40 protein-coding genes, 1 tRNA gene and 2 pseudogenes are annotated in these 45,775 nt (G+C 69.9%); 24 read left to right on the top strand and 19 right to left on the bottom strand.

Annotation, left to right across the window (positions count from 1 at the left end; translation table 11 throughout):
• Window positions 1-170 precede the first annotated feature (170 nt).
• Window positions 171-437, top strand: a complete 267-nt coding sequence (locus ABZS40_RS32570; protein ID WP_354947953.1) for a hypothetical protein — start codon at window positions 171-173, stop codon at window positions 435-437.
• Between the two features lie 19 nt (window positions 438-456).
• On the opposite strand, the gene ABZS40_RS32565 is transcribed toward ABZS40_RS32570, so the two are convergent.
• Window positions 457-2,268: a VanW family protein gene (locus ABZS40_RS32565; protein WP_354947951.1), complete on the bottom strand. Its 1,812-nt coding sequence runs from the start codon at window positions 2,266-2,268 to the stop codon at window positions 457-459.
• A gap of 182 nt (window positions 2,269-2,450) precedes the next feature.
• Here ABZS40_RS32565 and nudC point away from each other — a divergent pair, with 182 nt between their 5' ends.
• Window positions 2,451-3,368, top strand: coding sequence for an NAD(+) diphosphatase (gene nudC / locus ABZS40_RS32560; protein WP_354947949.1), 918 nt, complete (start codon window positions 2,451-2,453; stop codon window positions 3,366-3,368).
• Here nudC and ABZS40_RS32555 read toward each other — a convergent pair.
• Window positions 3,265-4,557, bottom strand: coding sequence for a polysaccharide biosynthesis protein (locus tag ABZS40_RS32555; protein ID WP_354947962.1), 1,293 nt, complete (start codon window positions 4,555-4,557; stop codon window positions 3,265-3,267). The two genes, nudC and ABZS40_RS32555, sit on opposite strands and share 104 nt — an antisense overlap.
• 278 nt (window positions 4,558-4,835) lie before the next feature.
• Window positions 4,836-9,026 (bottom strand): annotated as a pseudogene (locus ABZS40_RS32550) (alpha-(1->3)-arabinofuranosyltransferase); the annotation flags it as partial.
• A 160-nt stretch (window positions 9,027-9,186) separates the two neighbouring features.
• On the opposite strand from ABZS40_RS32550, the gene ABZS40_RS32545 reads away from it, so the two are divergent.
• From ABZS40_RS32545 to ABZS40_RS32535, 3 genes are read left to right on the top strand one after another with little or no spacing between them, the layout of a single operon-like run.
• On the top strand, window positions 9,187-11,073 hold the full coding sequence (locus ABZS40_RS32545; protein ID WP_354947947.1) for a hypothetical protein: 1,887 nt from the start codon (window positions 9,187-9,189) through the stop codon (window positions 11,071-11,073).
• Window positions 11,074-12,819, top strand: coding sequence for a hypothetical protein (locus tag ABZS40_RS32540; protein ID WP_354947946.1), 1,746 nt, complete (start codon window positions 11,074-11,076; stop codon window positions 12,817-12,819).
• 35 nt (window positions 12,820-12,854) lie between these two features.
• Complete coding sequence (locus tag ABZS40_RS32535) at window positions 12,855-13,049, top strand: hypothetical protein (RefSeq protein ID WP_196920206.1); 195 nt, start codon at window positions 12,855-12,857, stop codon at window positions 13,047-13,049.
• Here ABZS40_RS32535 and ABZS40_RS32530 read toward each other — a convergent pair.
• Both ABZS40_RS32530 and ABZS40_RS32525 read right to left on the bottom strand, forming a co-directional pair.
• Entirely contained in the window at window positions 13,034-14,212 is a 1,179-nt protein-coding gene (locus ABZS40_RS32530; RefSeq protein WP_354947960.1) for a glycosyltransferase family 4 protein, read from the bottom strand. The genes ABZS40_RS32535 and ABZS40_RS32530 overlap by 16 nt on opposite strands.
• A 109-nt stretch (window positions 14,213-14,321) precedes the next feature.
• The gene (locus ABZS40_RS32525) at window positions 14,322-15,587 is read right to left on the bottom strand and encodes an acyltransferase (protein WP_354947944.1); all 1,266 of its coding nucleotides are present in this window, start codon (window positions 15,585-15,587) and stop codon (window positions 14,322-14,324) included.
• A gap of 111 nt (window positions 15,588-15,698) precedes the next feature.
• Between ABZS40_RS32525 and ABZS40_RS32520 the strand changes: the two genes are divergently transcribed.
• The 3 genes from ABZS40_RS32520 (at window position 15,699) to ABZS40_RS32510 (ending at window position 19,366) form a co-directional block, all read left to right on the top strand.
• The gene (locus ABZS40_RS32520) at window positions 15,699-16,895 is read left to right on the top strand and encodes a DUF3068 domain-containing protein (RefSeq protein ID WP_354947942.1); all 1,197 of its coding nucleotides are present in this window, start codon (window positions 15,699-15,701) and stop codon (window positions 16,893-16,895) included.
• A 396-nt stretch (window positions 16,896-17,291) separates the two neighbouring features.
• Window positions 17,292-17,915, top strand: a complete 624-nt coding sequence (locus ABZS40_RS32515) for a DUF6230 family protein (protein WP_354947941.1) — start codon at window positions 17,292-17,294, stop codon at window positions 17,913-17,915.
• A gap of 92 nt (window positions 17,916-18,007) precedes the next feature.
• A complete protein-coding gene (locus ABZS40_RS32510) occupies window positions 18,008-19,366 on the top strand; it encodes a DUF6114 domain-containing protein (RefSeq protein ID WP_354947939.1) in 1,359 nt (452 codons plus the stop codon).
• Between the two features lie 108 nt (window positions 19,367-19,474).
• Here ABZS40_RS32510 and ABZS40_RS32505 read toward each other — a convergent pair whose 3' ends face one another.
• Window positions 19,475-21,145, bottom strand: a complete 1,671-nt coding sequence (locus ABZS40_RS32505; RefSeq protein ID WP_354947937.1) for a DUF885 domain-containing protein — start codon at window positions 21,143-21,145, stop codon at window positions 19,475-19,477.
• 130 nt (window positions 21,146-21,275) lie between these two features.
• On the opposite strand from ABZS40_RS32505, the gene ABZS40_RS32500 reads away from it, so the two are divergent.
• Window positions 21,276-22,256 (top strand): DMT family transporter, encoded by a 981-nt coding sequence (locus ABZS40_RS32500; protein ID WP_354947935.1) that lies wholly within the window; start codon window positions 21,276-21,278, stop codon window positions 22,254-22,256.
• A gap of 21 nt (window positions 22,257-22,277) precedes the next feature.
• Here ABZS40_RS32500 and ABZS40_RS32495 read toward each other — a convergent pair whose 3' ends face one another.
• On the bottom strand, window positions 22,278-23,351 hold the full coding sequence (locus tag ABZS40_RS32495; protein ID WP_354947934.1) for a PHP domain-containing protein: 1,074 nt from the start codon (window positions 23,349-23,351) through the stop codon (window positions 22,278-22,280).
• Window position 23,352: 1 nt separating this feature from the next.
• Window positions 23,353-24,114 (bottom strand): peptidoglycan DD-metalloendopeptidase family protein, encoded by a 762-nt coding sequence (locus ABZS40_RS32490; RefSeq protein ID WP_354947932.1) that lies wholly within the window; start codon window positions 24,112-24,114, stop codon window positions 23,353-23,355.
• Between the two features lie 64 nt (window positions 24,115-24,178).
• Here ABZS40_RS32490 and ABZS40_RS32485 point away from each other — a divergent pair, with 64 nt between their 5' ends.
• The 4 genes from ABZS40_RS32485 (at window position 24,179) to ABZS40_RS32470 (ending at window position 26,084) form a co-directional block, all read left to right on the top strand.
• Window positions 24,179-24,568, top strand: coding sequence for a hypothetical protein (locus ABZS40_RS32485; RefSeq protein WP_354947930.1), 390 nt, complete (start codon window positions 24,179-24,181; stop codon window positions 24,566-24,568).
• Between the two features lie 111 nt (window positions 24,569-24,679).
• Complete coding sequence (locus ABZS40_RS32480) at window positions 24,680-24,847, top strand: hypothetical protein (RefSeq protein ID WP_167493094.1); 168 nt, start codon at window positions 24,680-24,682, stop codon at window positions 24,845-24,847.
• A gap of 117 nt (window positions 24,848-24,964) precedes the next feature.
• A complete protein-coding gene (locus ABZS40_RS32475) occupies window positions 24,965-25,492 on the top strand; it encodes a tRNA adenosine deaminase-associated protein (protein WP_238684860.1) in 528 nt (175 codons plus the stop codon).
• Window positions 25,493-25,637: 145 nt separating this feature from the next.
• Window positions 25,638-26,084: a nucleoside deaminase gene (locus tag ABZS40_RS32470; RefSeq protein ID WP_354947958.1), complete on the top strand. Its 447-nt coding sequence runs from the start codon at window positions 25,638-25,640 to the stop codon at window positions 26,082-26,084.
• Between the two features lie 14 nt (window positions 26,085-26,098).
• On the opposite strand, the gene ABZS40_RS32465 is transcribed toward ABZS40_RS32470, so the two are convergent.
• Window positions 26,099-27,259: a HAMP domain-containing sensor histidine kinase gene (locus ABZS40_RS32465; protein ID WP_354947928.1), complete on the bottom strand. Its 1,161-nt coding sequence runs from the start codon at window positions 27,257-27,259 to the stop codon at window positions 26,099-26,101.
• Window positions 27,256-27,912, bottom strand: a complete 657-nt coding sequence (locus tag ABZS40_RS32460; protein WP_354947926.1) for a response regulator transcription factor — start codon at window positions 27,910-27,912, stop codon at window positions 27,256-27,258. Before ABZS40_RS32460 ends, ABZS40_RS32465 begins: the two co-directional genes overlap by 4 nt.
• A 129-nt stretch (window positions 27,913-28,041) precedes the next feature.
• Here ABZS40_RS32460 and ABZS40_RS32455 point away from each other — a divergent pair, with 129 nt between their 5' ends.
• From ABZS40_RS32455 to ABZS40_RS32440, 4 genes are read left to right on the top strand one after another with little or no spacing between them, the layout of a single operon-like run.
• Window positions 28,042-28,566 carry a hypothetical protein gene (locus ABZS40_RS32455; protein ID WP_354947925.1) on the top strand — a complete coding sequence of 175 codons (525 nt, stop codon included), beginning with the start codon at window positions 28,042-28,044 and terminating at the stop codon, window positions 28,564-28,566.
• Window positions 28,563-29,654, top strand: a complete 1,092-nt coding sequence (locus tag ABZS40_RS32450; RefSeq protein WP_354947923.1) for a peptidoglycan-binding domain-containing protein — start codon at window positions 28,563-28,565, stop codon at window positions 29,652-29,654. Before ABZS40_RS32455 ends, ABZS40_RS32450 begins: the two co-directional genes overlap by 4 nt.
• A gap of 8 nt (window positions 29,655-29,662) precedes the next feature.
• Window positions 29,663-30,346, top strand: a complete 684-nt coding sequence (locus ABZS40_RS32445) for an ABC transporter ATP-binding protein (RefSeq protein ID WP_354947956.1) — start codon at window positions 29,663-29,665, stop codon at window positions 30,344-30,346.
• The gene (locus ABZS40_RS32440) at window positions 30,346-31,545 is read left to right on the top strand and encodes an ABC transporter permease (RefSeq protein WP_354947921.1); all 1,200 of its coding nucleotides are present in this window, start codon (window positions 30,346-30,348) and stop codon (window positions 31,543-31,545) included. The genes ABZS40_RS32445 and ABZS40_RS32440 overlap by 1 nt, the downstream gene beginning before the upstream one ends.
• Window positions 31,546-31,648: 103 nt before the next feature.
• On the opposite strand, the gene deoD is transcribed toward ABZS40_RS32440, so the two are convergent.
• Entirely contained in the window at window positions 31,649-32,356 is a 708-nt protein-coding gene (gene deoD, locus ABZS40_RS32435; protein ID WP_074315244.1) for a purine-nucleoside phosphorylase, read from the bottom strand.
• Window positions 32,357-32,431: 75 nt separating this feature from the next.
• On the opposite strand from deoD, the gene ABZS40_RS32430 reads away from it, so the two are divergent.
• Window positions 32,432-32,518, top strand: a tRNA-Ser gene (locus ABZS40_RS32430).
• Window positions 32,519-32,574: 56 nt separating this feature from the next.
• Here ABZS40_RS32430 and ABZS40_RS32425 read toward each other — a convergent pair.
• The 3 genes from ABZS40_RS32425 to ABZS40_RS32415 form a co-directional block, all read right to left on the bottom strand.
• Window positions 32,575-33,324 (bottom strand): SDR family oxidoreductase, encoded by a 750-nt coding sequence (locus ABZS40_RS32425; protein ID WP_354947919.1) that lies wholly within the window; start codon window positions 33,322-33,324, stop codon window positions 32,575-32,577.
• 467 nt (window positions 33,325-33,791) lie between these two features.
• Window positions 33,792-34,322, bottom strand: coding sequence for a hypothetical protein (locus tag ABZS40_RS32420; RefSeq protein ID WP_354947917.1), 531 nt, complete (start codon window positions 34,320-34,322; stop codon window positions 33,792-33,794).
• Window positions 34,323-34,378: 56 nt separating this feature from the next.
• Complete coding sequence (locus tag ABZS40_RS32415; protein ID WP_354947915.1) at window positions 34,379-34,933, bottom strand: hypothetical protein; 555 nt, start codon at window positions 34,931-34,933, stop codon at window positions 34,379-34,381.
• A 357-nt stretch (window positions 34,934-35,290) separates the two neighbouring features.
• Here ABZS40_RS32415 and ABZS40_RS32410 point away from each other — a divergent pair, with 357 nt between their 5' ends.
• The 4 genes from ABZS40_RS32410 (at window position 35,291) to ABZS40_RS32395 (ending at window position 38,461) form a co-directional block, all read left to right on the top strand.
• Window positions 35,291-36,793: a hypothetical protein gene (locus ABZS40_RS32410; protein ID WP_354947913.1), complete on the top strand. Its 1,503-nt coding sequence runs from the start codon at window positions 35,291-35,293 to the stop codon at window positions 36,791-36,793.
• Window positions 36,794-36,943: 150 nt separating this feature from the next.
• A complete protein-coding gene (locus ABZS40_RS32405) occupies window positions 36,944-37,093 on the top strand; it encodes a hypothetical protein (RefSeq protein ID WP_354947911.1) in 150 nt (49 codons plus the stop codon).
• A 10-nt stretch (window positions 37,094-37,103) separates the two neighbouring features.
• Window positions 37,104-37,802 carry a hypothetical protein gene (locus ABZS40_RS32400; protein ID WP_354947909.1) on the top strand — a complete coding sequence of 233 codons (699 nt, stop codon included), beginning with the start codon at window positions 37,104-37,106 and terminating at the stop codon, window positions 37,800-37,802.
• On the top strand, window positions 37,799-38,461 hold the full coding sequence (locus ABZS40_RS32395; RefSeq protein ID WP_354947908.1) for a pentapeptide repeat-containing protein: 663 nt from the start codon (window positions 37,799-37,801) through the stop codon (window positions 38,459-38,461). Before ABZS40_RS32400 ends, ABZS40_RS32395 begins: the two co-directional genes overlap by 4 nt.
• Window positions 38,462-38,485: 24 nt before the next feature.
• Here the strand turns inward: ABZS40_RS32395 and ABZS40_RS32390 are convergent, their stop codons facing one another.
• From ABZS40_RS32390 to ABZS40_RS32380, 3 genes are all read right to left on the bottom strand, one after another.
• On the bottom strand, window positions 38,486-39,127 hold the full coding sequence (locus tag ABZS40_RS32390) for a DUF1349 domain-containing protein (protein WP_354947906.1): 642 nt from the start codon (window positions 39,125-39,127) through the stop codon (window positions 38,486-38,488).
• Window positions 39,128-39,558: 431 nt separating this feature from the next.
• The gene (locus ABZS40_RS32385) at window positions 39,559-40,878 is read right to left on the bottom strand and encodes a hypothetical protein (protein ID WP_354947904.1); all 1,320 of its coding nucleotides are present in this window, start codon (window positions 40,876-40,878) and stop codon (window positions 39,559-39,561) included.
• Window positions 40,879-41,020: 142 nt separating this feature from the next.
• Entirely contained in the window at window positions 41,021-41,620 is a 600-nt protein-coding gene (locus ABZS40_RS32380) for a YbjN domain-containing protein (protein ID WP_354947902.1), read from the bottom strand.
• A gap of 790 nt (window positions 41,621-42,410) precedes the next feature.
• Between ABZS40_RS32380 and ABZS40_RS32375 the strand changes: the two are divergent.
• Window positions 42,411-42,677, top strand: a pseudogene (locus tag ABZS40_RS32375) (WhiB family transcriptional regulator); the annotation flags it as partial.
• The gene (locus tag ABZS40_RS32370) at window positions 42,654-43,169 is read left to right on the top strand and encodes a sigma-70 family RNA polymerase sigma factor (RefSeq protein ID WP_354947954.1); all 516 of its coding nucleotides are present in this window, start codon (window positions 42,654-42,656) and stop codon (window positions 43,167-43,169) included. The pseudogene ABZS40_RS32375 and the gene ABZS40_RS32370, both read left to right, overlap by 24 nt.
• A gap of 31 nt (window positions 43,170-43,200) precedes the next feature.
• Here ABZS40_RS32370 and ABZS40_RS32365 read toward each other — a convergent pair whose 3' ends face one another.
• Together ABZS40_RS32365 and ABZS40_RS32360 are read right to left on the bottom strand one after the other, a co-directional pair.
• Window positions 43,201-44,142 carry an NAD-dependent epimerase/dehydratase family protein gene (locus ABZS40_RS32365; protein WP_354947900.1) on the bottom strand — a complete coding sequence of 314 codons (942 nt, stop codon included), beginning with the start codon at window positions 44,140-44,142 and terminating at the stop codon, window positions 43,201-43,203.
• A 1-nt stretch (window position 44,143) separates the two neighbouring features.
• Window positions 44,144-45,631, bottom strand: coding sequence for a helix-turn-helix transcriptional regulator (locus tag ABZS40_RS32360; RefSeq protein WP_354947898.1), 1,488 nt, complete (start codon window positions 45,629-45,631; stop codon window positions 44,144-44,146).
• Window positions 45,632-45,775 lie beyond the last annotated feature (144 nt).

Genomic DNA, 45,775 nt, shown 5'->3' with positions numbered 1-45,775 from the left:
ATGGTACTGCACTCGTGAGGGTGTGGGAGAGTAGGACGCCGCCGGACAATCTTCCAGATTAGGCCACCCCCACCGGGGGTGGCCTAATCTGCGTTTCTCCATAGACCGAACCAGTGGTCATCGGTCTACGGTCCAGGGCTGGGCCTGGCGCCCGGGGCTAGGCCCAGCCTGTGGATGGGGTCCTGATATTTGTGGTGTTCGCGGGCTGCGTGGCGGCGGTCCTGGGCACCCTCTGGCGGCTCGCGTCCCGGGTCCGTCGTCGTGGCATCGGTGGCGAGGTAATGGGTCCGTTCGAGGAGATGTGGCACCCCGCGGCGCATCGGTTCCGGGCCGAGATCCGGGTGCAGGAGACTCGCACGGTGCCCATGCCACCGCAGGGCGGCAAGCGCAATGGGCACGGCGGCAACGCGGCCGAGCTGACCCCGGACCTGAGCTGACCCGGAGCGGGTGAGGGCCTCAGGACGTCTTCGGGCCGCAGACGTAACGGGGCTCCGCGTCGTAGCGCCAGGTGAACTTCTCCCGCTTCACCACCGCGCCGTCCTTCTTCATGACCCGGAAGGCGTCCTGGGCGAAGCCGTTGATGCCGTTGGTCTCGATGCACGAGGGGCCGGGAGCCAGGTGGATCTGCTTCGGCGTCGTGATGTTGCGGCGTGGCCCGTACTCGGTCTTCACGCTGTCGTAGATCTTCGTGCTCCAGATGGACACGGTGATCGTGCTGGACGTGTACGAGGTGTCGATGAGCACGCCGTATTCGGTGTCGTTGCGGAACTTGAAGTCCAGATTGGGCCAGAAGATGGTCGACTCGATGACCGCCGGGTACCTGTCGAACCAGTACGAGTGCGGCTTGTGCTCGACGTCCTCCAGGCCGGCGTAGTAGGTCGCGTTGAACAGCGTGGTGGTGAACTGCGAGGTGCCGCCGCCTACGCCCGGCACCAGCTTGCCGTCGAGGATGACAGGTGCGTCCCGATAGCCCTGGGCGTAGCCGCGCTCGCCGGTGTGCCCGTTGAGTGAGAACGTCTTGCCGGGCAGCACGACAGTGCCGTCCACCTTCCTCGCGATGGTCGCGATGTTCTGGCTGCGCGACGAGGTCATGCCGCCGGTGAACCGGGTGGTGAAGGTCGACACCCGCTCCTTGATGCCCAGGCCGGCGAGCTTCTCCCCGGTCAGCTGCGGCGGCGTCGGCTTCAACTCGCCGGTCACCTCGCGGCCGTCCGCCTTGGGTAGCACGGCCAGCAGGTCTCGACTGAGGGCCGCCGTGTCCAGCTGCTGCCCGGATCGCCCCTCCTTGGCAGTGGGCCGGCCACCGGAAATCGTCATCGTGGCGTCCTTCGGTGGCACCTCGATGGCGGCCAGCCTTTCGCCGAGCGCCGTCCTCAGCCGCTTGACGTCCAGCGAGGGGGTGAGCTCGCCGGTCTTGTCGGCGCCGAACCGGAGGCTCTTCGCGATAGCGGCGGGCGGGATCGTCACCTGGCCCTTGTTGGTGCGCAGGGTGACCGGGGCGGCGACGGCCGGCTTCGCCAGCTCGCTGACCATCCGGTCCAACTCCTCCGGGGTGGTCGCCGGGTGGGTCTCCATCAGGGGCACGGTGACCGGAGCGCCTGCCAACCAGCCGGCGCGGACCACCTCGGCGGACCGCTCCGGGTTCAGAGCCAGCCCGGGCTTGGGTTGCACGACCTTCGGCGTGGTGCCCTGATAGGTGATCGCCGGCATCGTCATACCCTGGGCCTGGTCGCCGAGCACCTTACGGAGCGCGTCGTCCAACCGGCCCACGTCGACGGTCACCACCGGCTCGACGGTGCGGGAGCCGACCAACCGGCTGACCGGGTGCGCGTCCGCCTCAGCGGCTGCCGCGACGGTCGCCGGCACGTCGACGGTCAGCCCCACGTCGGCCGGGTTGATCTCGGCGGTGCGTCCGTCGACGGTGACCTTCAGCGGCGTGGCGAGCGTTGCCGCCCGCCGGTCCAGCTCCGCCCGCAACTCCCGGTCGGCGTCCGCACGGCTCCGGCCGCCCAGTTCGGTGCCGAGCACGCTGGTGCCACGGGGAACGTCACCGGCGTACGCCCAGGCGCCGGCGCCCGCCACGGCGGCGAGGACGCCACCGGTGATGCCGGCAGCGAGCAGCATCCGGACCCGACGCGGGCCCCCGTCCGGCGCGCCGGGAGCGGCAGTGGTGACCGGCTCAGGTCCATCGTCCGGCCAGGTGACCGCGGTGACCTGCACGGTGGGCCGGTCGTCGGCGGGTGGACTGTTTTCGCCGTACAGCGTCACTGCAACCTCGATCGCCAGGGTGCCGCGGGAGGTCCTCCCTCCCGGAGGCACCTACGGTAACGAATGCCCGGCCGTCCTCGGTGGCTGCGCCCACCAGGCGCTGCTACCGCGTGTCGTTCGGCGTGTCGCACCGGTCCGGGGGCGGTGCCGACGGCGGACCGCCGACGTGGCACGGTGACCGGGTGGACACTGCGGAGCGGGTGTTGGCGTACGGGGGCGGATCGCTGGACCGGGCGGGCCCGTTGCGCGCCGATCCGACGCGGTTGGGCGCGCTGCTCACCGAGTCGACCACAGTGCTGTTGCCGATGTGGCGGGACCGTTGTCTCGTCGACGGGCACGGGCCGGTTCGGCTCAGCGCGGAGCGCGCGGCGCTGGTCCGGTCCGCCGCCGACGAGACCGTCTTCCTGGGGCTCGATGGGGAGACCGCCGTTTTCGCCGCGGACCTCTCCGCGCTCCCCGAGCGGTCCGCCGTCGAGATGGCCGGTGCGGTGCGGTCCGTCGACGTGCGAGCACTTGTCGGGCGGCTCGAACCCGGCGACGCGGCCGTCCACGCGTACGCCAGGGGTCTGCTCCACTGGCACCGGCAGCAGCGATTCTGCGGGACGTGCGGCGCGCCGGCCGTCGCCGACGGCGGCGGGCACCTGCGGACCTGCACCGGGACGGAGTGCGGGCGTCTGCTGTTCCCCCGGATCGAGCCGGCGATCATCGTGTTGGTCGAGGCACCCGGTCGGTCGGGGCACTGTCTGCTGGCCCGGCACGCGGGCGCGGCAGAGGACGCGTACTCGACGTTGGCCGGCTTCGTCGAGATCGGCGAGAGCCTGGAGGACGCGGTCCGTCGGGAGATGGGCGAGGAGGCGGGCGTGACAGTCACCGACGTGACCTACCAGGGGTCACAGGCGTGGCCGTTCCCCGCCGGCCTGATGGTGGGCTTCCGGGCCACCGCCACCTCCGACGAGGTACGCGTGGACGGCGAGGAGCTGCTGGAGGCCCGGTGGTTCACCCGGGCGGAGCTGCGGGACCGGGCGGCCTCGGGTCGTCCGCTGGGTCGGGTGGATTCGATCGACCACCGACTGCTGACGGACTGGCTCGCGGAGGGCTAGTCGGCTCGGTCGCCGGGACCGGCGCGGGCCGACGGGGCGTCACCGCCATCAGCGCGGTGGTGACGATGGCAGTGCCCAGGGCTGCGAGGAGAAGACCGGGGACGCTGTGCGGCCGGAGGGTCGCGGTGACGGCCACCAGGCCGGCCACGCCCACCCACAGCGGTGCCGCCGCCCAGCGTGCGCCGGCCGCGAGGCGGTCGTTGAGCAGCACGAACGTCACCGCGTAGAGCGCACCGACCGCCGCGAAGAGGGGCGCGTAGCGGCCCAGGTGGTCGTAGTCGGGCCCACCGGCGAGGCGGAAGGCGAGCCCTCCGGCGAGCGTCGAGGCGAGGACCAGCACCAGGCCACACCCGCCCGTCACCGCGAGCGCAACCGTCCGGCTGCGTCGGTCACCGCGGGCCAGCCGCGGTAGGGCGAGAACGGCGGCGACCTGCGGCGCCCAGAGCGCCCCCTTGCTCAGGACGGTGCCGACCGAGTACGCCCCGGAATCCGACGGGGACAGCAGTTGGCGGGCCAGTAGCAGATCGGCGTAGGAGACGACGAGCATCGCCAGTGTCGCACCGCAGCCGGCAACGACCTGGGCGGCGGTCAGCCGCGGGGCGGTGGACGATCGTTCGGGCTCACGGGCGAGCCGGGCCAGCACCGCCGGGGTGAGGGCGGCGGTCAACGCGCCGACCGCCAGCGCACCGGTCGGTCCCGCGCCGAGCAGCAACCCGGCGATCACGCCGCCGTAGCGGCCGGCGGCGAGCACTGCCATCCCGATGGCGAGTCGTACGAAGCGCTGGCCGCCCTGCAACTCCCCGAGGGACCGCGAGGAGAGCACTATCGCCGCGGTGGTGACCGCCAGCAGCGCGGGCATCTCGACCGGGAGATCCAAGGCGCTGACCAGCAGTGGTGTCGCCGCGACGAGGGTTCCCGCGCTCACGGCGGCGGTGACGGCTGTGAGCCGCCGGGTGTCGGAGGCGCCGTGCCGGGAGCGGTGCACGGCGACGGCCAGCTGCAGGCCGAGCCCGGGCACACCGACGATGGCCACCAGACCCAGGGCGGTGGCGAGCGCGCTCAGGTCGGCCGGGTCGAGCCGCCGGGCGGCCAGCACCGGCACCAGGTAGGCGAGGCCGTTGACGAGAACCCCGGCCACCGTGACGCTGACCCCGGCAGCGCCGAGGCCGGTACTCCAGCCGCGTGTCAGCTCCGTCTGGGCCGCCGTCTCCCGACGGACGGGTCGTCGCGGGCTCACGTGATCTCGGAGAAGGTCGGAGGCTGCCCGTCGGCTGGCCCGGCCGACGGGCCGGTCCTCGCCGGCTCGGTCGCGTCGTGCTCGGCCGGGTCCGGCTCGCTGGCGTCCTGCTCGGCCGCAACCGGCTCGGCGGCGTCCGGCTTCGGGTCCTCCGCGACCAGCACGGCCGCCGGGACCGCTGAGGTCGCGGCGGTCGGCCTGGCCGAGCGTACGGGCCGTCGTCGGGCGGCGGTGGAGAGCCAGAGGGCACCCACTGCGACGACGATCGTGAGTTGCACCAGCGCGTCGCTGTTCCGCCGCGTCGAGTCGAGGTAGAGCAACCCGGCGAGCAGGACGAGCGCGCCGGGAAGCCAGGTCTCGACGGCCCGGCTGATCTTCCTGGCCCGACGTGGGTCGGCCGGCCAGGGCAGGCGACGTGGGCCGGGTACCGCCAGCATGAATCCCGCAGCGACCAGCAGACCGCCGATGAGGCCGCTCCACAGCACCAGCGCGGCGGCCCCGACGGCCAGCAGCGGCAGCGAGCGGGTGACTCGGCGTCGGCCGCGCGGTACGGCGGTCGCCGAGGTTCCCCCGGCGGGCTGTCGGGCGGGCAGCACCGCGAGCAGGACCACCACCGCGAGCAGGGTGCCGCCGAGGAGAAGCCCCGCCCGGTACGGGGTGTCCGGGGCGAAACGCAACAGCACCTCCCCGGAGGCGCCGGCGGGAATGATCCAGCCCTGCTGCCACCCGTCCACCACCAGTGGTTTCAGCGTCCGCCCGCCGAGGGTGGCCTGCCAGCCGGTGTTGGTGTTCTCCCGCACGGCGAGCACCCGGTCGACCTGGTGACTGGCCACCCGTACCCGTCGCTCGGTGGCTGCCCAGGATTCGATCTCGGTGGCGCTGGCGGCCGGCGGGGTTGTCGTGGCCTGCGTGGGCGTCCGGGGCACCAGGGCGACCCGGGTGGGTGAGGCCAGCTGGCTCGGGGTGGCGACGATGCGGTGCTCCCCACGGCCCAGGTCGAGCTGCCGGGGCGTGGCCCGGCCGCATGGTGTCACCGGCATCTCGCGCATGTCCAGCAGGTCGCGGAGCGTGCCGCGCAGCGTGGTGGTCACCCGTGCCGCGCCGATCTGGAGCGTCGGCCCCGATCCGCAGGCCAGCGCCAGGGGTGTGTCGGGGCGCGGTCCGACGGTGGGCGCTCCGGGCAGCACCGTCACCTCGCCGACCGCGATGGGCAACTTCTCCGGCAACCGCAGCTTGTACGGGTCGGTGCTGGTGGCGGACGGCTTGTCGAGGAACTGGATGGTGATCTCGTCGGTGCGCATCGGCGGGTCCAGGCGGAGCAGCCCGTCGTCGCCGAGAAGGCTGCTGCGGAAGCCGTCGTCGCCGACCACCCGCACACTGCCGAGACGGGTGGCGGCTGTCTTGTCGTCGACCGAGAAGCGGAGCCCGGTGATGGTCTGCGGCTTGAGCCACTTCAGACGCAGGATCGGTGCCTCGTCGTCGATCGCCGGTGACCAGCTGGTGGCGGGGTTCCCGTCGAGCGCCGCCCCGGCGCGGCCGGTCGGGTCGGGCACTGCCGTCGAGGAGGCGCTGATCTGCGCCGCGAGGCGCAGCGGCTGCGCGTCGGTGACCAACTTGTCGAGGGCGTTGTCCAGGTCGGGGCCGGCCGTGGGCCGCGCCCACAGCTCGGCGTCGTACGCGCCGGCCGCCGGCAGGGTCACTGTCCGGTCGATGGTGGACGCGTCCTCGGAACCACGGATGGTGTCGGTGGAGCAGCGCGGGTGCCCGTCGACGGAGAAGCAGGCCGGCGTGGTGGGTGCCGCCGACACGACGACGGTCGCCGGCCGATCGGTGACGGGTGCGGCGGGCAGGACCAGGGTGCGGCTGGTCTGAATGCCCGGAATCTTGATCTCGGCGATGCCGACCGAGCCGTTTCCCAACGGGCGCAGGTCGTACGCGCTGTCGACCGAGACCCGGACCTCGCGGGTGGCGTGCACGCCGGGCAGTTCGAACACCATGTGGTCGCTGAACTGTTCGATGGTGCTGCTCTCGTACCCGGCGCTGACGGTCACAGTGGTGGGCAGGGCATCGGCCTTCAGGTCGAACCACACCTCGACCCGGGTGACAGTCGTCGGGTTGGCGAGGCCCACCTCGATCCACTGCTGGTCGCTGGGTGAGTACGGCGCGGACTGCCAGGAGGTCGTCGGGTTGCCGTCCATCGCCGCGTACGGCTGGTGCTCGGGGCGGGCGCCGCCGGGGGAGTCCACCTGCGAGCGGGCGGTGGAGGTGCGGATCGCGTTGATGCCCTCGAAACGGGCGACGGTGGAGTGCTGGGCGCCCCACTCGGGCAGGTAGTCGTGGGCGGGCGCGTCGACCTCGAAGGTGTCGTCGGCGGTCAGCGTCTGGGAGGTGTTGTCGCGCAGTCCGCCGAACGACACGTCGCGTCTGCGCAGCCCGTCGGTCATCGCCACCGGCCCGGCGACCTCGGCGGTCGGCGCGTCGCCGGCCAGGATGGTGGGCGCCGAGCCGAGCTGCCCCGCCGCGGCGAGGTCGAGCAGTGATTCTGGGCCGCCCACCACTGTTGTCACGTCGGTCCGGTCGTAGGCGACCACCGGCTCGACGGGCCGGTCGACCCGGTAGACCTCCAGCGCCCGGACGGGCACGTCGAGCCCATGGTCGCGGAACTCGTCGGGGGACGAGGGCCCGCCGCGCAGGGGGCCGAAGGACGTGACGCGGGTCAACCCCGGTGAGCGCTCCAGCGCCTGGCGGACCACCGCTGGGCGGGCCGTGTCGGAGCGGCCATGGTCGAGGTCGGCGCGGAACAGGACGTGGCTGATTCCGGATCGGGCCAGCAGGTCCGCCAGGCCGGTCGACCCGGCGCCGGTGGCGAGCGTCGACTCGATCGCGTCCAGCAGCCGGATCGTGGTCGGCGGAGTGAAGGGGATGGCGTTGCGCACCGCCCACCGGCTGTTGAGCAGCGGCTGGGTGATCTCGTCGGTGGTGTTGCCCCAGTCGTACGACGGGAAGCGTGCCCCGGGCACGACGAGCACCCGTCCGCGCCCCGTGTTCGCGTCGAGCCAGTCGGTGGCGTCGTGCCAGTAGCCGGGCACCTCCTTGACGCTGCCCGGAGTGGCGAGACCGCCCGCGAGGGCGGGGGTGGCGACCGCCGTGACGGTGACGATGGCGGCGCCGGCGGTCAGCCAGGCGCGGGCGACGGTTCGCGAACGGTGCCGGGCGGGCGCGGTGCGCGCGGCCCGGACGGCCAGCCCGATCAGGTGCGCCATGCCCAGGCACAGGGGTAGGCGGAGCAGGACGTCGAACTTGTGCACGTTGCGCAGGGGTGCGCCGACGCCGTCGAGGAACTCCCGCTGTGGTCCGGCGAGGATGTTCGGCAGGTCGCCGACGTGCCCGAGCCCGACGAGCGCGACGCCGAGCACCAGACCGGTGATGAGGAACCGGCGGTGCGGCATCCCCCGTCGGGACAGCCCGAGCACACCGAGGGCGGCGACCGCCAGGGTGGCGGCGACCAGCACCGCCTCGTTGGCGAGTCGCGCACCGGACGGGATTGTCGGTCCGAACGGGGAGGCCAGGTAGGCGACCCAGTAGGAGGCGCCACGCAGCGTGGTCGCCGCGTCGGTGACGCTCGTGGTGTTCTGGGCGGTCTCGATGTAGTCCAGGAAGGGTGGGCTGTACCGCCCGAGGACCAGCAGCGGAACCAGCCACCACGCGGTGGCCAGGGCCACCGCGCCACACCAGGCGGCGATGGCGGTGGCGCGGCAGCGTACGGGCTGGAGGGTGGCGAGCCAGAGCAGGGCGAGTGGCACCACAGCGAACACGGCAGTGGCGTTCACCCCACCGGCGCAGGCGACGGCGATGGCCGACGCGGCGACGGCGCGTCGCAGTCGCGTGCCGGCGGCGAGGCCGACCAGTGGAATGAGCACCCAGGGGGCGACGGCGCTGGGCCAGGCTTCCACCGAGGACCAGCCGAGCTGGGTGAGGATGCGCGGTGACAGCGCGAAGGCGACGCCGGCGATCATGCGCCCGGCGGGCGTTCCGATGGTGAGCCTGCCCGCCAGGCGCACGGCCCCCAGGTAGGCGACACAGAAGAGCAGTGCCCACCACAGCCGCTGCACGACCCACGGCGCGAGACCGGACTCCGACCCGAGCAGGAAGAACGGGCCCATCGGCCAGAGATAGCCGTACGCCTGGTTCTGTAGTTGGCCGAACGTGCCGGTGGGGTCCCACAGGTGCAGCGAGCGGAGCAGCCACCCGGCCGGGTTGACGAACAGGTCGACCTTGGTGTCCGGGACGACCTGGCCCGGGGCCTGCTGGAAGGCGAGGGCGGTGAGCGCGATGCAGATGACCAGGTGCCGGAACCGTCGGGCCGTGTGCCGGCTCCGGCTGGACCCCGGAGCGGCGCCACTGGCCACCTCTGCACGCATTTCGGCTCCTGTCTTCACGGCCGGACGCGCACCTGCAGCCGACGACTGTCGCGCGACGTTATCCGGACCGGGCACGGACGGGCGACCAGGGGCGCTGCGGTGGCGTTATCGGGAGAACGGCCGTCCCCACGGCGTGTAAGCGTGTGGCAGGCTGCCGACCATGTCAATGCCAGAAGCTGAGGCCGAGACGCATCCGGAACGCGTCGCGTCCGATGGCGGCGGGCCGGGGCCGATCGGCCGATGGCTCCGCGCCGACGCCGTTCGCGCCGTGGCGATCGCCCTCATCGCCATGTCCGTTGCCTGGCGCGCCGGCCTCGCCACCCGTGGCTGGTTCTCGCAGGACGAGTTCGTCATCGCCGCCCAGGTTCTCGACACCGGCCTGGACGCGGACTATCTCCTGCGTACGTTCAACAACCACCTCATGCCCGGCGGCCTGTTGGTGGCGTGGGCGATGGTGCGGGCGGCGGGCTTCGCCACCTGGCCGTGGGTGTTGCTGCTGGCTGTTGGTCAGGCGGCGACCGGGCTCGCTGTCTACCGGCTGCTACGCGACCTGCTCCGGCCCGGTTGGGGCCTGCTCATCCCGCTGTGCCTGTTCGTGTTCAGCCCGCTGACGCTTGAGGTCTCCTCGCTGTGGTTGGTCGGGCTGCTCGTGCTGCCGATGCAGTTGGCACTGGTCATGGCGGTGGCAGCCCAGGTCCGGTACGTGCGGACCGGTCGCCTGCGGCACCTCGTGGCGGTCGCGCTCTGGCTGGTGTTCGGCCTGCTCTTCGACACCAAGTCCCTGCTGATCGTGCCGCTGCTGTTCCTGCTGACCGTCTTTCTCTTCACCTCCGGTGGTGTGTGGCGCAGTCTCGCGACGGCGGTCCGCCGGCACTGGCCGGCCTGGCTGATGCTCAGCGCGCTGTCGGGGGGATACCTGGCGTTCTACCTGACCCGACCCGCTGCCCGCGAGCTGGACGAACCCTCGTCCGTCGGTCCGGTCCTCAACTTCCTCGGCGACCTGGTCGGCAAGACAGTGGTGCCGGGTCTGCTCGGAGGTCCGTGGCGCTGGAGCTACGCCGGTGACGGTCCTCCGCTCGCCGACCCGTACGACATCGCCAAGTGGTTGTCCTGGGCGGTGCTGGCGACGCTGGTCGTGGTCACCGTCCGGCGGCGGCCGTCGGCCGGCCGAGCCTGGCTGCTGCTCACCTCCTACCTCGGTCTGGTCGCCACGCTCTTCGCCGTCACCCGGTTGGGCGGCCCGCTCGGCCCACTGGTCGGCGTCGTCCCCCGGTACGTGGCCGACGTGGTGCTGGTCGCCGCGATCTGTGTCGGCGCGGCCCTGCTGGGGATCAGGGACACCGACGAGGACGAGGTGTCGGCGTGGCCGGTGCCGACGGTCCTGCGGGAGCCCGGCGCGTTCGCGGTCGGCCTGGTCTCGATGATCGTCGTCCTGGCGACAATTGGCGTGGGCACCCTGTGGAGCACTGCCCGTTTCGGCGACAACTGGAGTACGAAGTACGGGCGGGACTATCTCGCGACGACGCAGGTCGAACTCGCCGCGGCGCCGCCGGGCACCGTCTTCTTCGACACCGCAGTCCCGGACCGGGTCGTCGCCGGCTACTTCTGGCCGGACAATCGCCAGTCGCACTTCTTCCGCCCGGCCGAGCGTCGACCCACCTTCGTGACGGAGGCCGCGCGGCCGTCGACCTTCGATGACCTCGGCCGGATCCGTCCGGTGGTGGTCGAGGGACGAAAGATCGTGCCCGGTCCGGTGGACGGCTGCGGGCACCTGGCCCAGGGCGGTCAACCCACTCGGATCCCGTTGGACGGGTACCTGGTGGAGTGGCCGTACGTGGTGCACTTCGGCTACCTCAGCTCGGGTGACTCGACAGCGCTGTTCCGGCTCGGCGACGCCACGCGCGAGATCACCCTGCGACGCGGTCTGAACGACCTGTTCTTCCTGCTGGAGGGTGCGGGGGACGCCGTCGAGGTCATCGTACGGACGCCAGGGGTCGGGGTGTGTACCGAGCTGATCACCGTCGGCCGGGCGGTGCCGGCATCGTGAATGGTTGAGCCGACCGACGGCGTCGAGGCCGCACCGGTTCGGCGGGCGCGGGACACGCTGTCGCTGTACGCGGTCGCGGCGGCGGTCACTGTGGTGGTGCTGGCCCCGCTGGCGGCGCCCGGCTACGCGTTGCTGTACGACATGGTGTTCGTACCCCGGCAGCCGTTGACCTGGGATCTGGTCGCCCCGGCGCAGAGTCTGCCCCGGGCGGTGCCGATGGACGCACTGGTCTCGCTGGTCACCCAGGTCGTGCCGGGTTGGCTGGTGCAGCGGCTGGCGCTCGCCGGGGCGGTCTTCCTCGCGGCGGTCGGCGCCGGCCGGCTGGTGCCGACCGACCGGCGCACGGTCCGGCTGTTCGCCGCGGTGGCGTACGCGTGGACGCCCTACCTCGCCGAGCGGTTGCTGATCGGGCAGTGGGGGCTGCTGCTCGCGTACGCCGCGCTGCCCTGGCTGGTGCGGGCGGCGTTGGACCTGCGGGCCGGGCGCGACGGCGCGCTCGCCCGGGTGGTGCTCGCCGCCGCTCCCGCCGCCATCACGCCGACCGGCGGTCTGATCGCGCTGGGCACGGTGCTGGTGCTGGCGTCGGACCGGATGCGCGCGCCCCGGTCGCTGCTGGTGTCGCAGCGGATGCATCCGCACCGGGCCCGGCAGGCGTTCGCCGCGGTCGGGGTGCTCAACGCCCCCTGGGTGGTCGCGGCAGTGGTCACCGGTGCCGGCGGTTCCTCGGACCCGGCGGGGGTGGCGGCGTTCGCTGTGCGTTCGGAGAACTGGGCCGGCCCGCTGGTGGCGCTGGCCGGGACCGGCGGCATCTGGAGCGCACAGGCCACCCCGGCCAGTCGCGCCGCGCCGCTGGTGCCGGTGGCGACAGTGGTGCTGCTGATCCTGGCCGGCGTCGGTGCGGCCCTGCTGCGGCGCCGGCTGCCCCCGGGTGTCGCGGCGCGGCTGGCGGTGCTCGCCGGGACCGGGTGTCTGCTCGCCGCCTTCGGGCTGCTCCCCGGCGGCGATGCCGCGCTGCGCTGGGCGGTGGTGCACCTGCCGGGCGCGGGGCTGCTGCGAGACGGCCAGAAGTTCCTGGCGCCGTACGCCCTGCTGTTGGTGGTGTGCGCGGCGTTGGGGGCCGAGCGGCTGGTGGCCCGGATCGACCGGGAGGTGGCCGGGGTGGTCCTGGTCGGGCTGCTGTTCCTGCCGGTGGCCGTCCTGCCGGACCTCGCGTTCGGCGGTGTCGGTCGGCTTCGTCCGGTGAGCTATCCGGCGGAGTGGCAGCGGGTGGCCAAGCACATCGAGGAGGAGCCGGGGGAGATCCTCGCGTTGCCGCTGAGCGCGTACCGGGCGTACCCGTGGAACCCTGGCCGGGTCGTCCTGGACCCGGCGCCCCGCTACCTGCCGGGGACGGTGCTGACCGACGACACGCTCCGGGTCGGCGACGTCGCCGTGGCCGGCGAGAACCCGCGCGTCCGTGAGGTGCGCCAGGCGCTGGCCGAGGGGCGGCCGGTCTGGACCACTGGGGTGCGCTGGGTCCTGGTGCAGCACGAGGTCTCCGGCGCTGTGGATTCTCAGGTGCTCGGCGGCCTGGTGCGCGTCCACGACGGACCGTTCCTCACGCTGTACCGCAACCCGGCGACGGTGCGGGATTCGGGCGGGTCCGGGCCGGCCCGACTGGCGGTGGTGGCGGCCCTCAGCGCTGCCCTTCTGGTGGTCATCGCTGCCGCCGTTTCGGCACTACACCGGCGAGCTACCGCGTGGTAACGTCCGCTCGCACGTCTCGCCATTGGAGGATTGGCATGCGTAGAGCTCTGACCCTGGTCGTGTCTGGCCTGGTGGCGGCGTTGCTGGGGATCCTGGCTCTCGGTGGGATCTCGGCCGCCGCGACCGCCACCGACGAGGAGGCCGCAAAGGAGGCCAAGCTCGTCTCGGAGGCGGCCAAGCGGGCCGGAAAGAAAGACCCGTACGCCCCCGCGGTTTACGGCGACAGGTAGGACGGCTCGCCCCGCTGCTGCACTGGGCGGGGCGACTCCACACCCTTGAGGATCGCCTCGAAGCGCCCACCCGCAGCCTGCCAGGTGAAGCTGGCCGCGTGCTCCCGGGCCTGGGCGCCCATCTCCCGCCGCAGCTCATCCTGGTGCAGAAGCGTGCGCACCTTCATCAGGTAGTCGTCGATGTCGTCGGCCAGCAGGCCGGTACGCCCGTCGACGACCGCCTCGGCGACTCCGCCCGCTGCCCGGAACGCCACAGTCGGGGTGCCCGCCGAACCCGCCTCCACGATCGTGAGCCCCCAGCCTTCCTTGAGGGACGGGGTCAGGGCCACCCAGGCCGAGGCGAGCAGTGCGGCCTTCTCCTCCTCGGTCACGAAGCCCCGGAAGTCCACCCGCTCGGTGATGTCCAGCTCCGCGGCGAGTTCACGCAGGTGCGACTCCCACCAGCCCTGGCCGGCGACGACCAGACGTAGTTGGGGCAGCTCGTCGGCGAGGGCCGCGACGGCCCGCAGCGCCACCTCCACCCGCTTGTGTGGCACCAGCCGGTTCAGCGTCACCAGCAGCGGGAACGACGCCCGCTCGGCGTCGGTGTGGGGCAGCGTCGGGGTGCCGTTGTGCACCACGGAGACCTGCTCCGGTGGCACGCCGAGCACTGCCAACTCTCGGCGGGTCGCCTCGGAGACCGTGACGTACCGGCACCGCTGGTAGAGGCGTACGGCGAGCGACGATTCGATCCACCAGCCGAACCGGGCCGCCCACTGTGGAAGAACCACCGGCCACTGCTCGCGGTGCACGTGGTGGATCAGCTTGACCACCGGGCGTCGTGCCCACAGCGGGGCGAGGAACGGCAACCCGTTGCAGACGTCGACCAGGACGTCGGGCCGGCCGCCGCGGCGGGCCGCCAGCGGGCCGATGCCCAGCGCGCCCGCGACGTAACAGAGCGCCGCCCAGAGGTAGACGCTGTGTCGACCGCCGCGCCGCACCAGCCGTACGCCCGCCTCGTTGATCTCGTCGGCGGGAGCCTGGCTGTGGGCCGCGCAGAAGAGAGTCGCGCGGAATCCGCGCGCCACCAGTTCGGCGGCGATCCGCTCGACGTACACCTCGGAACCGCCACCCTCGGGGTTTCGGGTGTCTCGCCAGTTGATGAACAGCACGTGTCCGGGCATGCCGAAGCGACGCTCCACGCGAACCCTACTCTCAAGTAATTTAGCGACCCGCGTCACATTAGGGGCTGGTAGGCCGGCCGGCAATGCCCCGATGGGGCAGCGCTGAGCGCTACCCGCCGACAGTGGGCACCGGAGTGCCAGCCGCGACGGTCGGCGGTGTGGTGGCCGGTGCGGGCACGTCGGTGACGGGGGTCCCGGAGGTCTGCCCACGCCCGGTTGATCGGCGCCGCCCCTGCGAGCCGAGCAGTTGCAGGGGCCGCTCGACGCCGTAGTAGCTGACCGCGGCGTACACCAGGCCGAAGGCCATGGTGAGGGCGAAGGTGCTGAGCAGTCCGCCGGTGAACAGCTGTCGATCGGCGACCAGGTAGATGAGTTCGATGACCATGGGGTGCCACAGGAACAGTCCGTACGAGACCGCGCCGAGCCACCGGGCGGGCGAGCTGCCGAAGACCTCCTTGGCCCGGCTCGGCCCGCCGAAGGCCACCGGGATCAGGATCAGCGCCGCGATCACGAGGTACAGGGCCAGCTTGACGCCGAACTCGGCGGCCGTCGGCTCGGCGAGGTCGCGGGGGCCGGCGACGGGCGTCGTCGCGATCGCCATCAGGCCGACGGCGGCGGCCCAGCAGGTGACCGGTGCCGACGCCAGGTCGTCCAGGACCCGGAAGGCTCCGGGCGCGGTCCCGGTGCGCAGGGCGACGTGCGCCGCCGCCAGTGCCATGCCGGTGCCGAACCAGGCGGCGTACGAGGGGAACCACATGGTGTGCAGGGCGGTGTCGAGCCAGCCGAGCCCCATCAGGATGAGCCACGCAGCGGTCAGCAGCGCACTCCCGCTGACGATCACGATGGTTCGGACAGGACGCCAGGACCGGCCGACGGCGAGCACGGCGACCAGCGGCAGGATCAGGTAGAACACGACCTCGGTGGCGAGGCTCCAGGTCTGGCTGAGCCCGGCGCGCAACTGCCCGGGTTGGTAGATCTGGGTGAAGGTGAGTTGGCGGATCCAGTCCCCGACGGACGCCTTGCCGTTCTGCGGCAGGACGATCAGGCAGACCGCGATCGCCAACCAGTAGGCGGGCAGGATGCGCAGGGCTCGCCGCCACAGGTAGCGCTTGGCGCGGGGCCGGGCCCGGCCCGTCGCAGCGCTGAGCGCCCACGGCCGAAACAGCAGAAACCCGGACAGTACGAAGAAGATGGCGACGCCGACGTCCAGTCGAGCCAGCCAGCCGCCCCAGGTGGTGTTCATGGTGACGGCGGTCTGGAACCCGACGTGGTGACCGACGACCGCCACCGCGCCGATTGCTCGCAGCGCGTCGAGGGCGGGAAGTCGGCCGGTTACCGAAGGCTCCGAAACTGTTGGCGCGGCGGCTGTGGACATCTGGACATCCAGGGGGTCGCTTTGAAGGTGACCGGGGAGTAACCTCCCGCCATGTTAAGGATCGGGTGCCCCGGACAACAGGTCGTAGGGCGGCAGGTTACAGGAGGATGAGTGAAGCTTCGCGTGGGCGCCGCGCTCTTCGGGCTTGGCGTCTTATTGCTGGTCTTCGCGGCCGGGCTGCCGTTTTACGTGGCCCCCGCCGTGACCAAGCTCCCCTACGATCTTGAGCCGACGACGTCCGTCGCCGAGGCGAAGAACGCCAGGTTCCTGAAGATCACGGCAACCGGGAGCTCGGTGAGCATCGAGGTTCCGCAGGGCGATCTCGTGTCCAATGTGGAGGTCATTCCACAGCCCGACGACACCAGGGATCGGCTGCCCAAGGACCTCAAGGGCGACGCGGTGATCTGGGACGTCTACCAGACGGTCCGGCGCACCGACAACCAGGACGTGGTCAGCCAGTACAGCACCGAACTCGCTCTCTACCGGATCTCCGGTGCGGCCGCCTCGTGGAAGGACCAGTGGCTCAACGAGACCGGGGCGGATGGGACTCCGGTCGGCAACGTGAAGTACGCCGGCCAGATCTACAAGTTCCCGTTCGGCACCGACAAGCGCGACTACCAGGTTTTCGACCGTGACCTGAAGCGCGCTGTCCCGGCCAAGTTCGTCGGCACCGAGAAGATCAAGGGCATCGAGGCGTACCGCTTCGAGCAGCGGATCGAGAACGAGGTGCTGGCCACCCCGGAGAGCAGCATCCAGACGTTGGTTGGCAAGTTCGCGCCAGGCGCCACCAGCGGCCAGGTCGTCTACAGCAACATTCGTACGCTCTGGGTGGACCCGGTCACCGGCTCCTACGTGAACGTCCGGGAGCAGCAGCACAAGGAGTTGCGCCCCAACACCGGCACCCCCACCGTGCTGTTGGACGCGGACTTCAACTACACCGACGACACGGTCAGCCGCAGTGTCGAGACGGTCAAGGACAACCGCTTCAAGATCGGCCTGATCAGTTTCTGGGGCCCGATTGTCGCTGGTGTCCTCGGTCTGATCGCTGTCGTCTTCGGTGTGTGGCTGGTGACCCGGCCCGAGGGTGGGGCGGCCCGGCACCGCGCCGAGCCGGCGGTCGACGACCCGACGCCGACCCGGGTGGACCAGGAGCCGGTGCGCGACACGGACACCGTCGAGCAGCCCAGGCCGCAGCCGGTCGGCGGGCCACTGACCGACGAGATCCCGCCGGCTTCGACCAACTGGAAGTCGGAGGACCCGACGGTGCCGACCCAGCGGCCGGCTCCGGGCGAGGTGGAGCAGCGCTGACGCGCGTACGACCGAACGTACGACCCGAGGGGCGGACCGCTTGGCGGTCCGCCCCTCGGCCGTGTGGCAACCCGCACGACCTGTGCGCTTTACATTTGTTACTTGATTGTAATTGGTCAATGTAGCGTCACCGTACGCTGATGCCGCCATCGCTTGCGCCCTTCCTGTGGCCATATAGGGGGGTTGCGAAGGGCAAGCGCGCTCACTTTCCGTGATTGTTCACCTCCGCCTGCTCGCCCGACTGTTACCGCCCGGTAATCAGGGGGTTGTGACCTGCGCCGCAACGGGTGCACCATCAAGCCCGATGGTTACCAGCCGGTAACAGAACGCGGGCTTGCAGTGCTGGCCGCCCGCTCGGGACCGGCCACTCGCGCGCATCGACCCGAGGAGGAACCCATGCAGGATCGGTTGGACAGTCAGGGTCGTACCCGATGGTGGCGGTTCGCCGCCATGATGGTGCCCGCCACGGCGGCTGCCGGCGCCATCCTCTTCGGAATGTCGACCGGCGCCATCGCGTCCGACATCACCGTCTCCGGACAGACGTTCAAAATCGGTGCCGACCGCCTGGAGGGCGACGGCTTCAAGCAGTACGGCGGCATCGTCCGCGAGAAGGGCAAGGACGGGAAGTCCGGCCAGGTCCACCCGATCGCCCTCTCCGAGATCAGCAGCGCCGAGCTGTACAGCCTGTGTCAGTCCGTGCGCGCCGACCTGCCGGGACTGCCGGTGGTGCTCACCATCAACGCCGGCGAGGGCAAGGAACCCGCCCGCGCCAAGGATCTGCTGATCGCGATGGACTCGTTGAACGGCAACGCGACCTTCACCAACATCAGGATCGGTCGGGACGCCACCGACCTGAACCCGACGGCGCAGGCCGGCTCGTTCGGCCAGAACTCCGACCACGTCACCATCACCAACCTGCAACAGGTGTCCCACTACACGACGGCGGCCACGTTCAACCTGGTCGGCCTCCGACTCAAGGTCAACGTGGGTGACGACGCCAAGGGCAAGGAGTGCTTCTGAGCTGAGCCGAGGCCCGTGGTGGTCAGCACCGCGGGCCGGGCCCAGGCCCCCATCCCCACCCGGTCCCGTCCCCGCTCGGCCAGGAGGAGTACGTGACAACCGCGAACCCGTCCCACGCCCGGCCCGGTGGTCCGGCTCAGGCGTGGCGGCTCTTCCGCCGCTGGCAGCGCAGCCGGCCGTTCTGGGGCGGACTGCTCATCGCCCTGGCCGGGTTGGAGATGTTCGCCTCCACCCGGATGACCCTCAACGGTCTCAGCTTCCACAGCGGCGCGACCGGACTGCTCTCGCTGCTGATACCGATCATCCTGGTGACCTGTGGCCTGCTGCTCTGGTTCACCCCGGCGCAGCGGCTGTTCTACTCGGTCGTCGCGGCGGTCACCGCCGTGTACTCGCTGATCGGGCTCAACCTCGGCGGCTTCTTCGTCGGTCTGCTGCTCGGCATCGTCGGCAGCGCGCTCGCCTTCGCCTGGACCCCGATCCGGGCGTCCGACGACGATGTGCCGTCCGATCGGCCGAGGGGTGCCGCTGATCCGCGAGCCTTCGCCATCGCTCTCGTGATCCTCGGCCTGGCTGCCGTCGGGCTGGCCGGCCAGCCCCGAGCGGTGCAGGCCGCGCCGAGCCGACCGTCCTCGACCGGCTGCCCCACGCCGCCCCGGGTCGTCACGCCGTCGCCCAGCCGCAGCGCGGCCACGCCGGCGCCCGCTCCGAGCTCGGCGCAGGGCGGCAACGTGATCACCGACATCCTGGGCGGAATCGGCGATCTGCTCGGCCTCGGAGGCCGAGAGGACCCCGCGCCCTCGGTGCGCCCCACTGCCACGCCGGCAGGCCGGCCGACCAGCACGCCGGCAGGCCGGCCGACCAGCACGCCGGCAGGCCGGCCGACCAGCGCGGCGACGCCCCGTCCGGGCCCCACCGACTGCCCGGCGCAGCCACCGGGCAAGCCGGCCCCGGGCAAGCCCGGCGCGGCAGAAAAGCCGGGAAGCGTGCAGCCGGGCAAGCCACTACCGCGGATCGCCGCCGATCCGACCCTGCCGACTGTGGCCCAGACGCCGTCGAAGCTCACCGGCTCGTCGGTGCGGATGAGCGGGCTGCGGTTCGAGGGCATCACCGACCTGCACACCGTGAAGGGCGACCTCAAGGTGCTGAAGTTCAGCATGCGGGAGGCGGTGACCACCGACTTCCTGCTGCGGGCCGACGGCCCCGCAGGGCGCGACCAGCGGTACGCGACCAATCAGTTGACCGTCAGGGGAGACGTGGCCTTCTACGCGACCCGGTTCGTCGGCCGACTGCTCGGCGTCAAGATCACGCTGACTCCGGATCTGCCGCTACCGGACGGCCTTCCGATCACCTCGCCCATCCCGATCACGTTCACCGACCCCACCATCGACCTGGCGTACATCACCAGCGACACGCTGACCGCCCGTCCGGCGTTGGCACTCACCCTCGGCTGAGCGCAGTGCCGCGTAATCGGCACTCGGTCGCGAGCAGCCCCGGCTCGGGGGTGTGGCTGCGCGCGGCGACGGACTCGTCGTACCGTCGGCGCGCGCAGCCCTGCCCGGTCAGAGCCGGGCCAGCGCCCGGCGCAGCGGGTCGAGACCCAGCGCGCCCAGGTCCAACGCCTGCCGGTGGAACTCCCGCAGGTCGAAATCGGCGCCCTTGCGGGCCTTGGCGTCCTCGCGGGCCTGGAGCCAGATCCGCTCACCCACCTTGTACGACGGCGCCTGCCCCGGCCAGCCCAGGTAGCGGTTCAGCTCGAAGCGCAGGTTCTCGTCCGGAACCCGGCAGTGCGCCCGCATGAACTCCCAGCCCAGTTCCGGCGTCCACCGCTCGCCCGGGTGGAAACCGAAGGGATTGTCCTTCGGGATCTCCAGCTCCAGGTGCATGCCGATGTCAACGATGACCCGTGCCGCGCGCATCGCCTGGCCGTCGAGCATGCCCAGCTTGTCGCCCGGGTCGTCCAGGTAGCCCAGCTCGTCCATCAGCCGCTCCGAGTAGAGCGCCCAGCCCTCACCGTGCCCGGAGACCCAGCAGAGCAGCCGCTGCCAACGGTTGAGCAGGTCGGCCCGGACGGCGGTCTGCGCCACCTGGAGATGGTGACCGGGCACGCCCTCGTGGTAGACGGTGGTCACCTCTCGCCAGGTGGAGAAGTCGCTGATGCCCTGCGGCACCGCCCACCACATCCGACCGGGGCGGGAGAAGTCCTCACTCGGGCCGGTGTAGTAGATGGCGCCGTCGCTGGTCGGTGCGAGGCAGCACTCGATGCGGCGGACCTGCTCCGGGATGTCGAAGTGGGTGCCGTGCAGCTCGGTGATCGCCTTGTCGGCCAGCGCCTGCATCCAGTCCCGGAATGCCTCCTTGCCCCGGATGGTGCGGGCCGGGTCGGCGTCCAGGGTGGCCACGGCCTCGTCGACGCTGGCACCGGGGCCGACGATGCGCCCCGCCACGACCCGCATCTCCGCCTCCAGGCGGGCCAGCTCCGCGAATCCCCAGGCGTACGTCTCGTCCAGGTCGATCTTGGCGCCGAGGAAGTACTGCGAGGCGAGTTCGTAGCGCTCCCGGCCGGCGGCCTGCTTGTCCCGCCCGTGCGGGGCCATCTCGGTACGCAGAAACTGGCCGAACCCGGCGGTCGCCGCGGTCGCCGCCGCCGCACCCCGACGCAGCTCCGCGCCGAGCGTGCCCTCCGCCCCGAGCCGCTCGACCAGCCCGTGGAAGAAGTTGTCACCGGTCGGGTCGACCCAGATGTCGCACTGCTTGGCCACCTCGACCAGCTGCACCTTCGAGCTGACCTCACCGGCGGCGAGCGCCTCACGCAGCGTGGTCTTGTAGCCCTCCAGGGCGGCGCCGAAGCCGTTGAGCCGGGCGGCGATGTTGGCCTGCTCGTCACTGGTCGCGGTCGGCATCAGGTCGAACACCATGCGGATCTCGTGCAGCCCGCTGGCGATCACGCTGACCTCGCTGGTCACCTCGCCGGCGTCGTACCGGGCGAGGTCCAGGCCGAGCCGTTCCTGCATGGCCTCCTTGGCGGTCCGTTCCGATTCGGTCTCCGGCTCGGTCACGTCCAGCTCGGCGAGCGTCCGCCGGGTGAGGTCCGCGCGCGCCAGGTAGCCGTCGGGCGAGAGGTCGTCGAGCTGGTCGTCATGGCCGGCGATGCCGACGAAGGTCGCGCCGGTGGGGCTCAACGGCGCCCACTCGGCCACGTAGCGGTTGGCGAGTTCATCAATTCGTCCCACGCTGCGACCCTACGTGACCATCCCACCCCCATGTCGCCGACGTTTGTCGTGTTGGAGCTGCGGGTTCAGGCACGGCGTGACGGCCGAAAGGCGCGCGACTTTGCCGCACGGTTGCGGCAGAGTGTCAGGGGTGACCACCGATACCACTCCTGACAGAGCGCCGGTTCGCGCCTGGCTGCCCGGCTTCGTCGCCCTCGCCGCGATCTGGGGTTCCAGCTTCCTCTTCATCAAGATCGGGGTGGCCGAGCTGCACCCGGTGCAACTCACCCTCTACCGGGTCGTCGCCGGCGCGTTGACCCTGCTGGTGGTCCTCGCCGTGCTGCGCGACCGGCTGCCCCGCGAGCCCCGGGTCTGGGCGCACCTGACAGTGGTCGCCGCCTTCGGCGTGGCAGTGCCGTTCACCCTCTTCGGCTACGGCGAGCAGCGGGTCGAGTCGATGCTGGCCGGCATCTGGAACGCCACCACACCGTTGATCGTGCTGCCGCTGGCGGTGCTGGTCTTCCGCACCGAGCGGCTCACAGTGCGCCGTGCGGTCGGGCTCGGGCTGGGCTTCGTCGGGGTGCTGGTGGTGCTCGGGGTCTGGGAGGGCATCGGCGGGGCGCACTTCACCGGGCAGCTCATGTGCTTCGGGGCGGCGGCCTGCTACGGCGTGGCCATCCCGTACCAGAAGCGGTTCGTCGCCGGCAGCGCGTACTCGGGTCTGTCGCTCTCCGCCGCGCAACTGCTGCTCGCCGCCGCGCAGTTGGCCATCGTGACCCCCTTCGTCGCCGGCCTGCCGCCGCTGCCCACCGAGCTGTCCGCGGGGGTGGTGGCAAGTGTGCTGACCCTCGGCGCGCTCGGCACCGGGCTCGCGTTCGTGATCAACATGCGCAACATCCGGTTGGCCGGAGCGAGCACCGCGTCCACAGTCACGTACCTGATTCCGATCTTCGCGGTGCTGATCGGCGCTCTGGCGCTCGACGAACGACTCAACTGGCACCAACCGGTCGGCGCGCTGATCGTGCTGCTCGGGGTCGCGGTGTCGCAGGGGATGTTCGGTCGCCGCCGGAGCAGCCCGGTCGTCGGCGTCGGCGCACCCGCCATACCCGCCGCCGAACCCGCCCGCCGCTGACAGACCACCGCCGGGGGCTGGTCAGGCGCGGTTGTGCGTCCAGGCCACCAGTTGCTCTGCCGACCAGGTGTTGACCACGCGGTCGGCGGGGACGCCGCAGAGGGCGGCGCGTTCACAGCCGAATCGTTGCCAGTCGAGCTGGCCGGGCGCGTGCGCGTCGGTGTTGATGGCGAACCGGCAGCCAGCCTCCAGGGCGCGGCGGATCAGGCGCTTCGGCGGGTCCTGCCGCTCCGGCCGGGAGTTGATCTCGACGGCGGTGTCGTGCTCGGCGCAGGCGGCGAAGACCGCCTCCGCGTCGAAGTCGCTCTCCGCCCGGGTACGCGCGCGGTGCCCTCGATCACCCGGACCGGTCACCCCGGCCGGGCGGGACGACACCATCCGGCCGGTGACGTGACCGAGGATGTCCAGGTGCGGGTTGGCGACCGCCTTCACCATGCGCCGCGTCATCTTCGACCGCTCGTCCTTCAGACCGCTGTGCACCGACCCGACCACCACGTCGAGCCGCGCCAGCAGGTCGTCGTCCTGGTCCAGGGAGCCGTCGGCGAGGATGTCCACCTCGATCCCGGTGAGGATCCGGAAACCCTCGGGCAGCGCCGCGTTGACCTGCGCCACGTGGTTGAGCTGCCGGCGCAGCCGCTCCGCGGTCAGCCCTCGGGCCACAGTCAGCCGGGGTGAGTGGTCGGTCAGCACCAGGTACTCGTGGCCCAACTCCACAGCGGCCAGCGCCATCTCCTCGATGGGCGAGCCGCCGTCGGACCAGTCCGAGTGGGTGTGGCAGTCGCCGCGCAGGGCGGCGCGTAACGCCGTGGCCTCGGCGTCCAGGTCGCTGCCCTCGGTCGCCACCAGCCGGCGGAGGTAGACCGGTTCCTCACCGGCGAGGGACTCCGCCACGCAGCGGGCCGTGACGTCACCGACCCCGGACAGTTCGGTGAGCGTGCCGTTGCCGGCCCGTTCGCTCAGCTCCGCCGCAGGCAGGCCGGCCAGCGCCTTCGCCGCCGACCGGAACGCGCGTACCCGGTAGGTGGCCTCGTTCGCCCGCTCCAGCAGGAACGCGATCCGGCGCAGATCGGCGATGGGATCTCTCGCGCGAGCCATGTCAGGGCGCCTTCGGGCAGCCGTGTCGGCGTTGCCACGCGGTGACCTCGGCGGCCGGTTCCCGGTTGCCACCGCCCCGCCAGGAGTCCAGGTAACGCGCCGGCCAGATCACCCCGCGCCGGATCCACCAACCGTCAGTGCCCGCGCACGACGGCGAGATGCCGAAGTGCACATGACACACGTTGTTCGCGTTGCCGGTGCGGCCCACCCTGCCGAGCTGCTGCCCGGCGCGGACCCGCACACCGGCGTCGACGCCGCTGCTCACGACGCTCAGGTGCGAGCCGTAGTAGCGCACCCCGTCGTCGCCGAGCAGGGCGACCGACAGGCCGCCGTTGTCAGGGCCCTGTGGCCCACGCTTGCGGTACCTGTCGACGCGACTCACCTCCAGCACCGTCCCGTCGGTCACCGCCACGAACGGCTCGCCGCAGTCGGCGAAGAGGTCCGTCGCCGGGTACGCCCCGTGCGTCGGGTGGTAGTCGACGTCGTCGGCGCGTACCGGAAAGACATGCTGCAGCCCGGTGCGGGGTGCCGTCGCCGACGGCCTGGCCGACGACGGCGCCGGGGCGCTGGGGCCGGTCGCCGTCGGCGTGGGCGGCTGCGACGCCGGCTGCTCGGCGGTCGCCCAGACCGCCGGCGGTGTTGGCGCGGCGCCGTCGGGCACCCCCGGCCGGGTGGTCGCGCAGCCGGCGGCCAGCACCGGGGCGAGCAGCAGCAGGATCGGGTACGCCGGATGAGCGCGGCGGCTGATCGTCGGCGAGGACATCCGGTCATCCTGGCAGAGCCGGTACCGTGGGCACGAGCGGCACGCGTGAGGGAGGGCAGCGACGGTGACCATTGCCGGACCCGACCCTGGCCCGGGTTTCGGCGCCGTCCGCCCGGTGCCGCGCACCCCGTCGGGTCTCTTCCCCTCCGGGCCACCGACCCGGCCCACCTACCGCGAGCCCCACCCGGTCACCGGCGGTGGTGTCGCCGTCGGCGGCGGCGTGGCGGCCGGTTGGCTGCTGCTGTTCGGCCTGCTCGGCACCGACGTGGCCAGCTACGCGTGGTGGACGGTGATCGCCGGCCTGCTGGCCTGGGTCACCGCCCTGGTGCTGGTGCGCCACGGCGACCGAGGGGTGGCCACCGGGGTCGCCATCGTCACGGCGGGTGGCTGGAGCATCGCCGCGGCCGTGGTGGCGGTCCGCTGGGCAACCAGTGGTGACTGGCCGCTGTGGTGACCGGCACGGAGGAGCCCCGAAACGGCGCTCGGTGACTGCACCGTGTGCCCGGTTGGCTGCGTAGCGAACGCCGTCTTGACGTGGCCGCCGAGACTCGGCACGCTCGGGACCATGGCCTGGACCACTCCCCGGCAGGATCCCGATCGCAGTCGCCGTCGCCTGCAGTTGCTGGCCGAGTTGGCGGGCGCCCGGGCGGTCCGCCAGCGCAGCCGACCGCAGCGGCAGCGCACCGAGCGTCTGCGCCAGCTCATCGCCACCCGCCGTCGAGTCGTCGGCTGATCCGACTTTGTCAGGAATGACCCGCCCTTCGGGGCGTTGACGGGTCGCCTGCCGACCCGACCGGCTAACGTGCACGCGTAACGAGTCGACGCTGTGTCGAGGGCTATTGGGGGGACCGTGTCGTACTTCGCTGCGGCCGTGGTGCGCGACGACAGTGGCTGGACCGCCGCCGAGGTCAGCCTGCGGGGCGCCACCGACATCGACGAGGTTGCCGACCGGCTGCGTGACGTCGACCAGGAGGCCGACGTGTCGCTGCTCTTCGTCGAGGCCGACGACGCGTACCTGGTGATCCTGCGCCTCGACGAGGGCGAGGACCTGCGGGTGTTCGGTTCGGACTCCGCGTACGCCGAGGAGTCGCAGCTCGGGTCGCTGCTGGTCGGTGACCTGAAGACCTCGGTCACCGGGCTCGACGGTGACGACGAACCACGCCCGGTGAGCACCGGTGACGAGGAGAGCGAGCAGCCCGTCGTCGACCCGGAGGCCGACCCGGTCGGTGACGCCGACCTGCTGGCCAACCTGGGCATCTCCGCGCAGAAGCTGCTGACCCTCTGCACCCACGAGGGGATGATGCCGGCGGACGTCACCGTCGAGATCTGCCAGGTGCTCGGCTGCGCCGACGAGGTCGAGGAGCTGCGTGAGGTCTGAGCCGGCCGACGCCACCGATCCGTCGTTGGAGTCGATCCGACCGGGCCAGCCGACCCCCGGCGCGGTGGGCCGCGCCGGGCCCGGCGCCCACGAGGGCTTGGCCGACCTGGGCGAGGTCGGCCGACGACAGCGGCACGAGCTGTGGATGCGCCGCGCCCTGGAGGTCGCCGTCGCCGGTCCGCAGGTCGACGACGCGGTCAGCACCGACGTCGACGACGTGCCGGTGGGGGCGGTGCTCTACGGGCCGGACGGCATCGAGTTGGCCACCGGGCGCAACGAGCGCGAGCTGACCGGCGACCCCACCGCTCACGCCGAGGTGCTGGCCCTGCGCCGGGGCGCCGAGCGCACCGGCCGCTGGCGGCTGGACGGCTGCACCCTGGTGGTCACCCTCGAACCGTGCACCATGTGCGCCGGGGCGCTGGTGCTGGCACGGGTCTCCACAGTCGTGTTCGGCGCCTGGGAACCCAAGACCGGCGCGGCCGGATCGCTCTGGGACGTGCTGCGGGACCGTCGGCTCAACCACCGCCCCGAGGTCTACGGCGGGGTGCTGGAGGCCGAGACCGCCACCGTCCTGCGCGCGTTCTTCCGCTGAGGCCGGGCCGCCGGTCAGGCCGGCGGCAGTGTGACGGTGACGATCAGACCGCCGTCCGGGCGGGGCTGCGCCTCGGCGGTGCCGCCGTGGGCCCGGGCCACGGCGCGGACGATGGACAGCCCCAGCCCGAAGCCCCGCGCGCCGACGACCCGCTCCCGCGACAGCCGACGGAAGGGCTGGAACATCGTCTCGACGTCGTAGCCGGGGATGACCGGGCCGGTGTTTGTCACGGTGAGGGTGGGCTGGCCGCCGACCAGCCCGGTGCGCACCTCCACCCAACCGTCGGCGGGCAGGTTGTGGCGCAACGCGTTCTCCACCAGGTTGAACGTGAGCCGCTCCAGCAGCACCGGGTCGCCGCTGGTCGGTGCCGAGGCCAGGGCCCGCCGAACGGGCACGCCGGGTGCCTGCTTCCCGGCCTGATCGGTCGTGTGCGCGCAGACCTCGGCCAGGTCGACCGGCGTACGCTCGGTCAGCTCGTTCTCCGAGTCGGCCAGGGTCAGCAGACCGTCGATCAGCCGCTCATGGCGTTCGTTCACCGCCAGCAGAGACTCGCCCAGTCGCCGGGTCTCCGCCGAGGCGTCCGGGCGGGTGATCGCCAGCTCCACCAGGGCGCGGTTGAGAGCCAGTGGGGTACGCAGCTCGTGCGAGGCGTTCGCCACGAACCGGCGCTGCCCGTCGAAGGAACGGTCCAGCCGTTCCAGCATCTCGTCGAAGGTGTCGGCGAGTTCGCGTACCTCGTCGGGAGGGCCGGTGAGCGCGATCCGCTCGTGCAGACCACGGCCGGCGGTGTCCGCGCCGGCGATCCGGCGGGCCGTGCCGGTGATCTGGTGCAGGGGCTGCAACGCCCGGCCGGCGAGCAACCAGCCGAACGCGATCGCCACCGCCGACACCACGATCAACGCGATGCCGCCCTGGGTGAGCAGCGACTCCAACGCGTTGCGCTTCGCCTCGTCCTGCACCTGCTCGACCAGGTTGCGCAGGGTCTCGATGTTCTGCCCACTGCCCGAGCCGGGCGTCGTCGTGGGCGTCGGCAGGTCGCGCAGTTTCACCCCGAACGGCTGCGGCATCCGCTGATCCACCAGCACGTACGTGACGGCGAGCAGGACCACGCCGGCCAGCAGGAAGAGGCCGCCGTAGATGAGGGTGAGCCGGGCGCGGATCGTGAGGCGTTTCATCGGATCTGGTACCCCGCCCCGGGGACCGTCCCGATCACCGGCGGGTCGCCGAGTTTGCGGCGCAGCTTCATGACTGTCACCCGGACCACGTTGGTGAACGGGTCGATGTGCTCGTCCCAGGCGCGCTCCAGCAGGTCCTCCGCGGAGACCACCGCGCCGTCGGCGCGCAGCAGCTCGGCCAGCACCGCGAACTCCTTGCGGGACAGCGCCACGTGCCGGTCGTCCCGGCGTACCTCGTGTCGGGCCGGGTCGAGCTGGATGCCGGCGCGACGTAGCGTCGGCGGCGCCGCCGGGCGGGACCGGCGGGTCAGCGCGTGCACCCGGGCCGACAGCTCGACCAGGGCGAACGGCTTGGTCAGGTAGTCGTCGGCACCGAGCGCCAACCCCGCCACCCGTTCCCGGACCGCCGCCGACGCGGTCAACATCAGCACCCGGGTCTGCCCGCCCGCGTCCACGATCGCCCGGCACACGTCGTCGCCGTGCACCACCGGCAGGTCCCGGTCCAGGACCACCACTGCGTACTCGTTGACGCCGAGCCGCTCCAACGCGGCGTCCCCGTCGTACGCCACGTCGACAGCGAACGACTCCCGACGCAGCCACTCGGCGATGGCGTCCGCCAGCACGTTCTCGTCCTCGACCACCAGCACTCTCACCCCTCCATGGTGCTCGGGGTGCGGTAACGGCGGCATAACCGCTGACGGTAACGCCGGAGATACGCCCGCTGCCGTGCACTGGGTGTCACGTTCGGCGAACCGCGCCGGACCTGAGCGGAAGCGGACACCATGCGACGACAATTGCTTGCGATCCCCGTCCTGCTCGCCCTGGCGCTGTCCGCATGCGGCGCGGCAGGCGACGACGGCGACGGGGTCGCGACCGCCGGTGGGGCGAAGGCCGAGGCCACGGCGAGCGGCACGCCGGTCAGTGACTCGGAGCGGCAACTCGCCTTCGCCCGCTGCATGCGGGAGAACGGGGTGGACATGCCCGATCCGGAGCCGGGCGGGCGTCCCGGCTTCCGGTTCGGCGCGGACGTGGATCAGCAGAAGGTCCAGGCGGCCATGGAGAAGTGCCAGGACAAGCTGCCCAACGGCGGGCAGGGACCGCAGCTCAACCCCGAGCAGGCCGAGCAGATGCGCACGCTGGCCAGGTGCATGCGGGAGAACGGGGTGCCGGACTTCCCGGACCCGGACGCCGACGGGCGGGTCCGGGTCGGGACGGGGGGCAACGCGATCAACATCGGCGACCCGGCCATGAAGGCCGCGCTGGAGAAGTGCCGCCAGCACGCGCCACAGTTCGGAGGTGGCCGGTGACCGGCGCCATCCGACGTTCGCGGCTGCGCGCCGCCGTCACCGGCGGCGTCGTCCTGCTGGTCGCCGCCGTGGGCGTGGTAGCCGCTGTGGGCTTCGGCGGCGGCACCGACGGGGGTCGCGCCCAGGCCGGCAGCGCGCCACCCGCCACCGCCGCTGTCACCCGGCAGACCCTCGCCGACTCGGAAACCGCGGACGGCGAACTGGGGTACGGCACGACGCGTACCGCCACGGCGAAGCTCAGCGGCACCGTCACCGCGCTGGCGGCGGTCGGGTCGACGGTACGGCGGGGCAAGCCGCTCTACCTGGTCGACAACGAGGAGGTGGTGCTGCTCTACGGCGGGCTGCCCGCGTACCGGACCCTCGCCCCAGGGGTGGGGGGGCCCGATGTCGCGCAGTTCGAGCGGAACCTCGAAGCGCTGGGCTACACCGGCTTCACTGCCGACGACGAGTTCACCGGCGCCACCGCGGATGCGGTCCGGGACTGGCAGGAGGACCTGGGCCTGCCCGAGACCGGTCGGGTCGAGCCGGGGCGGATCGTGTACGCCGACCGGGAGGTCCGGGTGGAGGGCCACCAGGCCGACGTCGGCGACCTCACCCAGCCGGGCCAGGCGGTGCTGACGTACACCGGCACCAGCCGGGTCGTCACCGTCGAACTGGACATGGACGACCAGCGGTTGGCCAAGCGCGACGCGAAGGTCACCGTGCGGCTGCCGGACGGCGGGGCGGTGGCGGGCACGATCAGCACTGTCGAGACGGTCGTCCAGGCCGGCGCGGCCGGCGCCGACGGGCAGGCCGGCGACGCCGAGACGAAGATCGAGGTGACAGTCGCGGTGACCGACCCGAAGGCCCTCACCGGCTTCGACCAGGCCAGCGCGGATGTCACCTTCACCGTCTCGGAGCGCCGCGACGTGCTCACCGTGCCGGTGGCGGCCCTGTTGGCGTTGGCCGAGGGCGGCTACGGCGTCCAGGTCGCCGAGGGCGACGCGAGTCGGGTCCTCGCGGTGACCACCGGGTTGTTCGCCGACGGCCGGGTCGAGGTCACCGGTGCGGGCCTCACCGAGGGCACGACTGTGGTGGTGCCGACGTGAGCGGCGAGGTGATCGTGCTCGACCGGGTCAGCAAGCGGTACGCCGGTGGCGTCGTCGCGTTGGACGACGTGTCGCTGCGGATCGGCCACGGCGAGTTGGTCGCGATCGTCGGCCCATCCGGATCGGGCAAGTCGACAATGCTGCACCTGATCGGCACCCTGGATCGGCCGTCGACGGGCAGCGTCCTCATCGACGGGTACGACGCGGCGAAGCTGACCGACCGGGAGCTGTCCGCGTTGCGGGCCACCCGCATCGGCTTCGTGTTTCAGCAGTTTCACCTCGCCCCCGGCGTTCCGGTCGTGGACAACGTGGCCGACGGGTTGCTCTACTCCGGCGTACCTCTGCGGAGGCGGCGGGATCGGGCGGAGGCCGCGTTGGTCCGGGTTGGCCTGGGCCACCGGTTGGGGCACCGGCCGCACGAGCTGTCCGGCGGGGAACGGCAGCGGGTGGCAGTGGCCCGCGCGGTGGTCGGCGAGCCGGCGGTGCTGCTCGCCGACGAGCCGACCGGCAACCTGGACTCCCACTCCGGTGCCGGGGTGTTGGAGTTGCTGCACGACCTGCACCGCGCTGGCACCACCGTCGTGGTGATCACCCATGACCGGGAGATCGCGGGAAGCCTGCCCCGGCAGGTGCGGATGCGCGACGGCGCGGTGCGGCACGACTCGGCCCTCGCGTCGGGTGGGGTCGGCTGATGGCGATGCTGACCCCGGCCCGACTGCGTCCGGCGGACGTCCTGCGCGTCGGTGGGGTGGGGCTGCGGACCCGTCCGCTGCGGGCGTTCCTCTCCGCGTTGGGCATCGCGATCGGTATCGCCGCGATGATCGCGGTGGTCGGCATCTCCTCGTCGTCCCGGGCCGAGCTGGACCGGGCGCTCGACGCGCTCGGCACCAACCTGCTCACCGTCGAGCCGGGCAGCACCCTGTTCGGCGCTGACGCGCAACTGCCCGAGGAGTCGATCGCGATGATCGGGCGGATCGGCCCGGTGACCGAGGTGACAGCGACCGGGCAGGTGCCCGACGCGAAGGTGTACCGCTCGGACCGGATCCCGGCGGCGGAGACCGGTGGCATCGCCACCCGGGCGGCCCGCCTGGACCTGCTCGGCACCGTGGGAGCCGAGGTGACCACCGGCACCTGGCTCAACGAGGCGACCGCCCGCTACCCGGCGGTCGTGCTCGGCGCCACCGCCGCGCAGCGGCTCGGGATCACCTCGGCGGACCCGCAGGTGCAGGTGTGGCTGGGTGGGCGGCCGTTCACAGTGGTAGGCACCCTCGCCGCCGCACCGCTCGCCCCGGAGTTGGACACGTCGGCGTTGATCGGCTGGGCTGCGGCGGCCGAATATCTGGGCTTCGACGGTCACCCGACCACCGTCTACACCCGGGCACAGGAGTCACAGGTCGAGGCGGTCCGGTCGGTGCTCGGCGCGACCACCAACCCGGAGGCGCCGAACGAGGTCGAGGTGTCCCGGCCCTCGGACGCGCTGGCCGCCGCCCAGGCGACCGACGACGCGTTCACCGGCCTGCTGCTGGGCCTGGGCGCGGTCGCCCTGCTGGTCGGTGGGGTCGGCGTGGCGAACACCATGGTGATCTCGGTGCTGGAACGCCGAGCCGAGATCGGCCTGCGCCGGTCCCTCGGCGCCACCCGCGGTCAGGTACGGGCCCAGTTCCTCACCGAGTCGCTGCTGCTCTCCGCGCTCGGCGGGATCGGTGGGGTGGTGCTGGGCATCCTGGTCACAGCGGGCTACGCGTTGTCGCAGGACTGGCCGACGGTGGTGCCGGCCTGGGCGATGCTCGGCGGGGTGGGCGCGACAGTGGTCATCGGCGGCTTCGCCGGCCTCTACCCGGCGGTACGCGCCGCCCGCCTCGCGCCGACAGAGGCGCTGGCCGCCGGCTGACTTTCTGCGGCCTGGCGGCCTGATGCGGAAGAGCGTGATGACTCTGAGGCATATTGATGCCACAGAGTCATCACGCTCTTCGCGGTATTGCCGCCCGAACAGGTCAGGCGATGATCGTGTCGAGGGCGATCTCGACCATCTGGCTGAAGGTCTGCTCGCGCTCCTCCGAGGTGGTCTTCTCACCGGTCTTGATGTGGTCGCTCACGGTCAACACGGTCAGCGCCCGGGCCTTGAACCGGGCGGCGATCGTGTAGAGCGCCGCCGACTCCATCTCGACCGCCAGCACGCCGTAGTCGGCGAGGGTGTCGTACAGGTCCGGCCGGTCGGTGTAGAAGGCGTCCGCCGCCAGGATCGGCCCCACGTGCATGGTGATGCCGCGCCGCTCGGCCACCTCGACCGATGTACGCAGCAGCCCGAAGTCGGCCACGGGGGCGTAGTCGATCAGCCCGTCGAAGCGCATCCGGTTCATGTTCGAGTCGGTGGACGACCCGATCGCCGCCACCACGTCCCGCAGTTGCAGGTCCGTGCTGAGGGCACCACAGGAGCCGACCCGGATCAGCGTCTTCACGCCGTACTCGTTGATCAACTCGTGGGCGTAGATGGAGGCTGACGGCATGCCCATGCCGGAGCCCTGGACGGAGACCTCGACGCCGTTCCAGCGGCCCGTGAAGCCCAGCATGCCCCGGACCGTCGAGTAGCAGGTGGCGCCCTCGAGGTAGGTCTCCGCGATCCACTTGGCCCGCAGGGGGTCACCCGGCATCAGGACCCGCTCGGCGATCTCGCCCGGCTTCGCGCCGATGTGCGTACTCATGGCAAAGATCCTGCCAGGCCGGCCCGGGCGATACCGGTTCGGCGTCGGAACCAGCGGTCCTGTACCCTCGTCGGCGGTGGCGTGTCCGAGCGGCCTAAGGAGCACGCCTCGAAAGCGTGTGAGGGTTAACGCCCTCCGAGGGTTCAAATCCCTCCGCCACCGCTCTGAGATGCAGAAACGCCCGGTCGATCCGCGAGGATCGACCGGGCGCTTTCGCGTCAGAGTTGCTGCTCGCCACCGTCGACGAACAGCTCGCCGCCGGTCATGAAGCTGCTCTGGTCGGAGGCGAGGAAGAGCGCCGCGTTGGCGATCTCGTCCGGGTGTGCCATGCGCTGCATGGGCACGCCCGAGGCGATGGCCTGGAGCAACCCGGGGGCCTCCGCGGGGCTGGGCGCGAGGCCGGCGAGCCCGGGGGTTTCGGTCGAGCCGGGCACCAGGGTGTTGACCCGGATCTTCCGGCCGATCAGCTCGGCGGCCCAGGTGCGGCCGAACGAGCGGATGGCCGCCTTGGACGCGGCGTAGACGCTGAACGCCGGGGTGCCGTTGCTGGCGGCCGTCGAGCCGGTGAGCACGATCGACGCGCCCTCGTTGAGCAGGGGCAGGGCCTTCTGCACCGTGAAGATGGTGCCGTAGATGTTGGTGTCGAAGGTGTTGGCCACGTGCTCGACAGTGATCGAGTCGAGCGAACGGAACTCCCCACCGCCGGCGTTGGCGAACACCACGTCCAGCCCAGCGCCCCGCTCCTCGATCGCCCGCATGACCCGGTCCAGGTCGTCGAGCTTGCTGACATCGCTGGCGATGCCGGTGACGTTCGCGCCGATGCTGGCCACGGCCTCGTCCACCGGGCCCTTGCGGCGGCCGGTGACGAAGACGTACGCGCCTTCGGCCGCGAAGCGGCGGGCGGTGGCCAGGCCGATGCCCGTGGTGCCCCCGGTGACGAGAGCGGTCTTGCCGTCGAGCTGTCCCACGATGGTTCTCCTCTGTTGGGGTGTGGTCGTGTGCGGCCGGCCGGGCCTCAAGAATTCTGTAACGAGCGGTACGTATCCGACCGTAGCAACCGTCGGCCGGGTCCGCAAATTTCTGTACCGATCGGTTTTTCCTGCCGGTAGGATGAGTCGGGAAGGGTTGGTGGACTGTGCCGCAGCGAGGGCGACCACGGGGCTTCGACGCTGACGAGGCGCTGGAGCGCGCGGTCGAGGTGTTCTGGCGTCAGGGGCACGAAGGTGCCTCGGTGACCGACCTCACCGAGGCGATGGGGATCAACAAGCCCAGCTTCCAGGGCGGCACCAGCTGCTCCACCGAGAACGCGCCCATCGCCGGGTTCCTCGCCGCCAGCCGCCTGGGCGGTGAAGGCGCACTTGCCGACCGGCTCGCCCGCGCCGGTTTCGCCGCCGCGTCCGGGGCGCGACTGCCGGAGTCGGCCAGTCCGCGCCGGTCAGCACGGGCCCGCACCCTCGTCGAAGAGGCGGCGGGCCCAGTCCGCGTACCCGGCGATGGTTTGTCGAACCGTGCGCCCGTCGTGCAGGAACAGGTACGCGCGGTCGCCGCTGCGGGCGAGTAACCCGTCGAGGCGGTGCGTCCCCTGTGGAGCACGTAGCCGACTGACCTCCGGGTAGCGGTCCCAGACCTGGCCCACGGGCGAGCCTGCCGTTATGCCCTCCGGTGTCCGCATCGGGTCGCCGACCCAGAGCAGCACGAGTTTGTCCTCCACGAAGACCGGGCTGACCGTGTCGTGGCCGGCGAGCATCGGCCCGCAGGCGTCCAGGCTGGTACGCAGGATGCCGCGTCGGGTCAGCTCGTCCTCGGTGGCGCCGAACTCGATGTTCTGCAGGCCGTTCAGGTCGATGATCTCCACGCTGCCGGCGGGCCGGCCGTTCGGAATCGACCCGGTTGGCGGTACGCCGCTGCCCGCGATCGAGGCAGCCGTCAAGAGCGTGGCGATAAACGCAAATTGTCGCAATTTCATGTAATCCCCCAGTCCCCAACGGAACGGGGGCGTTCAGGTTGCTGCCGATCGCAGGATTACTGGTTTTCCCACTGTTCGACCAGCTCGTCCCAGTAGTCGGCGCTGAGTCGACGCCGCCCGTGCGCCAGCCAACCCTCGGTGCTCCGCTCCAGGTGCAACCCCAGTTCGGCGAACGGGTCGATCCAGGTGCCGGGCTCCACGCCGAGCTGACTCAGCGCACCGTTGATCGGCCACCGCTCGCGCGGCGCGCCCAACTCGTCGTCGAAGCACGGGCCCCAGGACAGCGCCCCGCCCAACCACACCGCTGCCGACTGGTAGCCGACGCCACCACCGAACTCCGCCTCCACATAGGCCACCGGCCCCGACTGTGACCAGCGGGTCAGCACCTCGACCAGCGCCGCCGACAACACCAGGCCGAACGGGCGCGCGGCGCTGCGGTCGTCCGTCGCGAAATCCGGCAACGACCCGGTCAGTTCGATCACCAACTGCGGAGTGACCGGCAGCAACGCGAAGTCCTGGCGCAGCTCGCCGAGGACCGCATGATCCAGCTCGGCGGTCTGCTCGCGGAGCAGCTCAACGTCCGCGACCACCGCGCTGAGCTGGTAAGCCATTGAGCCCTCCGCCGTCCACAGCCTGTGGATAGAACATGTGTACGACGGTTCCAGGCCCGCCGGTCGCCTCCGGACGGTACCCGCCGTCCGCGCTCAGTTGCCCACTACCGATGGTCCGTCACCCGTACTGCCCGTTCGTCTTATTTCGATGATCGAGTCGGCTGCCTATGGTGTCCAGGCGCCCATCGAAACGGGGTATCTATGCAGCGAAGCGCATCCTTTCTAGTAATCCCAACTGTTCTGGCCAGCCTGGCAATCAGTGCCCCCGCAAAGGCTGCGGAAGGCGTTCGGACCATCACCCGGGACGGCGTCGTTCTCCAACACCACGAGGAGTCCTTTCCGAAGGCGACGCCCCGGGTGCGGGGCACAGGTGTCGGCCAATCCGACTTCGACGGCGACGGCATCGACGACATCGCGGTCACCGGCGACCCATTCGAATACACCTTGCCGCTCGTTCCGGCCGGCGTTGTCACAGTGCGGTACTCCTCAGCCGCAAAGGTCGACTTTCTCATGGGCGTCATACCGGGGGACGGCGGCGCCGTCGCCTTCGGCATGGCTCTCGTGGCGGGGGACTTCAACGGCGACCGCTACGACGACCTGGCGATCGGCAACCCTGATGAGCCGGACCCCCGGAACAAGACACACGCCGGCGGGGTCTGGGTCATTCCGGGCAGCTACAACGGCCTGGTGGTCAACTCGGCAATCCACTTCAACCAGGACTCGCCGGGTGTTCCGGATAGCCCGGAGGAATTCGACCAGTTCGGGGGTTCGCTCGCGGCCGGTGACATCAACGGGGATGGCCGAGACGATCTCGCCATCGGCGCCTGGGGAGAGTCGATCGGAAGCAAGGCGATCGCCGGCGCGGTCACCGTCCTCTTCGGTGCGCCGGCCGGCCTCACGGCCACCGGTGCTCAGCACCTTCAGCAGGACCAGGCAGCGGTGCCCGGAGGGGCTGAGAGCAACGACCAGTTCGGCTTCACGCTCGCCATCGGGAAGGTCGACAACAACCGGTACCAGGATCTGGTCATCGGCGCTCCTCGGGAAAATGACGGCGCGAGCTGGGGCGGCACCGGCATGGTCACCCTGATGTGGGGCTCGGCGAGTGGTGTGTCATCCACCGGTGCCACCTCGGTCACCGGTGCGGCGATCGAACCCACCGATGGGACCGGCACCGTCGCCTGGTACCTGGGCGATGCGCTGGCAATCGGCGACCTGAACGGCGACGGGCTGGGCGAGGTGGTCGTCGGGGCCCCCGGCGCGCAGACCCCGCACCTCAACGGTGGCCTCATCGCGGCCTTCGCCGGCCGCTCCGCCGGCCTGTCCAGCAGCGCGGTGCAGATCATCACTCAGCGTACGGCCGGAGTGCCGGACAACCCCGAGGATGAAGACCGCTTCGGTGGCGTGCTGGCGGTCGGCGACGTGACCGGTGACGGCAAGGCGGACGTGCTGGTCGGTACCCCCGGCGAGGACATCGGCTCGCGGGTCGACGCCGGCATGATCACCCTGCTCAAGGGCTCCGCCGCCGGGCTGACGGGGGCCGGTGCGCAGGCGTTCGACCAGAACCACTCGGCCGTCCCGGACGGGTCCGAGAACGGCGACAAGTTCGGTACCGCCGTCGCCCTGCTGAACCTCAGCCGCGCCAGCGGGCTCGACGCCGTCGTGGCGTCCCCCGGTGAAGAGGTGAAAGGTGACCTCGGCGGATATCCGTCCGGGGTCATCAACCCGTTTTACGGCTCCGCCGGCGGGCTGGTGCCGCAGAACAAGACGTGGAGCGGTCTGTCCGACCGGACGGCGATCGTCTGGCCCCAGCGTTACGGTCTCCGGATCGCTGGGCCGCAGAGTGGTGGCCTGCTGTTCTGAGTAGTGCTCGACAACGCCCGGCCGGTCCGACGTGGACCGGCCGGGCGTTTGCGCGAACACCGGCCGTGCGCGTGCCGTCGGCCGGGCAATCCCTCCGATCTTGGACAGTTTCCGTTCAGCGCGAACTCTTCAGTCCCATGACATCTGGCAGTGGTGAAGTCCCGATACATCGTCGTCACCATCCCGGCGATCGCCGCGTCGATCGTGGCGGCCGTGGTCAAGTGGGGCGGCCGGATCCTCACCTACGTCGCGGCACTGATCTCCAGCCTCACCAACCTGTCCAAGCTGCTGAACGGCTAGGGCGGCGACGATGGCGAAACCCAAGCCTCCCGGCGGAAACGGTGACGGCGGAACCACGTCGCGTCCGGGTGACGGCGACAGCGACGTCCCGGGGCAGCGGCACCGCAGCTCCAGCGAGGTGCCCGAGAGCGTCACCGGCGGGCAGGACTTCGCCGACGCGGATTTCAAGCTCGGTCGGCCCGGCGGCGACTCCGGCGACCCGCCAGGCCGCCCGTCCGGCGGCGACGACGGATACCAGCCCCCCAAGCCCGGCACCCCGGAGTACGACCGGCGGCTGGAGGAACTCGCGGCCGACCCGGCCCACAACGGCAACATCAGCGCGAAGTCGCGGATCGAGGCCGAGGTCGGGCTGGCGGCGGAGGCGGACGGGAAGATCCCCGGGCCGATCCGCCGAGCCGAACTCGACAACTCCGATCCCGCATTCCAGAAGGACCAGGGTGAGTTCCTCGATTCCAACGGGGATAACTGGGACGTCAAGTCCCCCAATGATGTGTTTCCCGCCGGGCGGCGGGCTGGTGAGCCGATGCCCGAAGGTATGAAGGGCCGCTACGATGGCGAGGAGTTCGAGCAGAAACTCGCGGACGAGGTCGCTGGTGGACAGAACGTCATTCTCAACACCCGGAGCCTGTCGCCGAGTGCGTTGGCCGATCTCAGGGCGCGGGTCGCTGATCGACCGGAGTGGGACGGCAAGGTGGTGTTCGACAAATGAGCAAATACAAGCGTGCCAGCGGCGACGTGCTTCGCTGGCCAGACAGCCCCGACGCGCGGGAAGCGCTGGAGGAGTGGTTCGCCGACTCTTCGGCCACGGCGTACCTGTCGGGGGATTTTCTTGATTTTCGCGGCGCGGACCTGAGCCGTCTCGACCTGACCGGCGCTTACCTTGCCAATTCTCATCTGGTCGGTGTCCGATTCGGGGAGGCCAACCTCGGCGACGCCAACCTGACCAACGCCGAGTTGCACGGCGCAGATTTCTCCTTCGCCGATCTGGCCAAGGCGGAAATGGTCGGTTGCTCGGCCGGAAAGGCATTTTTCCGCTCGGCTCGGTTGTTCGCGGTGCAGCTCGACGACGCCGTTCTGGAAGGGGCGGATCTCCGCCACGCGATTCTCAATTCCGCCAAGCTCTACAAGACCGATCTGCGCGACGCCAATCTTGAGCGGGCCAGCCTGCGCTGGTGCACGCTCGGCGGCACGAGCATGCCGACGGTGCTGACCGGCGCGAGGATGTTCGGCTGCCAGTTCGAGGGCGCGAAGGGTGCTGTCGTCGGCCCGGTCCTCGTCGACGAGGAAGCGACAAGGTCCCTCGGCGGCGCCGAGTTGGAGGCGTGGTTCTCGGCGCAGGGCGCGGAGCACGTCCAGGTGGTGGGCTGACGCCACCGCACACACGGTTCAGCCTTAGGAGCCGTCGCGAAGATCGGCGAGGCGCTCCGGCCGGAAGCTGATCTCGTCGAAGGTCACGCTGCATCCTTCGCCGGTCGGCGACTGGCCGGCAAAGCCGATTCGGTCGTGTGCCGTCTCGCCGTCGAAGCTGAACACGCGGATCAACTGCCAGGTCGTGCCGTCGACCGAGGCGTGGTAGGCGTAGACCCGGCCGATTCGCGAGACTCGCAGCCACACCGACCGGTCGGCCACGACGAAGGAGTTCGCATCGTCGGCAACACCCCGACAGATGACGGACACGATCATCGGCTCGGCCTCGGGTGAGAACTCGAAGCACAACTTGCCCCAACACCGTTCGTTGCGCCACGTCAGCAGCACCCCGGCGTCGAAGGTCGACGCGAAGGCCGCCGTGACCCTGGCGCTGAACTGGAAGTCCCCCTCCGGCGGCAGGTCCCCGAGCAGCGTCGCCGCGTTGAGGACGGGCTGGGGGTTCGACGCGTCGTCCTGGCCTCCGTCGCTACTCGGGTCGATGAAGATATCCGTACGCGGCTGCGCCGACACCGTCACAGCGCCGGTCGCCTCGTCCACCCGCCAGAGCTCTGGGGACGACGGTACGAGCGGGGAGGGCATACCGGGAACGGTCAGTTGGTCGGCCATGACCAGGACGCTACAGCGGGTCCGGCAGGAGACCTGTCGCCAGCGGGCGGTCACGTCAGCGAATCGACACCGCCTGCCGGGACGGTCGTACACATGTTCTATCCACAGGCTGTGGACGGCGGAGGGGTTCGATGGCGTACCAGCTCAGCGCATGCCAGACCGGCGGCACCGCACACACGATCCAGGGCCGGTCCCCGTGGGGGCCGGCCCTGTCGTTCGTGCTGCTCAAGCGAGCGGAGGATACGAGATTCGAACTCGTGAGGGTGTAAACCCAACACGCTTTCCAAGTCTGCATGCGCCTGTACGCCAGCAGTCAGCAACGGCCGCTAGCAGGACGGGAAGGGGTCACAGAAACGTGCTTGGACAGCTCCGTACGCCAGCGAATGAGACCGAAACTGAGACCGGGTGCGACGACCGACGCCCTGCGTCCCCTAGATCCAAGGGGCCGGTTTTGCGCCGGCTATGAGGACCTTCTGCGCAAGGAACCTCGCTAGGGCGATGTAATGAGTGAGCTTTCGCGCTTCGTCTCCGAAGGGCAGCAGGAGTTGGGCACCATCCGGCCCTCCGTCCTCCTTGCTGTGCACGATGCGACATCTTATTTGATAAATGCGGTCCGCTACCTGATCGATCACCTTTTGCTCTTTGTTGCCGAAGTTCAGCGGCTTCACTCCGGCAATTTCTTGTTTGCCTGTGAGAAAGTCTTCCATCACCTTGCTTTCCTTGATGAACGCGCTTAGAGCCTCATTATCAACACATCTCCGCAGAGTTGCCCGGAGCTGCTCAGACTCGGCAAGGAAACTCTTGCTGCTACCGCCTAGTATTCCCAACATCCGTGCTAGATCTGAGTCGCTGTTGGGATCGAATCTCGGGTCAAGGAGCTCTTGGCGAACGCGTTGCATCAACTCTTGGCGCGAGTAGACAGAGAAAAAGAACTCCATGACTTGGTAATAAGCGAGGAATTCCAGAAGTGGCATACCAGCGGCCGACCTGCCGTACGTATATAACGAGGCAGCCTCAGGTGAATATCTCGTACGGGGCAATCTCGGAGCTCGGATATGGACCGCCCTAGCCTTCTCTCGGTCCCCCCGTATCTGCGTCACTGTACGACTAACGGCGAGTGCTAGCGGCATTTCGTGGGTCACATCCAAGTCGAAAAACAACGCAGAGGAAAGCTCTTTGAGTAGCACTAGGGCGTCCTCGTGTCGGCTAACACCTTTCGCCTTAATCTTCAAGGTGAAGGGGCCGCCGCGCCCTACCCATCCGCGCTCAAGCCGAGCCAAAACATCAGTCGCCGGGCCGATCTCCACCTCCAGTCGGGCTGATATCGAAGGGAACTTGACTCGAAGAGGCTGCTGGCTCTCGCCTGCCGCCTCTTCTGCCGCTGCTTCCGCATCTACGCCGCTCTGGTCGTTCGGATTTTCGTCCGCTAGAGGAGTGAGTCGCTTAAGCAAAGAATCTATGGGTGCTGTGTAAGACCTTAAGATGGCTTCTATGTAGCCCGTCTTCCTGTCAAGGATGGCTGCATATTCACCCAAGAAAACCCAGTCCTCGAAATCGGTTCGATTCAGAACCTCCGCGGTGCTGCTAGTCACCACATGGCTCCGCCGGCCCCGACCGTTAGCAAATTCGACGACGAGGTATTCATTTTTAAGTCTTGAACCGTCGTGACCCACCATGTCTAGCGTCTTGGTAGTGAACGGAATATTTGCCTTCTCAAGTCGCATCTTGAGGATAGCTACTGTGTCCATCATCCCCCCACGTTGCCCTCATCGCCGCCGCGCAATAGTAAAGCGATGGCACCGCCTGTCAAGCGTTTTGTCGCATAAGCGTCAGCAGTGTGGACGCACGGATGAAGCGGTCTTGTGTCAAGCCCGACGGAAGGATGACAGGCCCTCAACCGTCGCTAGTCTTATCACCGCTGGATCTACGGGTCGAGAAGGCGTCCGCCAAGACTCCCTGGTCGTAAAGGAATTCGACGAAGGAGGTTGCTACGGCTGCCGCAGCATCTACTAGCTCGATCAGGAGCTCGTCGTGGATACCTGCCCCGAGGGGGGTCTGTATCTCGCAATAGATGGGCAGCTGTCCTCGTTCTGTTGGATCGCCGAGGTACGCTTTCATGAATCGACGAGTATGGTTCCACTCATTAAGCACGTTCAAAGCCTCGGCGCCCGAGTCGCGGGGAATGGTCGCAAAAGGTTTTGCGCGACAGACCAAAATTTCACAGTCGGGGCCTTCGGCTTTAAAAAGAACGGCGTGACGGTCCCACATGGCCAGAAGGTGTTCGTCGCGGTCAGATAGGTAGTAAACATTAAGAAAATCTAACGCGTTCGCTATACGCTCGGTCGAAAGGGGCCTCGGGGGTTCGTGCGCGACGGAGGATGCTTTCACGCCGGCATGACGTTGCTTGGGGAATTCGTTAGGGACTGGGGCGAATGCGGGTGTTATCCGCCCCAACGCGACGACCAACTGCTGAAATATCTTATTGAGACGCATCGCCGCCCCCTGCTTCGATCAGTTTTGGCTGGGTGCTGGCAGCGCCGGTGGTCGGTGTTGCTACCTGCTCCTGATTAAGGTCCGGCAAACGTTGATGGACAGCAGCCTGCAAGATTTTTTCGACGACAAGGGGGCAGCTACTCCGAGGATGAATGCGGCGAACCCTGTCGATACCTGGCTCGACGAACCAGCGGCAGCCGCCAAGCCCGCACCCGCTGCCACTCGGATCAGCACTGAAACCACGTACGGGAGCGGCCCGGGCTCGCTCGCCCACCGCCAGGGCCACCCGCCGACGCGGCGGATCGCGGCCGCGAACTGAAGTCCCTCGACGACGAATCCGCCGATTGCACCCCACATTGCAGCCTCTAGCGGTGGCATGTGGTCACTCTAGGCAACATGGATTCTCGACCCGGCCTTCCGCCATTTCGGGCGATTCTTGCCAAATGCCTCGGAATTTCTCGAATCACCCTAAAAAATTCTGCGGCGGGCCCGTCACGCTGGATGCTGTGGTGGACCACTACTGAGTGACCGGACCGCATGCGGCCAGGTGACGAAGGAGTTGAGTCTTGTCGAGTGACGTATGGACGACACTGCCCGTGCTGATTGGCGCGGGAACTACCGTCTTGGTTGCGCTTATACGAACCTGGGCAGTGGTGAGATGTCGACGGATCCAGGCCCAAGCCCGTTGCGAGATCGTTCGCGCCCTGCTTCCGGGAAGCCGGATGATTGACTCGCACGGTGGCAGCCTCACAGTGGAGGTAGCCATAAGAGGCCGCCGAGAGGGGTAGCGATGGCGATGATCAAGGACTGGCCGAGCATGGCCGCGTGTCAGAGCACCGAGGCGAACGCCATGCTGGCATTTGGCGGAGAGCAGAACGTAGCGAAGAAGCTATGTCGCACTTGCCCCGTCCGCTACGAATGCCTTGCGGACGCCCTTGACAACCGCATTGATTTCGGCGTGTGGGGGGGGATGACCGAACGTGAACGGAAAGCAATTCTCAATAAACATCCACAAGTCGAGAGTTGGCGAAATATGTTCGAGGCTGCGATGCGCAAGCAAGTCCGCAGCACAACGGCATCCCGGGATGTTCAAGACGAGTTCGCAGCTCTTCAAGAGTCGATGACGGCGAATGAGTACGCCGCATGCTATCAGCGGGAGCGCTTACCACTAGTAAAATTTTTAATTTATCGTGGCGCTGCACCGCAAGACGCATTCGATGCGGCTCAACATGCCTTTGTGGAAGCGTGGCGGCGCTGGGAGCAAATTCATAACCCGAGGACCTGGCTGCGTACAGTAGCCATTCGGGCAGTCGCAAAGGCCAATCAGCCGACAGTCCCACTCAACGAGCAATATGATCTCGCCGACTCTGCGCCGCTAGGTAGCCAGGTTTCGGAGGAGACCATGGACCTTGTAGCGGTGTTGCGTCGATTGCCACCATTGCAGCGAGAAATTATGGTTTGGACAATTGACGGTTTTACGCCGTCGGAGATCGCCAAGGAGCTCGGGATAAGTGCGGAGGCTCAGACGAGGGGAATTCGAGCCGCATAGGCAGTGCCGCGATGCAGCCCACCAGTAGGAGCTAGGCAAACGGCCATGCCTCCCATGCATCCGCGAGGATCTCGCTCAGCTTGGATCTCGCCGGGGTCCAGCCAAGAACGGTGTGGGCGCGGCCGACGTCAGCAATCAACTCCGGCGGCTCAGGCTGAGGTGGCTGACGGCGGAGGGTCACCGGGTGGCCGGTGATCTGTTCGGCGGTGGCCACCACGGTGGCCATGCTCGTTCCGATGCCTGAGCCAAGGTTGACGGTCTTGCTCTCGCCTGGCGTGCAGACGGCCAAGGCGAGCCGAACTGCTGCGGCAACATCTGCCACGTGCACAAAATCCCGCACTGCCGCCCCGTCGCCGTTGAGGGTTACGTGGTCGAGCTCGCCGGTGATCGCGCGAAAGACGTTCGGGATGATCCGTGCGCGGTCGGTGTCGGTAACGCCGTCGACGGCCCCGGCGATGTTGAAGGGCCGGAGGGTGACCGCCCCGATCGCTCCGGTCGCCGCATACGCCGCGACCATATGCTCAGCGGCGACTTTCGACGCCGCGTATGGGCTCTCGGGGTGCGGGTCGAGGTCTTCGGACAGTGCGCCGTGATGCTGTGACCCGTAGACGATGTTGGTGGAGGCGAAGATCAGAGAGGCCGGCGCGGTGGTGGTCCGCGCGGTTTCTAGGGCCATGAGTAGGTTCAGGGTGCCGGTCGTGTTGACGTCGAAGTAGCCCAGCGGGTCAGCGAACGAGTCCCGCCCGCTGGTCAACGCCGCAAGGTGTACGAATCCGTCGTACCCGCCACCCTGGACGATCTCGAAGACCCGCGCACGGTCCCGGATGTCCCCCGTCACCAGCTGGACGCCGGACGGTGCGGTGCGGTCACCGCGACCCCGGGTCATGACCGTGACCCGGTGCCCGACGGCAAGCAGGTCGCGGGCTACGGCGCGGCCGAGAAATCCCAGGCCACCAGTTACCAGTACGTGCACGTCAGCCTCTCCCCAGGATCGTGCGGCGGTGTTCCCACGCGAGTTCGAGGCATCCGGCCGCCGCCGGTGCCAGCCGCCCGCTGGCGGTCAGTTCGTCGATGGTGTGCCGGGTGAATGGCAACGCCGAGGTTGGCCGTACCCGCCCGGTCTTGACCACGGTTCCCTCAGCGTTGGAGTCGACCATGTCGGCGAACAGGTGGTCATAGGTGGGACCGTCGTACACGGCGACGGTCAGAATCTCGCCCCACAGGGTGAGTGCGTCGAGCGCGACACCGAGGCAGAACACCCGCACCCCACCGGACGCATACGCCCGGCCGAACGCCGCCAGCGGTTCCGCACTGTAGTCCGCCGGTTCACCGTCGCCACCGTGCTCGGCACTGCCGAGGAATTCCTCGCTGTACTCCCGCATCATGTTGCGCCACAGGTCGAAGTCCCCCACCTGAGCGGCAGGCAGGACGCTCGATGGCTGGAACACTCCCGCCGGCATGATGTGCAGCATTCCCCCGGCTACGGCGACGTTGCCGGCTGCGCGGTTGTGCAGCACGAATGATGCTCCGTCGTCGTCTACCCGCAGGGTGAGCGTGTCGGTTGACGGCGCTGTCGGTCGACGGCTGGGCGTGAACGGGTCGCCCACGAGCCGTCGGAAGCTCAGGTGTCGCCAGGACGCTGGCAGGATGCCGCTCCCGTCGCCGGCTACGTGGTACATGGCCATTTCGTGTGCGAGCGCTTCCGACACATCGACGCCGCCAAAGTACGTGCCGGTGGTGAAGGTGAGCGCATTGTCGGACTGGCTCCAGTCCACTCCCGCGAGGTGCCACGCGAGCCGGTTCTCAAAGAGCCGCGGCTGTTCAACATCCCGCAGGGCGAGGCTGTAGCGCTGGTGTCGCCGCCCGTCCGACGCCAACGGCCGTACGCCGGCCGCCGCGTCCTCGGTCCCGGTGACGAGGGGCACGGTTCCCTCCGGGGCGAGCCCGATTCCGAACTGCGCCAACTCGATCGGAGTCGATGGCAACCATTGCGGCGCCGCAATCAGGCCGCTGTCACCTACGCGGTGCTCCACGTCGTAGAGGCGTGCCGCCTCACGGGCGAGCTGCACCCGATGAATGTTCAGCTTCCGCCGGACCGCCCGCCACTCTTCCTGGCTGCCCTCGGCCTGCGGGTGAGACACCGGATCCTGGTAGATCGCGAAACCTCCGGAATCGTTCTCGGGACTGTCGCGCTGCTGGGGTGTGACGCGCTGCCTGGTGAGTCCAAGGTCTTGCACAGAGACGTCGAAGTGCTCGGCAAGGAGCTGCCGGTAGAGCGCGGACGGATACGTGATCCCTCGCTCCCACCTGCTGACCTGATTGGCGGTCACTGCCAGTCTTTTTCCGCGGGCCACACCTAGGCGGTTCAACCCATCCGCCACGTCCTGCTGAGTCTCGCCCGCCGCGTCGCGGAGGTTGTACAGCGCGAGATTCGGGGTGGCATCCCTGGCGTGAGCAGGCACAACGGCCCTCCTTCGCTGGCGTAGGCACCCGCCGATACGCAACCGCGCCTAGGGCCTGTCCTGTCGATCTTGAATCGTCTGGTCAGGTGACGTCACATCGAGGGATCATGGGGCATGACCGATGCTGATGCGGTGCTGAGGATC

This window comes from Micromonospora sp. NPDC005324 (assembly GCF_040607155.1).
Classification (GTDB): domain Bacteria; phylum Actinomycetota; class Actinomycetes; order Mycobacteriales; family Micromonosporaceae; genus Micromonospora; species Micromonospora trifolii.
The sequence above is the reverse complement of the archived record's forward strand: the minus strand, read 5'-3'. Positions and strand labels throughout refer to the sequence as shown.

Coding starts and splice junctions, on each gene's coding strand:
- ABZS40_RS32540 (WP_354947946.1), top strand. CDS start 11,074: ATGGTTGAGCCGACCGACGGCGTCGAGGCCGCACCGGTTCGGCGGGCG.
- ABZS40_RS32525 (WP_354947944.1), bottom strand. CDS start 15,587: ATGTCCACAGCCGCCGCGCCAACAGTTTCGGAGCCTTCGGTAACCGGC.
- ABZS40_RS32390 (WP_354947906.1), bottom strand. CDS start 39,127: ATGGCCGACCAACTGACCGTTCCCGGTATGCCCTCCCCGCTCGTACCG.
- ABZS40_RS32455 (WP_354947925.1), top strand. CDS start 28,042: ATGCGACGACAATTGCTTGCGATCCCCGTCCTGCTCGCCCTGGCGCTG.
- ABZS40_RS32495 (WP_354947934.1), bottom strand. CDS start 23,351: ATGGCTCGCGCGAGAGATCCCATCGCCGATCTGCGCCGGATCGCGTTC.
- ABZS40_RS32385 (WP_354947904.1), bottom strand. CDS start 40,878: ATGATGGACACAGTAGCTATCCTCAAGATGCGACTTGAGAAGGCAAAT.
- ABZS40_RS32395 (WP_354947908.1), top strand. CDS start 37,799: ATGAGCAAATACAAGCGTGCCAGCGGCGACGTGCTTCGCTGGCCAGAC.
- ABZS40_RS32465 (WP_354947928.1), bottom strand. CDS start 27,259: ATGAAACGCCTCACGATCCGCGCCCGGCTCACCCTCATCTACGGCGGC.
- deoD (WP_074315244.1), bottom strand. CDS start 32,356: ATGAGTACGCACATCGGCGCGAAGCCGGGCGAGATCGCCGAGCGGGTC.
- ABZS40_RS32415 (WP_354947915.1), bottom strand. CDS start 34,933: ATGGCTTACCAGCTCAGCGCGGTGGTCGCGGACGTTGAGCTGCTCCGC.
- ABZS40_RS32545 (WP_354947947.1), top strand. CDS start 9,187: ATGTCAATGCCAGAAGCTGAGGCCGAGACGCATCCGGAACGCGTCGCG.
- ABZS40_RS32490 (WP_354947932.1), bottom strand. CDS start 24,114: ATGTCCTCGCCGACGATCAGCCGCCGCGCTCATCCGGCGTACCCGATC.
- ABZS40_RS32400 (WP_354947909.1), top strand. CDS start 37,104: ATGGCGAAACCCAAGCCTCCCGGCGGAAACGGTGACGGCGGAACCACG.
- ABZS40_RS32440 (WP_354947921.1), top strand. CDS start 30,346: ATGGCGATGCTGACCCCGGCCCGACTGCGTCCGGCGGACGTCCTGCGC.
- ABZS40_RS32515 (WP_354947941.1), top strand. CDS start 17,292: ATGCAGGATCGGTTGGACAGTCAGGGTCGTACCCGATGGTGGCGGTTC.
- ABZS40_RS32530 (WP_354947960.1), bottom strand. CDS start 14,212: ATGCCCGGACACGTGCTGTTCATCAACTGGCGAGACACCCGAAACCCC.
- ABZS40_RS32470 (WP_354947958.1), top strand. CDS start 25,638: ATGCGCCGCGCCCTGGAGGTCGCCGTCGCCGGTCCGCAGGTCGACGAC.
- ABZS40_RS32420 (WP_354947917.1), bottom strand. CDS start 34,322: ATGAAATTGCGACAATTTGCGTTTATCGCCACGCTCTTGACGGCTGCC.
- ABZS40_RS32380 (WP_354947902.1), bottom strand. CDS start 41,620: ATGCGTCTCAATAAGATATTTCAGCAGTTGGTCGTCGCGTTGGGGCGG.
- ABZS40_RS32370 (WP_354947954.1), top strand. CDS start 42,654: ATGTTCGAGGCTGCGATGCGCAAGCAAGTCCGCAGCACAACGGCATCC.
- ABZS40_RS32535 (WP_196920206.1), top strand. CDS start 12,855: ATGCGTAGAGCTCTGACCCTGGTCGTGTCTGGCCTGGTGGCGGCGTTG.
- ABZS40_RS32480 (WP_167493094.1), top strand. CDS start 24,680: ATGGCCTGGACCACTCCCCGGCAGGATCCCGATCGCAGTCGCCGTCGC.